At 65.3% G+C, this 55,391-nt stretch carries 58 protein-coding genes and 1 pseudogene (1 of these 59 running past the window's edge); 44 read left to right on the forward strand and 15 right to left on the reverse strand.

What is annotated here, in order from left to right:
- Window positions 1–110: 110 nt before the first annotated feature.
- From POM99_RS22470 to POM99_RS07820, 24 genes and pseudogenes are all read left to right on the forward strand, one after another.
- Window positions 111–272, forward strand: coding sequence for a DNA -binding domain-containing protein (locus POM99_RS22470; RefSeq protein ID WP_369011636.1), 162 nt, complete (start codon window positions 111–113; stop codon window positions 270–272).
- A 133-nt stretch (window positions 273–405) separates the two neighbouring features.
- On the forward strand, window positions 406–687 hold the full coding sequence (locus tag POM99_RS07710; protein ID WP_277276419.1) for a helix-turn-helix transcriptional regulator: 282 nt from the start codon (window positions 406–408) through the stop codon (window positions 685–687).
- Between the two features lie 12 nt (window positions 688–699).
- A pseudogene (locus POM99_RS07715) lies at window positions 700–1,521 on the forward strand (replication initiator protein A); the annotation flags it as partial.
- A gap of 311 nt (window positions 1,522–1,832) precedes the next feature.
- Entirely contained in the window at window positions 1,833–2,486 is a 654-nt protein-coding gene (parA, locus tag POM99_RS07720) for a ParA family partition ATPase (protein ID WP_277276423.1), read from the forward strand.
- Window positions 2,483–2,734 (forward strand): hypothetical protein, encoded by a 252-nt coding sequence (locus POM99_RS07725; protein ID WP_277276425.1) that lies wholly within the window; start codon window positions 2,483–2,485, stop codon window positions 2,732–2,734. The genes parA and POM99_RS07725 overlap by 4 nt, the downstream gene beginning before the upstream one ends.
- Complete coding sequence (locus POM99_RS07730) at window positions 2,731–3,252, forward strand: DUF2840 domain-containing protein (protein ID WP_277276427.1); 522 nt, start codon at window positions 2,731–2,733, stop codon at window positions 3,250–3,252. Before POM99_RS07725 ends, POM99_RS07730 begins: the two co-directional genes overlap by 4 nt.
- Window positions 3,249–3,794, forward strand: coding sequence for a S26 family signal peptidase (locus POM99_RS07735; protein WP_277276429.1), 546 nt, complete (start codon window positions 3,249–3,251; stop codon window positions 3,792–3,794). Before POM99_RS07730 ends, POM99_RS07735 begins: the two co-directional genes overlap by 4 nt.
- Window positions 3,795–3,862: 68 nt before the next feature.
- Window positions 3,863–4,210, forward strand: a complete 348-nt coding sequence (locus POM99_RS07740; protein ID WP_277276431.1) for a DUF736 domain-containing protein — start codon at window positions 3,863–3,865, stop codon at window positions 4,208–4,210.
- 4 nt (window positions 4,211–4,214) lie between these two features.
- Window positions 4,215–4,931 carry a lytic transglycosylase domain-containing protein gene (locus POM99_RS07745; RefSeq protein WP_277276433.1) on the forward strand — a complete coding sequence of 239 codons (717 nt, stop codon included), beginning with the start codon at window positions 4,215–4,217 and terminating at the stop codon, window positions 4,929–4,931.
- A gap of 244 nt (window positions 4,932–5,175) precedes the next feature.
- A complete protein-coding gene (locus POM99_RS07750) occupies window positions 5,176–6,915 on the forward strand; it encodes a relaxase/mobilization nuclease domain-containing protein (protein WP_277276435.1) in 1,740 nt (579 codons plus the stop codon).
- A gap of 42 nt (window positions 6,916–6,957) precedes the next feature.
- Window positions 6,958–8,943, forward strand: coding sequence for a conjugal transfer protein TraG (locus POM99_RS07755; protein WP_277276437.1), 1,986 nt, complete (start codon window positions 6,958–6,960; stop codon window positions 8,941–8,943).
- A 7-nt stretch (window positions 8,944–8,950) separates the two neighbouring features.
- Window positions 8,951–9,394, forward strand: coding sequence for a CopG family transcriptional regulator (locus POM99_RS07760; RefSeq protein ID WP_277276439.1), 444 nt, complete (start codon window positions 8,951–8,953; stop codon window positions 9,392–9,394).
- 316 nt (window positions 9,395–9,710) lie between these two features.
- Complete coding sequence (locus tag POM99_RS07765) at window positions 9,711–11,717, forward strand: ATP-binding protein (protein ID WP_277276441.1); 2,007 nt, start codon at window positions 9,711–9,713, stop codon at window positions 11,715–11,717.
- Window positions 11,718–11,921: 204 nt separating this feature from the next.
- Entirely contained in the window at window positions 11,922–12,917 is a 996-nt protein-coding gene (gene trbB, locus POM99_RS07770) for a P-type conjugative transfer ATPase TrbB (RefSeq protein WP_277276443.1), read from the forward strand.
- A gap of 17 nt (window positions 12,918–12,934) precedes the next feature.
- Window positions 12,935–13,246 carry a TrbC/VirB2 family type IV secretion system protein gene (locus tag POM99_RS07775; RefSeq protein WP_438822999.1) on the forward strand — a complete coding sequence of 104 codons (312 nt, stop codon included), beginning with the start codon at window positions 12,935–12,937 and terminating at the stop codon, window positions 13,244–13,246.
- A complete protein-coding gene (locus POM99_RS07780) occupies window positions 13,246–13,527 on the forward strand; it encodes a VirB3 family type IV secretion system protein (RefSeq protein WP_277276446.1) in 282 nt (93 codons plus the stop codon). The genes POM99_RS07775 and POM99_RS07780 overlap by 1 nt, the downstream gene beginning before the upstream one ends.
- A 15-nt stretch (window positions 13,528–13,542) precedes the next feature.
- Window positions 13,543–16,017 carry a conjugal transfer protein TrbE gene (gene trbE, locus POM99_RS07785; protein WP_277276449.1) on the forward strand — a complete coding sequence of 825 codons (2,475 nt, stop codon included), beginning with the start codon at window positions 13,543–13,545 and terminating at the stop codon, window positions 16,015–16,017.
- A complete protein-coding gene (gene trbJ, locus POM99_RS07790; protein WP_277276451.1) occupies window positions 16,014–16,781 on the forward strand; it encodes a P-type conjugative transfer protein TrbJ in 768 nt (255 codons plus the stop codon). The genes trbE and trbJ overlap by 4 nt, the downstream gene beginning before the upstream one ends.
- Before the next feature lie 11 nt (window positions 16,782–16,792).
- Complete coding sequence (gene trbK-alt / locus POM99_RS07795) at window positions 16,793–17,050, forward strand: putative entry exclusion protein TrbK-alt (protein WP_277276453.1); 258 nt, start codon at window positions 16,793–16,795, stop codon at window positions 17,048–17,050.
- A 3-nt stretch (window positions 17,051–17,053) separates the two neighbouring features.
- Window positions 17,054–18,409, forward strand: coding sequence for a P-type conjugative transfer protein TrbL (gene trbL / locus POM99_RS07800; RefSeq protein ID WP_277276455.1), 1,356 nt, complete (start codon window positions 17,054–17,056; stop codon window positions 18,407–18,409).
- Window positions 18,410–18,411: 2 nt separating this feature from the next.
- Entirely contained in the window at window positions 18,412–19,095 is a 684-nt protein-coding gene (gene trbF, locus POM99_RS07805; RefSeq protein ID WP_277276821.1) for a conjugal transfer protein TrbF, read from the forward strand.
- Entirely contained in the window at window positions 19,092–20,135 is a 1,044-nt protein-coding gene (gene trbG, locus POM99_RS07810; protein ID WP_277276457.1) for a P-type conjugative transfer protein TrbG, read from the forward strand. The genes trbF and trbG overlap by 4 nt, the downstream gene beginning before the upstream one ends.
- 53 nt (window positions 20,136–20,188) lie before the next feature.
- Complete coding sequence (locus tag POM99_RS07815; protein WP_438823000.1) at window positions 20,189–21,379, forward strand: TraB/TrbI/VirB10 family type IV secretion system protein; 1,191 nt, start codon at window positions 20,189–20,191, stop codon at window positions 21,377–21,379.
- A gap of 1 nt (window position 21,380) precedes the next feature.
- Window positions 21,381–21,620 carry a DUF2274 domain-containing protein gene (locus POM99_RS07820; protein ID WP_277276459.1) on the forward strand — a complete coding sequence of 80 codons (240 nt, stop codon included), beginning with the start codon at window positions 21,381–21,383 and terminating at the stop codon, window positions 21,618–21,620.
- On the opposite strand, the gene POM99_RS07825 is transcribed toward POM99_RS07820, so the two are convergent.
- On the reverse strand, window positions 21,553–22,518 hold the full coding sequence (locus POM99_RS07825; RefSeq protein ID WP_277276460.1) for a LysR family transcriptional regulator: 966 nt from the start codon (window positions 22,516–22,518) through the stop codon (window positions 21,553–21,555). The genes POM99_RS07820 and POM99_RS07825 overlap by 68 nt on opposite strands.
- 212 nt (window positions 22,519–22,730) lie before the next feature.
- On the opposite strand from POM99_RS07825, the gene POM99_RS07830 reads away from it, so the two are divergent.
- Window positions 22,731–23,015, forward strand: coding sequence for a helix-turn-helix transcriptional regulator (locus POM99_RS07830; protein ID WP_277276462.1), 285 nt, complete (start codon window positions 22,731–22,733; stop codon window positions 23,013–23,015).
- Here the strand turns inward: POM99_RS07830 and POM99_RS07835 are convergent.
- On the reverse strand, window positions 22,981–24,237 hold the full coding sequence (locus POM99_RS07835) for a tyrosine-type recombinase/integrase (RefSeq protein ID WP_277276464.1): 1,257 nt from the start codon (window positions 24,235–24,237) through the stop codon (window positions 22,981–22,983). The genes POM99_RS07830 and POM99_RS07835 overlap by 35 nt on opposite strands.
- A gap of 294 nt (window positions 24,238–24,531) precedes the next feature.
- A complete protein-coding gene (gene guaA, locus POM99_RS07840; RefSeq protein WP_277276466.1) occupies window positions 24,532–26,091 on the reverse strand; it encodes a glutamine-hydrolyzing GMP synthase in 1,560 nt (519 codons plus the stop codon).
- Between the two features lie 101 nt (window positions 26,092–26,192).
- Between guaA and POM99_RS07845 the strand changes: the two genes are divergently transcribed.
- The 6 genes from POM99_RS07845 to POM99_RS07870 all read left to right on the forward strand — a co-directional run bounded on the left by POM99_RS07845 (window position 26,193) and on the right by POM99_RS07870 (window position 29,646).
- Entirely contained in the window at window positions 26,193–26,414 is a 222-nt protein-coding gene (locus POM99_RS07845; protein ID WP_277276468.1) for a hypothetical protein, read from the forward strand.
- 107 nt (window positions 26,415–26,521) lie between these two features.
- Entirely contained in the window at window positions 26,522–27,379 is an 858-nt protein-coding gene (gene gluQRS, locus POM99_RS07850; RefSeq protein WP_277276470.1) for a tRNA glutamyl-Q(34) synthetase GluQRS, read from the forward strand.
- Complete coding sequence (locus POM99_RS07855) at window positions 27,376–27,606, forward strand: HIG1 domain-containing protein (protein ID WP_277276472.1); 231 nt, start codon at window positions 27,376–27,378, stop codon at window positions 27,604–27,606. The genes gluQRS and POM99_RS07855 overlap by 4 nt, the downstream gene beginning before the upstream one ends.
- A 36-nt stretch (window positions 27,607–27,642) precedes the next feature.
- Window positions 27,643–28,218 carry a cob(I)yrinic acid a,c-diamide adenosyltransferase gene (locus tag POM99_RS07860; RefSeq protein ID WP_277276473.1) on the forward strand — a complete coding sequence of 192 codons (576 nt, stop codon included), beginning with the start codon at window positions 27,643–27,645 and terminating at the stop codon, window positions 28,216–28,218.
- An 85-nt stretch (window positions 28,219–28,303) separates the two neighbouring features.
- Entirely contained in the window at window positions 28,304–29,173 is an 870-nt protein-coding gene (locus tag POM99_RS07865; protein WP_277276825.1) for a 3-hydroxyacyl-CoA dehydrogenase family protein, read from the forward strand.
- Window positions 29,174–29,271: 98 nt separating this feature from the next.
- Window positions 29,272–29,646 carry a hypothetical protein gene (locus POM99_RS07870; protein ID WP_277276475.1) on the forward strand — a complete coding sequence of 125 codons (375 nt, stop codon included), beginning with the start codon at window positions 29,272–29,274 and terminating at the stop codon, window positions 29,644–29,646.
- Between the two features lie 6 nt (window positions 29,647–29,652).
- On the opposite strand, the gene POM99_RS07875 is transcribed toward POM99_RS07870, so the two are convergent.
- Both POM99_RS07875 and POM99_RS07880 read right to left on the reverse strand, forming a co-directional pair.
- Window positions 29,653–29,817, reverse strand: coding sequence for a hypothetical protein (locus POM99_RS07875; RefSeq protein WP_277276477.1), 165 nt, complete (start codon window positions 29,815–29,817; stop codon window positions 29,653–29,655).
- A gap of 111 nt (window positions 29,818–29,928) precedes the next feature.
- Window positions 29,929–30,252, reverse strand: a complete 324-nt coding sequence (locus POM99_RS07880; protein ID WP_277276479.1) for a hypothetical protein — start codon at window positions 30,250–30,252, stop codon at window positions 29,929–29,931.
- A 256-nt stretch (window positions 30,253–30,508) separates the two neighbouring features.
- Here POM99_RS07880 and POM99_RS07885 point away from each other — a divergent pair, with 256 nt between their 5' ends.
- Window positions 30,509–30,853, forward strand: coding sequence for a DMT family protein (locus tag POM99_RS07885; protein ID WP_277276481.1), 345 nt, complete (start codon window positions 30,509–30,511; stop codon window positions 30,851–30,853).
- A 135-nt stretch (window positions 30,854–30,988) separates the two neighbouring features.
- Window positions 30,989–31,423, forward strand: a complete 435-nt coding sequence (locus tag POM99_RS07890) for a thermonuclease family protein (RefSeq protein WP_438822995.1) — start codon at window positions 30,989–30,991, stop codon at window positions 31,421–31,423.
- A gap of 4 nt (window positions 31,424–31,427) precedes the next feature.
- Here POM99_RS07890 and POM99_RS07895 read toward each other — a convergent pair whose 3' ends face one another.
- Entirely contained in the window at window positions 31,428–32,063 is a 636-nt protein-coding gene (locus POM99_RS07895; protein WP_277276483.1) for a TetR/AcrR family transcriptional regulator, read from the reverse strand.
- 40 nt (window positions 32,064–32,103) lie between these two features.
- Here POM99_RS07895 and POM99_RS07900 point away from each other — a divergent pair, with 40 nt between their 5' ends.
- From POM99_RS07900 to clpS, 4 genes are all read left to right on the forward strand, one after another.
- Window positions 32,104–33,819 carry a bifunctional metallophosphatase/5'-nucleotidase gene (locus POM99_RS07900; protein ID WP_277276485.1) on the forward strand — a complete coding sequence of 572 codons (1,716 nt, stop codon included), beginning with the start codon at window positions 32,104–32,106 and terminating at the stop codon, window positions 33,817–33,819.
- A 36-nt stretch (window positions 33,820–33,855) separates the two neighbouring features.
- Window positions 33,856–34,647, forward strand: coding sequence for a histidine phosphatase family protein (locus POM99_RS07905; RefSeq protein ID WP_277276487.1), 792 nt, complete (start codon window positions 33,856–33,858; stop codon window positions 34,645–34,647).
- Window positions 34,640–35,533, forward strand: coding sequence for an NAD(P)H-hydrate dehydratase (locus POM99_RS07910; RefSeq protein WP_277276489.1), 894 nt, complete (start codon window positions 34,640–34,642; stop codon window positions 35,531–35,533). Before POM99_RS07905 ends, POM99_RS07910 begins: the two co-directional genes overlap by 8 nt.
- Window positions 35,534–35,694: 161 nt before the next feature.
- Complete coding sequence (gene clpS / locus POM99_RS07915) at window positions 35,695–36,042, forward strand: ATP-dependent Clp protease adapter ClpS (protein ID WP_277276491.1); 348 nt, start codon at window positions 35,695–35,697, stop codon at window positions 36,040–36,042.
- 31 nt (window positions 36,043–36,073) lie between these two features.
- On the opposite strand, the gene POM99_RS07920 is transcribed toward clpS, so the two are convergent.
- Window positions 36,074–36,430, reverse strand: a complete 357-nt coding sequence (locus POM99_RS07920; protein ID WP_277276493.1) for a hypothetical protein — start codon at window positions 36,428–36,430, stop codon at window positions 36,074–36,076.
- 378 nt (window positions 36,431–36,808) lie between these two features.
- Here POM99_RS07920 and lptF point away from each other — a divergent pair, with 378 nt between their 5' ends.
- Genes lptF through POM99_RS07935 form a run of 3 tightly spaced genes read left to right on the forward strand, consistent with a single transcriptional unit; the run spans window position 36,809 to window position 40,056 of the window.
- Window positions 36,809–38,059 carry an LPS export ABC transporter permease LptF gene (gene lptF / locus POM99_RS07925; RefSeq protein WP_277276495.1) on the forward strand — a complete coding sequence of 417 codons (1,251 nt, stop codon included), beginning with the start codon at window positions 36,809–36,811 and terminating at the stop codon, window positions 38,057–38,059.
- Window positions 38,049–39,149, forward strand: coding sequence for an LPS export ABC transporter permease LptG (gene lptG / locus POM99_RS07930; protein ID WP_277276497.1), 1,101 nt, complete (start codon window positions 38,049–38,051; stop codon window positions 39,147–39,149). The genes lptF and lptG overlap by 11 nt, the downstream gene beginning before the upstream one ends.
- Window positions 39,150–39,156: 7 nt before the next feature.
- Window positions 39,157–40,056: a glycosyltransferase family 2 protein gene (locus POM99_RS07935; protein ID WP_277276499.1), complete on the forward strand. Its 900-nt coding sequence runs from the start codon at window positions 39,157–39,159 to the stop codon at window positions 40,054–40,056.
- Between the two features lie 4 nt (window positions 40,057–40,060).
- Here the strand turns inward: POM99_RS07935 and POM99_RS07940 are convergent, their stop codons facing one another.
- Together POM99_RS07940 and POM99_RS07945 are read right to left on the reverse strand one after the other, a co-directional pair.
- Window positions 40,061–41,764: a glycosyltransferase gene (locus POM99_RS07940; protein ID WP_277276501.1), complete on the reverse strand. Its 1,704-nt coding sequence runs from the start codon at window positions 41,762–41,764 to the stop codon at window positions 40,061–40,063.
- Between the two features lie 5 nt (window positions 41,765–41,769).
- Window positions 41,770–43,521 carry an ABC transporter ATP-binding protein gene (locus POM99_RS07945; RefSeq protein WP_277276503.1) on the reverse strand — a complete coding sequence of 584 codons (1,752 nt, stop codon included), beginning with the start codon at window positions 43,519–43,521 and terminating at the stop codon, window positions 41,770–41,772.
- 169 nt (window positions 43,522–43,690) lie between these two features.
- Between POM99_RS07945 and POM99_RS07950 the strand changes: the two genes are divergently transcribed.
- Both POM99_RS07950 and POM99_RS07955 read left to right on the forward strand, forming a co-directional pair.
- Window positions 43,691–44,452, forward strand: coding sequence for a class I SAM-dependent methyltransferase (locus tag POM99_RS07950; protein WP_277276504.1), 762 nt, complete (start codon window positions 43,691–43,693; stop codon window positions 44,450–44,452).
- Window positions 44,453–44,527: 75 nt separating this feature from the next.
- A complete protein-coding gene (locus POM99_RS07955) occupies window positions 44,528–46,168 on the forward strand; it encodes a glycosyltransferase (protein ID WP_277276506.1) in 1,641 nt (546 codons plus the stop codon).
- Between the two features lie 18 nt (window positions 46,169–46,186).
- Here POM99_RS07955 and POM99_RS07960 read toward each other — a convergent pair whose 3' ends face one another.
- The 4 genes from POM99_RS07960 to POM99_RS07975 are packed head-to-tail and all read right to left on the reverse strand — an operon-like array spanning window position 46,187 to window position 49,403.
- Window positions 46,187–46,756 carry an LptA/OstA family protein gene (locus POM99_RS07960; protein ID WP_277276508.1) on the reverse strand — a complete coding sequence of 190 codons (570 nt, stop codon included), beginning with the start codon at window positions 46,754–46,756 and terminating at the stop codon, window positions 46,187–46,189.
- Window positions 46,753–47,409 carry an LPS export ABC transporter periplasmic protein LptC gene (locus POM99_RS07965; RefSeq protein WP_277276510.1) on the reverse strand — a complete coding sequence of 219 codons (657 nt, stop codon included), beginning with the start codon at window positions 47,407–47,409 and terminating at the stop codon, window positions 46,753–46,755. Before POM99_RS07965 ends, POM99_RS07960 begins: the two co-directional genes overlap by 4 nt.
- Window positions 47,409–48,026, reverse strand: a complete 618-nt coding sequence (locus POM99_RS07970) for a ribonuclease D (protein WP_277276512.1) — start codon at window positions 48,024–48,026, stop codon at window positions 47,409–47,411. The genes POM99_RS07965 and POM99_RS07970 overlap by 1 nt, the downstream gene beginning before the upstream one ends.
- A 60-nt stretch (window positions 48,027–48,086) precedes the next feature.
- Window positions 48,087–49,403 carry a UDP-glucose dehydrogenase family protein gene (locus tag POM99_RS07975; protein ID WP_277276514.1) on the reverse strand — a complete coding sequence of 439 codons (1,317 nt, stop codon included), beginning with the start codon at window positions 49,401–49,403 and terminating at the stop codon, window positions 48,087–48,089.
- Window positions 49,404–49,543: 140 nt separating this feature from the next.
- On the opposite strand from POM99_RS07975, the gene ung reads away from it, so the two are divergent.
- On the forward strand, window positions 49,544–50,227 hold the full coding sequence (gene ung / locus POM99_RS07980) for a uracil-DNA glycosylase (RefSeq protein WP_277276516.1): 684 nt from the start codon (window positions 49,544–49,546) through the stop codon (window positions 50,225–50,227).
- Between the two features lie 130 nt (window positions 50,228–50,357).
- A complete protein-coding gene (locus POM99_RS07985; protein WP_277276518.1) occupies window positions 50,358–51,011 on the forward strand; it encodes an N-acetylmuramidase domain-containing protein in 654 nt (217 codons plus the stop codon).
- A gap of 179 nt (window positions 51,012–51,190) precedes the next feature.
- Here POM99_RS07985 and POM99_RS07990 read toward each other — a convergent pair whose 3' ends face one another.
- Window positions 51,191–52,624, reverse strand: coding sequence for a glutamate synthase subunit beta (locus POM99_RS07990; protein ID WP_277276520.1), 1,434 nt, complete (start codon window positions 52,622–52,624; stop codon window positions 51,191–51,193).
- Window positions 52,625–52,637: 13 nt separating this feature from the next.
- Window positions 52,638–55,391 carry the 3' portion of a glutamate synthase large subunit gene (gene gltB, locus POM99_RS07995; protein ID WP_277276522.1) on the reverse strand. Its footprint extends 1,887 nt past the window's final position, so the window shows 2,754 of its 4,641 coding nt (coding positions 1,888–4,641); the start codon falls outside the window, past its right edge; the stop codon is at window positions 52,638–52,640.

Genomic DNA, 55,391 nt, shown 5'->3' on the forward strand with positions numbered 1-55,391 from the left:
CCACCGGTTGTCTGGTCCGCTCTCCGGTCGGGGCTGCGCCCCTCCCTACGATCAGACCAGACAACCGATCCTACCGGCCATCATAGTCGCCGCTCAACCGGCCATCGTAGTTGTCGCCGCGCACGCAAATCCTGTTCCGGACCGACAGCATGGATCGCGCACGTTGGCAGGATGCTTCCGCCCGCCACGCCATCAAGTCGCTCTTGCGCGATGCCCGCGCGCTGATTTCGGGCGGCTATCTTCGCTTGCTCCGGCATCGCCGGCGATCCTGACCATCGCCGCGCCGGTGGGCGAAATTGATACCCCCCAAATTCGCCCTCCACCCTACCGGTCTCGCTTCGCCATCGTGGCCTTTGTCCGCCGCTCCTCGCCGGCGGTCTCAACGAACCCACGAAAGGCCGTCCTATGCGACCCGATCTCGCCGTCCTGCCGCCGCGCTTTCTACGCACCAAGGAAGCCGCTGAATTCCTGAGCCTTTCGGCGCGCACGCTCGAAAAGCACCGCACCTACGGCACCGGCCCCGCTTACAAAAAGCTCGGCGGCCGTGTCGTCTATGCCGTCGATGACCTCCAGGCCTGGGCCGAGCGCGGCGCCGTCACGTCGACGTCGGACCCGCGCGGCCTCGTCCTTCCCGCCAAGCGCCATCCGCTCGCCCCTGTCGCCCAAACCAGCCGCTACGCGCGCTGAGCGGCTTTTCGAATGGCGGCGCGGCACCGGACCAACTCCGAGCGCGGACAGCTCGATCTGTTCCGGGCGCTCCCCGGTGATTTCGCTGCCCGAGACGCGCAGGATCTCATGGCCTATCCGTTCTTTTCTCTCTCGAAGTCCCATCGCGTCACGCCGATCGATTTCACTTCTGGCGACGTCGCGATCCGCGTCGAAGCCGTGCCCGATCACGGCATGGCGACGATCTGGGACGCCGATATCCTGATCTGGGCCGCGAGCCAGATCGTGGAGGCGCGCGACGCGGGGCTTCGCACCTCGCGCCTGATGGCCGCCACTCCCTACGAAATCCTGCGATTCATCGGTCGCGGCACCAGCCTGCGCGACTATCAGCGTCTCAAGGCCGCGCTCGATCGGCTTCAGTCCACGACGGTCTGTACCTCGATCCGCCAGCCCGCCGAGGGTCGTCGTCACCGCTTCTCCTGGATCAATGAGTGGAAGGAGCGCACCGACCGCGATGGCCGCCCGGACGGGATCGAGATGATCCTGCCGGACTGGTTTTATCAAGCCGTCCTGCAGGACGCGCTCGTACTCACCATCGACCGCGCCTACTTCGATCTCGACGGCGGCCTCGAACGCTGGCTCTACCGCATCGTGCGAAAGCACGGCGGCCGTCAGCGCCATGGCTGGCGTTTCGACTTTCGGCATTTGCACCAAAAGTCCGGCGCGCTTTCGCCGTTCAAGCGCTTCGCCTTCGAGCTGCGCGACATCATCCGGCGTCAACCCTTGCCCGGCTATCGATTGTTTCTCGAAGTCGAGATCGGCGGCCGCTCGCTGCTCGCTTTCGAGCCTTCGCCACCCTGTGGAAACCCTGTGGATAGCGTCGTGCCATCGGGAACCCGAAGGCATGTGCCAACAGGAACCCGCCTATCGTGCCAGCAGGAACCCAAATCGGGTCTAAGCCCAAGTCCTGCAACGAAAAATCGCGCCCCTAACTTAGAATCTAACAAAGAATCTAACTTTTTGCTGCGCGCGCGCGACGTGGAAAACCTCATCCACGAGGCTGTCAGCGCTCTCGATGCGACTCCGAAATCCCGCCGTCATTCGGCTCGGCAGACCCGTCACGACGCTCCGCAACTGCCTCTCGATGACCATTCGGGAGGCGAGCCGTGATCGTTGCGCTCCTCAATCAGAAGGGCGGCGTCGGCAAAACGACGCTCGCACTCAACCTTGCCGGAGAATGGGCCGGAAAGGGGAAGAAGGTGACGCTGATCGACGCGGACCCGCAAGGGTCGGCGCTCGATTGGTCGCAGGCGCGCAGCCGCGAAGGCCTTACGCGCTTGTTCGGCGTCGTAGGCCTGGCGCGCGACACATTGCACCGCGAAGCGCCGGAGCTGGCGCGAGACGCTGACGTCGTCGTGATCGACGGGCCGCCGCGCGTCGCCGGGTTGATGCGATCCGCGTTGCTCGCCGCCGATCTCGTGCTGATCCCCGTTCAGCCATCGCCGCTCGACGGTTGGGCGTCTGCCGAGATGCTGGCGCTCGTCGCCGAGGCGCGCATCTATCGCCCCGATCTCGCCGCGCGCTTCGTGCTCAACCGCTGCCCGGCCCGCACCGTGCTTGCGCGCGAGACCGCCGAGACGCTCGCCGATCACGATCCGCCGGTGCTCGCAGAGACCATCGGCCAGCGCGTGGCTTTTGCGGTGGCGGCGCAGTCCGGCCGCCTCGTCCAGGAACTCGACGACGCCCAACCCGCCGGGCGCGAGATTGCGGCGCTGGCGAAAGAAATCGATCGGCTCGGCATGGGGAGGTCGGCGCGATGAGCGAACGCCCGAACCGTCGCGGTTTCGCCGCCCGGCCCGCCAACCCCGAGCAATGGATCAAGGCCGCCGATGTCGCGCTGAGCGATCCCCGAAACGCTGGCTTCACCGCACGCCTCACCATCGACGTGACGCCCGATCTACGCGCCCGGATCAAGATCGCCGCCTTCAAACGCGGCGTCACGGTCGCCGAAGCCTTGCGCGAGCTTCTCGCCCGCGAATTTCCGACAATCGAAGGAGACCCATCATGAATGGCGACGCGGCTTCCCGCGCACGTGGCGGCCCCATGCCGATGGCCGCGCGCGCCGATAACCTCACACAGGTCGAACTGACCTGGGTGGAAAAGCGGATCGAGAACTGGATCAGATTCGGCCGTGAGACGCGCGAGCAAGTGCTCGACCGCCGCCGCCGCGTCTTCTTCTACCGCCCCGGCGCCGTCTTTGCGTTCGTTCGATGGGCGGCCAACGACTTCGGCACAATCCTCTCGCGCATCGACATCGTGCGCGCGATCACGCCAGGCGAGCCCTATCAAACGCTGCCGTTCGTGCGCCCCGGCGGCGAGATCCTGCTGAAGATCGAGGGCTGGCCCAAGGTCGAACAGGTGCTCCGCCACATCGACGCCGTGGAAGCCGCCGGCGTCGATCCTTGTGAAGTCTGCCCCGATCACTGGCGTCACGTTCATCACCGCCTGACTGCTGGTCAGGAGCCGCGCGCCTACACATCCGAGCGCCATGAGGCATGGCTGAAGCGCCGGAGGGTAGAAGGATGACCCGCTTTGGCTACGTCATGGCGACATATGCCGCGCTGATCGCCGTCGGCGTCGCGTCCTGTGTTCCCGTGCCCATCAAGCTGATCTGGAACGCGTCCGCCAGCACGCCGATCGGCTTCTACGATCTTGCGGCCACGCACGATCTGAAGCGCGGCGATCTCGTCGCAGTGATGCCGGAAAAGCCGCTCGCCGATTTCATCGTCGCGCGCGGCTACATCGGCCGCGGCGTGCCGCTGTTGAAGCATGTCGCGGCGCTTCCGGGGCAAACCGTCTGCCGTACCGGTCCCGCTGTGGCCATCGACGCCGCCTTCGTCGGCGACGCTCTCGAACGCGACTCACGCGGCCGCGCGCTGCCCGTCTGGCAGGGCTGCCGACGCATCGCCGACGGCGAAGTTTTCCTCATGAATACGGCCGTCGCCGACAGCCTCGATGGTCGCTACTTCGGCGCGCTTCCCGCGCGCGAGATCATCGGCAAAGCGACGCCACTTTACACCGACGAAGCCGGCGACGGCCGCTTCGTCTGGCGAGCCGCCACGCATTGAACGCCTCCCCATCGTCGGGAGCGGCCCCCGCCGATGGCTTCTTCAACCTCGCCGCACAGGAAAAGCCCATGCCACAGATCGGCGCATTCACCCGCGAGAAGTCCTGCTTTTTTGGGCGGATCGAAACGCTCATCATCCGCCGCGATATTGTTCTCGTGCCCACGGACAACGCCGACGCCGAGAACACGCCGGATTACCGCGTCCATGTCGCCGCCGACGGCGATGCCGAGCCTGGGGCTGAATGTGGCGCCGCCTGGAAACGAACCGGCGAGCGCGCCGGCGAATTCCTCGCGCTCGTCATCGACGACCCCGCGTTGCCGCAGCCGATCCGCGCCAACCTGTTCCGCGACGACGCAAAGGGCGTCACCTGGTCTCTGCAATGGAGCCGTTCTTCCCGGCACGAGGGGAAAGATTGACGCCATGCGCCGCGCCGCACTCCTCCTCCTTTCCGGCCTGTCTTTCGCCTGTGGGATCGCGGATTTGGCCTTCGCTCAAGCGCCGAGCGCCATTCGGGTTTCGGCGCGCGATCCCTTCGGCGCTCACATCGCCGAAGCGGCGCAGCGTTTCCAACTCCCCGCCGCCTGGATACGCGCTGTCCTCGCCGCCGAAAGCAACGGAAACCCGCGCGCCGTATCGCCCAAAGGCGCGATGGGTTTGATGCAACTGATGCCCGCGACGTGGCAGACCTTGCGAATCCAGCACCGGCTCGGCGCGGACCCTTTCGATCCGCACGACAACATCATTGCGGGAGCGGCGTTCATCCGGCTGCTCTATGACCGCTACGGATCGCCCGGTTGGATCGCCGCCTACAACGCCGGTCCTGGTCGGTACGAAGCGTCCCTCAGGGGCCGCTCGCTGCCGCTGGAAACCCGTGCCTATGTCGCCGCCGTCGCGCCCAATCTCAGTGGCGACAGCAATCCGGGCGTCACTCTCGTTTCGGCGATGGACCCGCGAGCCTGGACGCGCTCGGCGTTGTTCGTCGTGCAGGAAACAGGCAGTTCGGCTGCCGATCCCGCGCCCGCCGAGCATCCATCCAGCGACCTCCCGACAAGGCCGACCGTGCGCGATGTTTCTGCCATCGTGCCGCAGTCGAACGGCCTGTTCGTCGCGCGATCCGGCCGAGGAATGGCGCAATGATCGCGCCGGTTCCTGATCGCACGATAGCGTGCCCCAGCGTGTCATGGAGTGCGCGAAAGGGGGGCACGGGCAACACGACCGGAGGATGGCAGGATAAAGGGCCGCGAGGTGCGGCGGTCGGCGGTCGTGTTGTTTCAATGGTTTATGCAGCGATTTCGCGATGTGCGGGTTTTTCTCGCACCTCGCGACCTCATCGTTTTCCGCGCATTTCCAATGGCTTGATAAGATGTGCGGGGTTTCGGCCATGACCGGCGACAGCGAGTTCCGCGTCCGACCGGGCCGCATCCGCTCATCTGGAAAACAAGCCGCGCGGCCCTTCATCGCACAGGCGCTCGCCGCCGCGCGCAAGGCTGGTGCCGGGGTTTCACGCTCGGGCCGGATCGTCCCCGGCAACCGCTCGCGCTTCGGCAAGGGACAGCGCGCCAGCATTCAGGCAAACCGCCTTATCACTTCGCGCTCGCGAGGCGCTGTCGTCAAGGCGCGCGTCGTGCGCCAGAACGGCCGCTCGGCGCCGCTCGCCACCCATCTCAATTATCTTCGCCGCGAGGGCGTGACCCGGGACGGGGAGAAGGCTCGCCTGTTCGGTGCTGGCGGCGACGACGCGGACGGCCGCGCCTTCGCGGAGCGGTGCGAAGGCGACCGGCATCATTTTCGCTTCATCGTTTCGCCGGATGACGCGGCGGAGATGACGGACCTCAAATCCTTCACCCGAGATCTCGTCGGCCAGATGGAGAAGGACCTCGGCACGCGGCTCGAATGGGTGGGAGTCGACCACTGGAACACCGAGCATCCGCATATCCACTTGATCGTGCGCGGCGTCCGGGACGACGGCGAGAACCTCGTGATCTCCCGCGACTACATCAAAGATGGCATGCGCGACCGGGCGCGCGATCTTATCACCCAGGATCTCGGCCCGCGCAGCGATCTCGACATCCGCCGCGGCCTTGACCGGCAGGTGGACGCCGAGCGTTGGACACAGCTGGATCGCCAGCTCGTCCGCGACGGCCGCGATACCGGCGTCATCGATCTGGCGCCGGACCCGACGACCAAGCCCGACGAATATCACACCCAGAAGATCGGCCGCCTGCGCAAGCTGGAAACCCTCGGTCTCGCGGAGCAGGTCGGCCCCGGCCAATGGACGATCGCCGAGGACGCTGAGACGACGCTGCGGGCGATGGGCGAGCGTGGCGACATCATAAAGCGCATGCACCGCGCGCTTACCGAGCGTGGCATCGAGCGCGGCTCGGCCAGCTACGTCCTTGCGGCCGAGAGCCTTGAGGCGCCGATCATCGGGCGGCTCGTCGATCGCGGCCTCGATGATGAGCTGAAGGGCACGGCCTATGCCGTGGTCGATGGCGTCGATGGCCGCACCCATCACATCAAGCTGCGCGATCTCGACGCCGCCGGCGACAGCGCAACAGGCTCGATCGTCGAACTGCGCAGGTTCGAGGATGCGAACGGCGAACGCCGCGTCGCGCTCGCCGTCCGTTCCGATCTCGACATCGACCGGCAGATCACCGCGACGGGCGCGACCTGGCTCGACCGTCAGAACATCGCGCGTGAGCCGGTCGCGCTGTCCGACGGCGGCTTCGGCGCCGAGGTGCGGGAAGCCATGCGCGCCCGCGCCGATCTTCTCGTCGAACAAGGCTTTGGCGAACGCCACGGCCAGCGCGTCACCTTCAACCGCAATTTGATCGAGACACTGCGCAAGCGCGAATTGGACGCGCTCGGCGAAAGGCTCGCCTCCGAAACCGGCCAGACCTTCAACCATGCCACCAGCGGCGAATATGTCGCTGGTTCATATCGCCAGCGCTTCACGCTCGCCTCGGGCCGGTTCGCCATGATCGATGATGGCCTCGGCTTCCAGCTCGTGCCCTGGACGCCCTCTCTCGAAAAGCAACTCGGCCGCCATGTCTCGGGCGTCGCCCGCGACGACGGCGGCGTCGACTGGAGCTTCGGCCGCAAGCGCGGCGTCGGCCTTTGACCCCTTCATCCAAGAACCTTTGCCACAAAAAGGAATTCAAGAATGTCCGCGACCAAAATTCTCTGGGGCCAGATCCTGGCCGTCTTCGCCATCGTGCTCGTCTGCGTTTGGGGCGCGACCGAGTGGGTCGCCTGGCGTCTCGCCTTCCAGCCAGAACTCGGGACACCCTGGTTCAAGCTCCTCGGCTTCCCGGTCTATTACCCACCCGCCTTTTTCTGGTGGTGGTACGGCTATGACGCCTACGCGCCGTCGATCTTCGTCGAGGGCGCGTACATCGCGGCATCGGGCGGATTGATCGCCGCCGCCGTGGCGATCGGCATGTCGGTCTGGCGCGCACGCGAAGCCAAGAAAGTCGAGACCTACGGTTCCGCGCGCTGGGCCGACAAGGCCGAGGTGCAAGCCGCTGGCCTGCTTGGTCCCGATGGCGTTGTGCTTGGCCGCTATGCCCACGAATACCTTCGCCACGATGGGCCGGAGCATGTCCTGTGCTTCGCGCCGACCCGCTCGGGTAAGGGCGTAGGCCTCGTGATCCCCTCACTGTTGACCTGGCCGGGCTCCGCGATCGTTCACGACATCAAGGGCGAGAACTGGCAGCTCTCGGCTGGTTTCCGAGCGCGGCACGGCCGGGTGCTGTTGTTCGATCCGACCAACGCCAAATCGTCGGCCTACAATCCGCTGCTCGAAGTCCGCCGCGGCGAATGGGAGGTGCGCGACGTTCAGAACATCGCCGACATTCTGGTCGATCCCGAGGGCAGCCTCGAAAAGCGCAGCCATTGGGAAAAGACCAGCCACGCGCTGTTGGTCGGTGCCATCCTTCACGTCCTCTATGCCGAGCAGGACAAGACCCTGGCCGGCGTCGCCGCCTTCCTCTCCGATCCCAAGCGCCCCATCGAGTCGACGCTTGCCGCCATGATGAAAACCGCGCACCTCGGTGACGCCGGGCCGCACCCCGTCATCGCGAGCGCCGCCCGCGAGCTGCTCAACAAGTCCGAGAACGAACGCTCGGGCGTGCTCTCCACCGCCATGTCGTTCCTCGGCCTCTACCGCGATCCCGTCGTCGCCGAGGTGACGCGCCGTTGCGACTGGCGCATCACCGACATGGTCGACGGAAAGCGGCCGACGACGCTCTACCTCGTCGTGCCGCCCTCCGACATCAACCGCACAAAGCCGCTTATCCGTCTGATCCTAAACCAGGTCGGCCGCCGCCTGACTGAGGATTTGCAGGCCAAGGCCGGGCGTCACCGTTTGCTCCTGATGCTGGACGAGTTCCCGGCGCTGGGGCGGCTCGACTTCTTCGAGTCGGCGCTCGCCTTCATGGCGGGCTACGGCCTGAAGTCCTTCCTGATCGCGCAGTCGCTGAACCAGATCGAGAAGGCCTATGGCGCGAACAACTCGATCCTCGACAACTGCCATGTCCGCGTCAGCTTCGCCACGAACGACGAGCGCACCGCCAAGCGCGTGTCGGACGCGCTCGGCACCGCCACAGAGATGAAGGCGATGAAGAACTACGCGGGCAGCCGCTTGTCGCCCTGGCTCGGACATCTGATGGTGTCGCGGTCGGAGACTGCACGGCCGCTGCTCACCCCTGGCGAGGTGATGCAGCTTCCCGCGACCGACGAGATCGTTATGATCGCCGGCACGCCGCCGATCCGCGCGAAAAAGGCGCGCTATTTTGAAGACCGCCGCCTCCAGGAACGGATCCTGCCGCCGCCCATGCTGTCGTCCTCGCAACATGGACGGCCCGACGACTGGACGGCATTGCCTGTACCGGACGGGCCGCAGATCGCGGAGGTGAAGTCTGCTTTGGCGGGAGTTGACGAAGATCCGACAGAATCCGAGCGTCGCCGTCAGCCCGAAATCAACCGCGTGCAGCCGGTCGAGAAAAAGGAGTCGATTGAGAACGAGTTCGAGATTGGCCTCGCCGATGACGACGAGGATGATGCTGGGCGCAACAGCCGAATGAACCGGCTCATGCAAGGCGTGGCGCGCCAGGTTTCGCTCGATCCCACCGACGGCATGGATCTGTGAGGCGAAGATGAGCAAACCGGCCCGAAAACAGCGTTTATCCGTCTATGTCGATCCCGCGGTAATGAACCGCTTGGCCGATCATGCCGCGCGACGGGATCAATCCCGCTCGCTGATCGCGGAGGCCGCGATCGAGTCCTTCCTGTCGCCCGACGCCGCTGAGCGTCAGGAAGCCGCGATCACCAAGCGACTAGACCAGTTCGACCGCCGCATGGTCCGGCTCGAACGCGATGTGGGCATCTCCGTCGAGATGCTCGCCGTGTTCGTCCGCTTTTGGCTGGCCACCACGCCCACGCTGTCCGAACCCGTTGTCAAGGCTGCCCATGCCAAGGCTGCCGAACGCTACGCCGCGTTCCTCACCGCGCTGGGGCGACGGCTCGCCAAGGGGCCGAAATTGCGCCATGAGATTAGCGAGGATCTCAAGGACATCGCGAATACTGAACATCTCGGATGAGGTTCTGACTGCCGCCAAGTGAACCGCTGGGCAAATGTGTATCCATCGGCTACACTCCTGCCCATGAGAAAAGACGTCGGCATGCGCATCAGACTGGATCGCGAATTACGGGACCACTTCCTCGCAATTTGCCAGCGGCAGGACAGGCCTGCGGCACAGGTCATACGGGACTTTATGCGCGACCATGTCCGCAAAAACGCCAAGGCATCTTCGGGAGAATCAAAATCACATAACGGAGGGGCTAGCAGATGAAAGGGCTCGCCCGCGTAAAGTTTAAATGGTCCTCGGTAGCTCTGACGATGCTGGGGGGCCGCACATGAGTAATGTCAACGTCAAGCGGCTTATCGAGAACATTCGATCCGGGACCAATATCTACACGCCGCTGGTGGAACTTGTCGTGAACGCCATTCAGGCCATCGATCAAAAGGGCATCAAGAATGGCCTGATCCAGATCGAAATCATTCGAAGCGGGCAAGAAGATCTCGTCGACCGCCTTGCAGATATCGACGGGTTCATTGTCAAGGACAACGGGGTTGGGTTCACCAAAAGCAATCGCGATTCGTTCGACACCCTCTATACTGAGCAGAAAATCACCGATGGCGGCAAGGGGTTCGGCCGGTTCACCTGCCTCAAATATTTCAACCGTGTGCAGGTAGCGAGTACCTTCGCCGATGGCGATACCTTCCACGATCGGTCCTTCAGGATGGGCCTCGACAAGGACATCATCGTTGATGAAAAGACAACAGCTTCCGAGAAACGGGAGACGGGCACGGCCGTCGAGATTTCCGGAATCAAGTCAGTCAAATTCCCGGATAAGCGCCTCGAAACCGTCAGCCGCGTCATCGTCGAACGACTGCTGCCGTATTTCGTGGACAAGGATCGGGACTGCCCTCACATCGTAATCCGGGAAGCGAAGGAGCCATCCAACGGCGTCTCCCTCAACGATTATCTGGGCAAGGAGAACAGCCAGATCGTCGAGATGCGGGTCGAGCAGGGTACATTCACGCTCACGGCCAACGAAGAGGCCAAGGACTTTCAGGTCCGCGTCTTCAAATTATATGCGCCGAGGTCGGCCAAGAGTAAGGTCAGTCTCGTCGCGCACCGGCGCGAAGTGACCGACAACCCACTTCAAGCCTATATCCCGGAATTCGCGGAGGAGTTCTATGAGGCTGGTCCCGATCAGGACCTGTCCAAAGGGCGCAATTTTGTCGTCAAATCCTATGTATTTGGCGACTACCTGAATGACAATGTGTCACTGGAACGGGGAGAATTCCGCTTCCAGACCGACAACGACCTGCTGAATGGCATTTCCCAAAGCGAGATCGAGCAGAAGGCCGCCGAAATCGCGCAGTCGGCGATTGGCTCGGAGATCACCGAGAGGAAGAGGCGTAAGCAGGAGCGCATCGCCGACTATGTCTCAGCCGAAGCCCCATGGCACCGTACGCTCGCGAATGAGGTCGATTTTGACGTCTTGCCCATGCGCCCGTCGAACCAGGATATCGAGCTTCATCTCCAGAAGAAAAAATACGAAAAGGAGATACAAACCCGCTCACAGGTAGCCGCGCTACTGAAATCGGAAAATCCCGACGAGATGGGTGAGAAGATCATTCAGCTCATGGACAGCATTTCGGAAACCAGCAAGAACGATTTGATTCATTACGTTTCTATGAGAAAATGCGTCCTAGACCTTTTTTCAAAGTCATTAGAAATAGGCGCGGACGGAAAACATAAATCAGAAGGTGATGTGCATGATATCATTATGCGGCGCAAGAAGGATTCTGAGGACCTCGACTACGAAGCGCACAATCTCTGGATGTTGGATGAACGATTGAATTTTTCTTCGTACGTGTCGTCAGACAAGCCGCTAAACAAACCTAACGGTGACCGCACAGATATCACGATCTACAATAGGCGTGTTGCGTTTCGCGGCGAAAACGAGGCGAGCAACCCTATCACGATCTTCGAATTCAAGAAGCCACAGCGAGACAATTTCGCCGATCCTTCGTCGAAGGAAGACCCCGTTCAGCAGATCGTTCGTTACGTCAACCAGATCAGAGAAGGGAAGTTCAAGACACCCACAGGTCGCGATATTATCGTCAATGGCACGACGCCTTTTTACGGGTATGTGGTTTGCGACCTGACAGCCAAGGTCAAGAAATGGCTCGAATTCGAGAAGGAATTCACGCCCATGCCTGACGGCCTTGGTTGGTTCCGTTGGTTCGGCAACAACAGCCTCTACATGGAGGTTTTGAGCTGGACCAAACTGCTTCGCGACGCAGAAATGCGGAACAAGATATTTTTCAAGAAGCTCGGCATAGACTGATTACTTTGGTAACGTCGCCAGATGAGGCAGTCAGAGAGTCGCTGCTGATATCCACTGCCTCATCGCGACCACCGCCGTTCTCCTGTATTTGCACGCCACGCTACTACGCCGCTAAATCCTTGTTGAATCTGCCCTAAATCGGGCTCTTTTAATCGACCCCGCAAGGGGAAGGAATGTCGATCCCCGCTGAACTTGGGGCGCGACATGAAGGCTTCGCATCACAATTCTGAAGGCCTCGCGCGGGGCGCGCGGATGCTGCGCACCGCGCTCGGCTCGGCGATCGCGCGGTTCCTCGAAGACGCCGGCGTCGTCGAGGTGATGCTGAACCCCGACGGGCGCATCTGGATTGACCGGCTGTCCGAGGGATTGTCCGACACGGGTGAGCGGCTGTCGCCCGCCGATGGCGAGCGCATCGTTCGCCTGGTCGCCCACCATGTCGGCGCCGAGGTTCACGCTGGGGCGCCGCGCGTCTCGGCCGAGCTGCCCGAGACGGGGGAAAGGTTCGAGGGTTTGCTGCCGCCCGTCGTCACGGCGCCCGCCTTCGCTATTCGCAAGCCCGCCGTCGCCGTGTTCACGCTCGACGATTATGTCGCAGCCGAGATCATGTCGGCGGCACAGGCCGAAGCGCTGCGCCGGGGTGTCGCCACCCGCGCCAACATCCTCGTCGCCGGCGGCACTTCGACTGGCAAGACCACGCTCACCAATGCCCTGCTGGCGGAGGTCGCGAAGACCTCCGACCGCGTCGTCATCATCGAGGACACGCGCGAGCTGCAATGCGCCGCGCCCAACCTGGTCGCCATGCGCACCAAGGATGGCGTCGCCTCGCTGTCCGATCTCGTTCGCTCGTCGCTGCGCCTGCGCCCCGACCGCATTCCGGTTGGCGAGGTGCGCGGCAGCGAGGCGCTCGACCTCCTGAAGGCCTGGGGCACCGGCCATCCCGGCGGCGTCGGGACGATCCATGCCGGCAGCGCCATCGGCGCGCTGCGCCGGATGGAGCAGCTGATCCAGGAAGCCGTCGTCACCGTGCCGCGCGCGTTGATCGCCGAGACCATCGATCTCGTCGTCGTACTGGCCGGGCGAGGGTCCAAGCGCCGGCTTGCCGAACTCGCGCGCGTCGAGGGCCTCGGCCCCGACGGCGACTATCGCGTCACCCTGCTCGATTCCGAGTCTCCCCACCCCGAAGAAGGAAGCCCCTCATGATGCCTGCCGTTTCCCGTATGCGCCGCCGCCTCGCCGCGTCGGTCTCCGTCGCCGTTCTCAGCGTCATGGCCGCCGCGCCGGCGCACGCCTCCGGCTCGTCGATGCCGTGGGAGCAGCCGCTGCAACAGATACTGCAATCGATCGAAGGCCCCGTCGCCAAGATCGTCGCGGTGATCATCATCATCGCCACCGGCCTGGCGCTGGCGTTCGGAGATACCTCGGGCGGCTTCCGCCGCCTGATCCAGATCGTGTTCGGGCTCTCGATCGCGTTTGCGGCCAGCTCGTTCTTCCTTTCGTTCTTCTCGTTCAGCGGCGGGGCGCTCGTCTGATGACCGGCGTCGTCGATCAGGTCGCCGAGGTTCCCGGCTTCACGGTTCCGCTGCATCGGGCGCTGTCCGAGCCGATCCTGCTCGGCGGCGCGCCGCGCGCTCTCGCGATCATGAACGGCACGCTGGCGGGCGCGATCGGCCTCGGGCTTCGGCTCTGGCTGGTCGGCCTCGGCATCTGGGCGGTCGGCCATGTCGCCGCCGTGTGGGCGGCCAAGCGCGATCCGCTGTTCGTCGAAGTGGTGCGCCGTCACCTGCGCATCCCCGCCCATCTCACGGTTTGAGCGAGGACCTCGCCGATGATGAACCTCGCCGAATACCGCGACAAGAATAGCCGGCTCGCCGATTTCCTGCCCTGGGTCGGGCTGATCGGCGAAGGCGTCGTCCTCAACAAAGACGGCAGTTTTCAGCGCACGGCACGCTTTCGCGGGCCGGATCTCGATTCCGCGGTGCCTGCTGAACTGGTCGCGGTCGCAGGCCGGCTAAACAACGCTTTTCGCCGCCTTGGCTCAGGCTGGGCGATCTTCGTCGAAGCGCAGCGCCATGTCTCGAACCGCTATCCCGTGAGCACATTTCCCGACGCGGCCTCCGCGCTGGTCGATGCCGAGCGCAAGGCAGATTTCGAGGAAGCCGGCGCGCACTTCGAATCGAGCTACTTCCTCACCTTCACCTATCTGCCGCCGGCCGAGGACGCGGCGCGCGCCGAGAGCTGGCTCTACGAAGGTCGCGACCAGAAGGACCTCGATGCACGCGAAGTGCTGACCGGCTTTGCCGATCGCACCGACCGCATCCTGCGCCTCGTCGAAGCGTTCATGCCGGAATGCGTCTGGCTCGATGACGGCGAGACGCTGACCTATCTCCACGCCTGCGTCTCGACCAAGCGGCACCGGGTCCGCGTTCCCGAGACGCCGATGTATCTCGACGCTCTGCTTGCCGATCAGCCGCTGACCGGCGGTCTGGAGCCGCGCCTCGGCGCGCAGCATCTGCGCGTGCTGACGATCACCGGCTTTCCCACGGCGACGACGCCGGGCCTGCTCGACGAGCTGAACCGACTCGCCTTCCCCTATCGCTGGTCTACTCGCGCGATCCTGCTCGACAAGACCGACGCGACCAAGCTGCTGACCAAGATCCGCCGTCAGTGGTTCGCCAAGCGCAAGTCGATCGCCGCGATCCTCAAGGAAGTGATGACCAACGAAGCCTCGGCGCTGGTCGATACCGACGCCTCGAACAAGGCGGCCGACGCAGACCTCGCGCTTCAGGAACTCGGCGCGGATTACGCCGGCATCGCCTATGTCACCGCTACGGTGACGGTGTGGGACGCCGATCCACGCACCGCCGACGAGAAGCTCCGCCTCGTCGAAAAAGTGATCCAGGGCCGTGATTTCACGGCGATGGCGGAGACCATCAACGCGGTGGACGCCTGGCTCGGTTCCTTGCCGGGGCATGTCTACGCCAATGTCCGGCAGCCGCCGATTTCCACGCTCAATCTCGCCCACATGATCCCCCTGTCAGCGGTGTGGGCGGGGCCGGAACGGGACGAGCACTTTGCAGCACCCCCACTGCTGTTCGGCAAGACCGAAGGCTCGACCCCGTTCCGGTTTTCCCTCCATGTCGGCGATGTCGGCCATACGCTGATCGTCGGCCCGACCGGCGCCGGCAAGTCCGTGCTGCTGGCGCTGATGGCCTTGCAGTTCCGCCGTTACGCGGGTGCCCAGGTCTTCGCCTTCGATTTCGGCGGCTCGATCCGCGCGGCCGCACTCGCCATGCGCGGCGACTGGCACGATCTCGGTGGCGGCCTGACCGAAGGCAGCGCCGCGAGCGTCGCGTTGCAACCGCTCGCCCGCGTCGATGACACCGCCGAGCGCGCGTGGGCGGCCGACTGGCTGCTCGCCATCCTCGCGCGTGAGAGCGTGGCCGTAAGCCCCGATGTGAAGGAGCACATCTGGACGGCGCTGACGTCGCTCGCCTCTGCGCCGGTCGAGGAGCGCACGATCACCGGCCTTTGCGTGCTGTTGCAGTCGAACGACCTCAAGCAGGCGCTCCGGCCCTATTGCATCGGCGGCGCGTGGGGGCGGCTGCTCGACGCCGAGAGCGAACATCTCGGCACGGCGACCGTCCAGGCTTTCGAGACCGAGGGGCTTATCGGCACGGAAGCCGCGCCCGCCGTTCTCGCCTACCTCTTCCACCGCATCGAGGATCGGCTCGACGGATCGCCGACGATGATCATCGTCGATGAAGGCTGGCTCGCGCTCGACGACGAGGGCTTCGCCGGCCAGTTGCGCGAATGGCTGAAAACGCTGCGCAAGAAGAACGCCAGCGTCATCTTCGCCACGCAGTCGCTTTCCGACATAGACGGCTCCGCGATCGCGCCCGCCATCATTGAGAGCTGCCAGACCCGGCTCTTGCTGCCCAACGAGCGCGCCATCGAGCCGCAGATCACCGCCATCTATCGCCGTTTCGGCCTTAACGACCGCCAGATCGAGATCATCGCTCGGGCCATGCCCAAGCGCGATTATTACTGCCAGTCGCGGCGCGGCAACCGGCTGTTCGAGTTGGGTCTCTCCGAAGTCGCCCTGTCGCTTTGCGCCGCGTCCTCGCGCCAGCATCAGGCCCGCATTGCACAGGTCTATGCGCGCTCCGGCCCCGACGGCTTTCTCGCCTCATGGCTTCGCGAAAGCGACCTCGGTTGGGCCGCCGACATGATCCCCGGTCTCACCAACGTCACTCCGCAGCCTCGCATTCCGCACGCCCCCAAAATGGAGACCCCGTCATGATCCAGAAGCTTCTTCATTCCCGCGCCCGGCGCTTCGCCTTCGCGCTGCTCGCCGCTCCTGTTGCCGTCGCGCCGATGCTGGCGACGCCCGCGCAGGCCCAATGGGTCGTGTTCGATCCCTCGAACTACGCCCAGAACGTGCTGACCGCCGCGCGGAGCCTCCAGCAGATCACCAACCAGATCACATCGCTGCAAAACGAGACGCAGATGCTGATCAATCAGGCCCGCAATCTCGCGAGCCTTCCGATCTCGTCGCTCAACCAGATCGAGCAGTCGCTCCAGCGGACCCAGACCCTCCTCGCCCAGGCCCAGAACATCACCTACAACACCCAGGCGATCAACACGGCCTTCCAGAACCAGTATTCGGCCGCGTCGATGTCGGGCACGAACGCCCAACTCGTCGCCAATGCGCAGGCCCGCTGGCAGAACACGCTCGCCGGGCTTCAGGACGCGATGAAGACGCAGGCGACCGTCGTCTCCAATCTCGGCACGAACTCCGCGCAGATGTCGGTGCTGGTCAACGCCAGCCAGAACGCGACGGGCGCGCTTCAGGCGACGCAGGCCGGCAATCAACTGGTGGCGCTCGCCGCGCAGCAGATCGCCGATCTGACCGCCGTCGTCGCCGCCAACGGCCGCGCCGATGCGCTGCGCGACGCCGAACGCTCGGCCGCAGCCGCGCAAGGGGCCGCTCAGCGCCAGACGTTCCTGACCCCCGGCGCGGGCTATCAGCCCGGCAGCGCTCAGATGTTCCACTCCGGCAACTGAAGGGGCGATCCGTGGACGCCAAGACCCTCGCGCGCATCGGCGCCGTGATCTTTGCCGCCTTCGCGATCACGGCGGCGGTGATCGACGCGTCGCGCAAGCCCGAGCCTTCCGCGCCTTTGGCGGTCACGCCGACGCTCGCCGCCAGCGCCGATCCGCTCGCGGCCGAACTGGACCGGTGCAACACGCTCGGCGAGGCCGGCGAGCGCGATGCCGGTTGCCTTGCTGCCTGGGCCAAGAACCGCCGCCGTTTTCTGGGTGAGGAGCGCTGAGCCATGGGCAATACCGGCGTCATCGACCAATTCCTCGGCGTCTTCACCAGCTACATCGACAGCGGCTTCGGCCTGCTCGGCGGCGAGGTCGGCTTCATCGCCACCACGCTCATCGTGATCGACGTGACACTCGCCGCGCTGTTCTGGAGCTGGGGCGCCGACGAGGACATCATGGCGCGGCTCGTCAAGAAGACGCTGTTCGTCGGCGTCTTCGCCTACCTGATCTCCAACTGGAACAACCTCGCCAGGATCGTCTTCGAGAGCTTTGCCGGGCTCGGCCTGAAAGCATCGGGCACCGGCTTCACGACCGCGCAACTGTTGCAGCCGGGCCAGGTCGCGCAGACCGGGCTCGACGCGAGCCGTCCGCTGCTCACCGCGATCTCGAACCTGATGGGCTATGTCTCGTTCTTCGAGAACTTCATCCAGATCGCCTGCATGCTGTTCGCCTGGGCGCTGGTGCTGCTCGCCTTCTTCATCCTCGCGATCCAGCTGTTCGTCACGTTGATCGAGTTCAAGCTGACGACGCTCGCCGGCTTCGTGCTGATCCCCTTCGGCCTGTTCGGCAAGTCTGCCTTCATGGCCGAGCGTGTCCTCGGCAACGTCATTTCGTCGGGCATCAAGGTGCTGGTGCTCGCCGTCATCATCGGCATCGGCTCGACCCTGTTCTCGCAATTCACCGCCGGCTTCGGCGGCGCGACGCCGACCATCGATCAGGCGATGGCGATCGTGCTCGCTGCGCTGTCATTGCTCGGCCTCGGCATTTTCGGCCCCGGCATCGCCAACGGCCTCGTCTCCGGCGGCCCGCAGCTTGGCGCGGGCGCGGCCATCGGGACCGGCCTCGCTGCAGGCGGCATGGTCGCGGCCGGCGCGGCGGGCGTGGGCGCCGTCGCCTCCGGCGGCGCAGCGCTCGCAGGTGGCGCAGCCGCCGCTGCCCGTGGCGGGGCTGCCTTGGCGGGAGGAGCCTCCACCGCCTACAGCCTCGGCGCGGCCGGACAGACCGGCGCGGCGGGCGTTGCCTCTGGTCTTCGCGGTGTCGCCAGCGCCGGCGCGCAAGCTGCCGTCTCGCCCCTGAAGCGCGCCGCATCGGGGGCCGTCGACAGCCTCAAATCCAGCTATGAGGCCGGAAGCCGCGCTGCCTTCGAAAGCACCGGCGGCGCCGTCGCGGGCGAAGCCGCCGCCACTGAAGCCGCCGCGTCCGCCGAATCCACCCCGCCCACAACCGACGGCCCGCCCGCCTGGGCGGAGCGCATGAAGCGCTCGCAGCAAATCACCCACGGCGTTCAGGCCGCCGCCCATGCCGTGCGCAGCGGCGACAGCCATGGCGGGGGCTCTTCCGTCGATCTCTCCGAAAGCGAATGATCATGTTCAAGCGACCATCGACGCATTACGGCAATTCTCCGCAACCCGAGACGCCCTACCAGCGCGCAGCCCAAGTCTGGGACGAACGCATCGGCTCCGCCCGCGTGCAGGCGCGGAACTGGCGCTTCATGGCCTTCGGCTCGCTTGCCCTGTCGGCAGGCCTTTCGGCCGCGCTAGTCTGGCAATCCGCGAACGGCTCGATCGTCCCCTGGGTGGTGCAGGTCGACAAGCTCGGCGCCGCGCAGGCCGTGGCGCCTGCGACCGCCGATTATCAGCCCAACGATCCGCAGATCGCCTTTTACCTCGCGCGCTTCATCGAGGAAGTGCGGGGCATTCCCGCCGATCCGATCATCGTGCGACAGAACTGGCTGCGCGCCTACGACTTCACCACGCAGGGCGGCGCGCTGGCGCTCAATGACTACGCCCGCGCTAACGACCCCTTCGCCAATGTCGGCAAGGTCCAGGTCGCCGTCGAGATTTCCAGCGTGATCCGCGCATCGCCTTCGAGCTTCCGCGTCGCCTGGATCGAGCGCCGATATCAGGACGGCTCGCTCGCCACGACCGAGCGCTGGTCCGCGATCCTCACCGTCGCCGTGCAGCCGCCCCGCGATGCCGACCGGCTGCGGAAGAATCCGCTCGGAATCTACATCAACGCCATCAACTGGTCGAAGGAACTTGGATCATGACGCCGCCTCTCCATCGCCCCGCCCCGACAAAAGGCGGATGTCCGGCTTTCCGTAAATCCGCGCTCCCACTTCTCCTGATTTGCGCGTCTGCGCTCGCGGGCTGCGCCGGGCAGATCCCGCCGCCCGACATCGACTACGACAACGCCGCGCCCGCCGTGCAGGCGTCCGATCCCCCCGCGCCGGTCAAGATCGTCGAACTGCCAAAGCCCCTGCCACTTCCCGGCCAACTGAAATCGGTCGGCAAGGATGCGAAGCCAGAGCCGGAAGCCGCCGATCCGACGGTGCGCGTCAATCAGGCCAATGCCGCCGCGCGCGTGCAGCCCGTGCGCAACGGCTTCATCAATTCGATGCAGGTCTATCCCTTCGTCGATGGCGCGCTCTATCAGGTCTATTCCGCCCCGGGCGAGATCACCGACATCGCCTTGCAACCGGGTGAGATCCTCGTCGGCTCCGGCCCTGTCGCTGCCGGCGACACCGTGCGCTGGATCATCGGCGACACCGAAAGCGGCACAGCCGCTGGCAAGCAGGTTCACATCCTCGTCAAGCCGACGCGGCCCGAACTGATGACCAATCTCGTCATCAACACTGACCGGCGCACCTACCACATGGAACTGCGCTCTACCGAGAAGACCTACATGGCCTCGGTCTCGTGGCAATATCCGCAGGACCAACTCATCGCGCTACGTCGCCAGAATACCGAAGCTCAGGCGGCGCAGCCCGTCTCGTCGGGCATCGATCTCGCCAAGGTCAACTTCCGCTATGAGGTAACGGGCGACCGTGCGCCGTGGCGGCCGCTGCGCGCATTCGACGACGGCCGCCAAGTGTTCATCGAGTTCCCGCGCGGCATCGGCCAGGGCGAAATGCCGCCGCTCTTCGTCGTCGGTCCCGAGGGCGACACTTCCGAACTCGTGAACTACCGCGTGCGCGGCAATTACATGGTCGTTGATCGGCTGTTCGCAGCCGCCGAATTGCGCTTCGGCGCGACCAAAAACCAGAAGCGCGTGCGCATCTCCCGCACAGACGGGAGGCCAGCGTCGTGAACAGCGATCTCGATCCCGAGAAGGAAGAAGGCAAACGCACCGGGCCGGCGGACATGCCGGAAGCCGAAGATGACGCCCGGCCGCTGAACGGCGAGCGCGCCACGGCCATGCGGCTGCGGCCGGAGCCGCCGCGCGTCACCCGGCTGTCGCGCAAGGCGCTCGCCGGGCTCGCGCTCGTCACGAGCCTCGGTCTCGGCGGTGCGCTGATCTACGCGCTTCAGACCCGACACGGCGGCAACCAGGGCCAGGAACTCTACTCCACCGACAACCGCACGACGCCGGATGGCCTCGCCAATCTGCCGAAAGACTATTCCGGCGTGCCCAAGCTCGGCCCGCCGCTGCCGGGCGATCTCGGCCGCCCGATCCTCAGCGCGCAGAACGCCGGCCAGTCGGTGCCGACACCGCCGATGGCCATGCCCAATCCCGGAATCAGCCAGGAGGAGCAGCGTCGCCTTCAGGAGATCGAATCCGCCCGCACTGCGCGGTTGTTCTCATCGACCGAGACCCGGCCGTCGAGCCCGCAGGCGGCGACCGCCGGGCCGGTTCCACAACCCGACCTCGCCAGCCTCGGGCTCGCGCCGCAGCCGTCGACGCCATCGGCGCAGGATCGCCAGCTCGCCTTCCTCAACCAGACGCCGGATAAACGCACGGTCTCGCCTGACCGCGTTGCGGCGCCGGCTTCCATCAACGTGCTCCAGGCAGGCGCCGTCATTCCGGCGGCGCTCATCACCGGCATTCGGTCGGACCTTCCCGGCCAGATCACCGCGCAAGTCACCGAGAACATCTACGACAGCCCCACCGGCCGCATCCTTCTCGTGCCGCAAGGCACACGCGTCGTCGGCCAATACGACAACGGCGTCGGCTTCGGTCAGCGGCGGGTGCTGCTCGTCTGGAGCCGGCTGATTTTCCCCAATGGGCGCTCGATCGTGCTCGAACGCCAACCCGGCGCCGACGCCGAAGGCTACGCCGGCCTGGAAGATGGCGTCGACTACCATTGGGGCGAGCTGTTCAAGGCGGCCGCGCTCTCGACGATCCTGAGCGTTGGCGCGGAGGCCGGGACCAGCCAGAACGAGAACAACCTCGTCCAGGCGCTCCGTCAGGGCGCGTCGAACAGCGTCAGCCAGACCGGCCAGCAGATCGTCAGCCGCCAGCTCAATATCGCGCCGACGCTGACGATCCGACCGGGCTTCCCAGTCCGCGTTATCGTCACCCGCGACCTCGTGCTCGAACCCTACGGAGGCTGACATGGCGAAACTGAAGCTGGCGCCCATCGCCGACGACAAGCCGGTCAAAGTCGCAATCGAACTGCCGGCCGCCCTTCATCGCGATCTCGTCGCTTATGCCGAAATCCTTGGCCGCGAGACCGGGCATAAACCCGCTGATCCCGTTCGACTCATCGTCCCGATGCTGGAACGATTCATGGCGACGGATCGGGGGTTTGCGAAAGCAAGAAAGGCGCGGACGGGTTCGGAACCAGGTCACTGACGACGGCCCGCAGGTCAACGTCCGCCATCGACTTCGCCAGGTCGAGAAGGCGGTGCAAGGCGGGGTTTTCGTTGTTCGGCGACCAGACCCCGCAGAACGGCAGGACCTCGCCGGCAATCGGTCGAAACACTACGCCCGGAAATTGCGCAGCCGTCGTCGCCTCGCTCGTCACGGTCAAACCGCGCCGGAGCGCGACCAGTCGCATCAGGTTATCCCGGCTGACAGCTTGATGATGGATTTCCGGATGACGCCCGAGGTCGGCGAGCCGCTTGACGAGATAGTCATGGATCTCCTCGCCGGGCGCGCTTTCGCTGACGATGAAGGGCTCGCCGGCAAGTTCTTCGAACTGGACCTCTCCATCGCCGCACAGGCGGTGGCCCGCCGGCAGCACGACGAAGATGCGCTCGGTCCAGAGCTGCCGCCCCTCGCAGCCCGGCCAATCGGCGCAGCCGGTGATGAACGCGACATCGAGGTGATGCTTTCGGATCGCGGCGATGTGGTCTGCGGGATTGCCGTCGATGAAGGTGAGTTTGACGGCCGGGTGCTGCGCGCCGAAGGTATCGATCAACTCGGAGAGGAAGCCCGACGCCAGCGACGAGAAAATCCCGATTCTGATGTGGCCGTCCTCGCCACGTCCGATAGCCGCCGCCTCGGACCGCGCGAGGCCGATTTCCGTCAACGCCTTACGGCCGCGCTGAACGAACTGTTTCCCGGCATTCGTGAGCGTCACGCCATTGGGCGTGCGGATGAAGAACGCCGTTCCCAATCGTTCCTCAAGTTCGCGGATACGGCGACTGATCGCTGACTCCTGAACACCAAGTGCCGCAGCTGCTCGCCTGAAACTTCCTTGGTCAGCTGCCGCAATAACATACTGGATGTGGCGCACCTGTACCGGCAAACACGCAACTCCCGAATATATCCGATCCGAACCTGATTCCTAATAACAGCATTTTTGCGCGGTTGCGTACGGATTTGCACCAGTTTGGTATATGGATGTTCACGCCGATATCCACGCTACAACGCGACGTCTTACTACTCTGCTTGAAAGGGTCTTCCACTATCGCGACCTATCGTTCTCTATCGCCAGCGGAACTGCGAGGGAGATCAAAAATGGGCAGGAGCGAACCGCTGGAAATCACCAAGACCATCAGGCGACATCAATTGCGCGAGATGGTGCCGCTTGCGGACAGCACGATCTACGAGATGGAACAGCGCGGCGAATTTCCCCGGCGCTTTGCGCTTTCCCCACGGTGCATCGTCTGGGACCTCGCGGAGGTGCAAGCTTGGCTAATAGCCCGGCGCGCAAAGCCAGTCTTTCGCGCCAAACATCCGGACGTCGCCCAACGCAAGTCCCGGCCCGTCAAAGCGCGGGATCGAGCGCAGCAAGGGGCATAGCGGGAGGCAGTACTGTAGGCGTGTACTTCCGGCCCTCTGCCCATGCATCTACTACTTCAGCCCATTCCTGCATCATGTGGCGACGCTGGACCTCGTATTCGGCCTTGTTATAGACCCCGCGCGATGAGCGCCCGTCTTCGTGCGCCAAGCACTTTTCGATCCAGTCGCGGTTAAAGCCCATCTCATTGAGCAGCGTCGATCCCGTCCGGCGCAGGTCGTGAACGGTGAACGGCTCCAGCGGCAGACCTTCCTTCCTGGCCTGTTCGACGACCGCGTAGGTGACGCGGTTGAAGGTCGCCCGCGACATCGGCGCGTCCGCGTCGTAGCGTGACGGAAGCAGATACTTTGAGTTTCCGGCGCAGGTTTTGAGCGCGATCATGATGTCTAGGGTCTGTCGGCACAAGTAGACGTTGTGCGGCTTTGATCGCTTCATTCGCTCCTTCGGAATCGTCCAGACCGCATTCTCGAAATCGATCTCGTCCCAGACGGCGTCCTGCAATTCGCTCTTTCGGACCATGGTCAACAGGTAGAGCTTCATGCCGAGGCGGATCGTTGGCAGGGTCGCCACCTTTTCGAGCTGCTTGAGCATAACACGGATTTCGGTCGGCGTGAGCGCGCGATCCTTGGGCGTGAAGGTCGCGATCGAAGCGGGGCCAACGTCAGCGGCCGGATTTGCGATCTTCTCGCCGTGGAGAATGGCGTAGCCGTAAATTTGCTTCAGGATGTCCCTGACGTGGATTGCCGTTGCCGGAGCGCCTCGCTCCACGATCTTGGCGCAAAGAGCGCGCAAGTCATCAGGTGTGATCTCGGTCAGCAAGCGGTTGCGCCAGACGGGCCTCAACTCACGCTCGAAGATCGCGCGACGCATGGCCCGTGTGCTGTCAGCCATCGGAGAGGCTGACAGCCATTTTTCGCCAAATTCGCCGAAGCTCTTGGCCTCCTTAATACGGCGCTTTTCACGCTGCTTTTCGATCGCGGGGGAACGCCCTTCGGCGATCGCCCGGCGCGCATCGATGCAGAGTTCACGTGCCCGGGCGAGCGAAATCCCATCTCGGGCGTACTTGCCAAGATGGACGGTCTCCCGCCTGCCGTTCAGCCGGTAGTCGAGCCGGAACGAGATGCCGCCTGACGGCGCGACGCGCACATACATGCCGTCACGATCTGTCACCTTGTACATTTTGGCTTTTGGTTTCAGGCACTTGAGTGCCGCATCGGTCAACATTTGGGGCCTCCTCGCGGAAAAGTACCGTCAGGCGTTCTTGGGAGGCTTTTGACGAAAATAATTGTTTTCTTACAACGCGTAATGTCAAAAAAAGTACCGTCATTAGCCTCAGTCGCTGTGACGGTACTTTCGTTTTTCCGGATGATCAATGGGGGCCAGGCCCGTCGATGAGGACGGCAAACGCGATCCTTGCCCACCGATAGATACCGATAGGTAATGGACGTATTATTTATTTTTTTCAGTGCGTTAGATCGTATTCCAGCGTATTTTCGGATACGCCCGGAGGGGCGAAAATCATTCCCACTCGATGGTGCCCGGCGGCTTCGACGTGTAGTCATAGACCACGCGGTTGATGCCCTTCACCTCGTTGACGATGCGCGTCGCCACGCGGGAGAGGAAGCCGGCGTCGAAGGGATAGATGTCGGCGGTCATGCCGTCGGTGCTGGTCACCGCGCGCAGGGCGCAGACGCTGTCATAGGTGCGGAAATCGCCCATCACGCCCACGGTGCGCACCGGCAGAAGAACGGCAAAGGCCTGCCAGATCGCGTCATAGAGCCCGGCGTTGCGGATTTCCTCAAGATAGATGGCGTCGGCCTTGCGCAGGATGTCGCACTTTTCGCGCGTCACTTCGCCGGGGATGCGGATGGCGAGGCCCGGCCCCGGGAAGGGGTGACGGCCTACGAAGATCTCGGGCAGGCCCAGTTCGCGGCCCAGCGCGCGCACTTCGTCCTTGAACAGTTCGCGAAGCGGTTCGACCAGCTTCATGTTCATGCGTTCGGGCAGGCCGCCCACGTTGTGGTGGCTCTTGATCGTGACCGAGGGCCCGCCGGTGAAGGAGACCGATTCGATCACGTCGGGATAGAGCGTGCCCTGCGCGAGGAAGTCTGCCCCGCCCACCTGGCGCGCCTCTTCCTCGAACACGTCGATGAAGGTCTTGCCGATGAACTTGCGCTTCGCCTCCGGGTCGGTAACGCCTTCCAGCCCCTTGAGGAACAGGGTCGAAACGTCCTTGTGGACCAGGGGAATCTTGTAGTGGTTGCGGAACAGGCTGACGACCTGCTCCGCCTCGCCCAGCCGCATCAGGCCATGGTCCACGAACACGCAGGTCAGCTGGTCGCCGATCGCCTCGTGGATCAGCACCGCCGCGACCGCCGAATCGACGCCGCCGGACAGGCCGCAGATCACGCGGGCGTCGCCCACCTGCTCACGGATCTCGGCGATCTTGGTCTTGCGGAATTCCGCCATGGTCCATTCGCCGGTGCAGCCGCACACGTGGCGCACGAAGTTGGCGATCAGCTTGCCACCGTCGGGCGTGTGGACAACTTCCGGGTGGAACTGGGTGCCGTAATACTTCTTCTGGTCGTTCGCGATCACCGCGAACGGCGCGCCATCGGATACAGCCACGATGCGGAAGCCCGGGGCGAACTGCGTCACCTTGTCACCATGACTCATCCACACCTGATGGCGATCACCCACGGTCCACAGCCCGTCAAACAGCACGCAGGGCTCGGTCACGGTGAGGAAGGCGCGGCCGAATTCGCCCGAATCGCCCGGTTCCACCTTGCCGCCCAGCTGCTCGCTCATCACCTGCTGGCCATAACAGATGCCCAGGATCGGCAGGCCGCTGTCAAACAGCACCTGTGGCGCGCGCGGGCTGCCATCGGCAGGCACGCTGGCGGGCGATCCCGACAGGATGATGCCGGTGGGCTTCATCCGGTGGAATGCCGCCTCGGCCTGGGTAAAGGGGGCGATTTCGGAATAGACGCCGGCCTCGCGCACGCGGCGGGCGATCAGCTGGGTGACCTGGCTGCCGAAATCGACGATCAGGATGGATTCTGAAGGCTGGATGCTCATGGCTGGCCGATAATGAGCCACGCGCGCGCTGTCCAGCCACGACATCCTGTCGCAACAGCTGTTGCAGGAAGTGAATTGCAATTTCCGCAACTGCCTTTGTTTTGTTCGCATTTGCACAATACGTCAAAAGGCGTATCTGCGGCCTCGTTCAGCAAGCTCCTGCAATCCACCACCCTGCCGGCGCCGATGAACTGGGAGACTGCCTGGAAGAGCCTCACAACAAACAGGAGGTAATTCCCATGCGCAGCATCGTGACCTACGCGCTGCCGATCATTCTTGCTGCTGGCATCAGCGGCATGATGTTCACCGCCACGCTCGCCTGAGCCGCGGTACAGACAAATCGGTAGTCCGCCAAAGCGGCTGTCCCGAAGTACGGGACGGCCGTTTTGCTTTTTTGGCGCCCTTTGCTTTTTCAACATGCTGACGGCACATGGTCGCCGTGACGACCGTGACCCGTTTCGCCCCCAGCCCCAACGGCCCGCTGCACCTTGGCCATGCCTTTGCAGCGATCGTCGCGCATGATCGTGCGATGCGCGATGGCGGCGCGTTCATGCTGCGGATCGAGGATATAGACGGCGCGCGCAGCCGGCCCGAGCTGGCCGGGGAGTTCCGCGAGGACCTGCGCTGGCTGGGCCTGGCATGGCGAGAGACACCGCCGCAATCGACCCGCCTTACGGCATACAGGGCCGCGCTGGAATCGTTGCGCGAACGGGGCCTGGTCTATCGCTGCACCTGTACCCGGGCCGAGATCGCCGCCGCGGCGGGCGCCCCCGGACCGGACGGTCCGGTCTATCCCGGCACCTGCCGCCACAACGCGCCATCGCCGGATGCGCCGGCCGTATGGCGGCTGGATATCGCCAGGGCGACGGCCATCGCCGGACCGCTCACCTGGCATGACGAGCGGCGCGGACTGCAACCTGGGCGGCCGGAGCTGTTCGGTGACGTGGTGCTGTGGCGCAAGGACGCACCGGCAAGCTACCACCTGGCCGCCACGCTCGACGATGCGGCGGACGGCGTCACCGTGGTGACCCGCGGGGCAGACCTGTTTGCCGCCACGCATGTCCATCGCCTGCTGCAGGCGCTTCTGGGCCTGCCGGTGCCGGTGTGGCATCACCACCCCGTGCTGGTGGAAGCGGACGGGCGCAAACTGGCCAAGCGGCGTGGCGCCCCCTCGCTGGCCGACCGCCGCCATTCGGGCGAGAGCGGGACCGCCGTGGCGCAGGCGCTGCGCGCCGCCCGTTTTGACACTGGCATTTCCCTGTCCGAGTACGTAGACCGTGAACCATGAACTACCTGCTCATCCCGCTCCTGCTCATCTTCATGGGCCTTGCCGTCTATTCGCTGGTGCGCGGGATCGTCGCCTTCCTGAAAACCACGCGCGAAGGGCTGGAACGCGGGGATGAAGGCATCAAGGAAATGCAGCTTCTGCAGAACAGGATGATGTGGAACCGCGTGAAGTTCCAGGGCCTCGCCGTGCTTGTGGTGGCCGTGCTGCTGGCGTTTTCGCACAAATAGGCGCGTTCTCGTACAAAGGCACAGGCGCCACCCACCATGGTCAAGCTCAACAAGATCTATACCCGCACCGGTGACGACGGGACCACCGGCCTTGTCGATGGTTCGCGCCGCGCCAAGGCCGATCCGCGGATGCACGCCATCGGTGAAGTGGACGAACTGAACAGCGCCATCGGCCTGGCCACGCTGGCGGTGCCGGCGGAAACCGCGGCCGACCTGCAGCGCATCCAGAACGACCTGTTCGATCTGGGCGCGGACCTCGCCACGCCGGAGGGTGCATTCGGTGTGGACGGATTCGAACCCGGCGAGATGGTGCTGCGCGTGATTCCGGCACAGGTCACCTGGCTGGAAACCGCCATCGATGCATTGAACGAAAACCTGCCGCCCCTCACCAGCTTCATCCTGCCGGGTGGCAGCGAAGGTGCCGCCCGCGTCCATCTGGCCCGCGCCATCGCCCGCCGGGCAGAACGGGCAGCCGTGGCGGCAGCGGCGGCCGAACGCCTGAATCCTGCGGCCTTGGGCTATCTCAATCGCCTGTCGGATTACCTGTTCGTGCTGGCGCGATCGCTCAATGCAGGCGCCGATCCGCTCTGGGTGCCCGGCGGCAACCGCTAGGCCTTTCTCATGCTGCATTGCGATAGGTGGCGCACCTGCGAAGCCTGCGCTACGCAGCACCCAACCTGAACGGAAGGGAATGCTTATGCGGACAATGGCGGTTATCGGCGCAGGCCAGATGGGATCGGGCATCGCGCAGGTTTCGGCGCAGGCGGGCTTGAAGGTCCTGCTGTCGGACATCTCGCTGGAACTGGCGGAAAAGGCCAAGGACAAGATCGCCAAGGGCTATGCCAAGCTGGTCGAGCGGGGCAAGGTCGATGCCGTCCTGGCTGCCTCCACGCTCGACAACCTGATCCCCGTGGGTGACTACGCGCGCCTGCCCGAAGCCGAACTGGTGATCGAGGCGGCGACCGAGCGCGAGGACATCAAGCACAAGATCTTCAAGGCGGCGGGCGAATTCCTGGCCCCCACCGCCATCATGGCCACCAACACCAGCTCGATCCCGATCACGCGCATGGCGGTCAGCTCGCCCGACGCCGCGCGCTTCATCGGCATCCACTTCTTCAATCCCGTGCCGCTGATGAAGCTGGTGGAAGTGATCCCCGGTCTGGCCACGTCGGAATCCACCATCATGACCGTGCGCGATTATGCTGCGGCCATCGGCAAGGAAGTCGTGCTGTCTCAGGATGAGCCGGGCTTCATCGTCAACCGCATCTTCGTGCCCTTCATCAACGAGGCGGCCTTCGTGCTGGGCAGTGGCACCGGGTCGGTTGTGGACATCGACAAGGGCGTGAAGCTGGGCCTGAACCACCCGATGGGCCCGCTGGAGCTGGCTGACTTCATCGGGCTCGACACCCTGTTAGAGATCATGAAGATCTACCTCGCCTCCACCGGCGACCCGAAGTATCGCCCCGCGCCGCTGCTGCAGAAGTATGTCGAAGCAGGCTGGTATGGCCGCAAGACCGGTCGCGGCTTCTACGACTATTCGGGCGAGACCCCGGTTCCCACGCGCTGATTGTTGGGGGGCAGGCTGCCGGCCGGCCTGCCCCTGCCGCACCGGGGTCAAGGAACGCCACTGGCTGTCGAGCGTAGTCCCGCGCAAGGAGATTGCGCATGACCGACCGCCCACGCCCCCACGCCGGCCCCGACGAGGAAACCACCTCGGAAAACTTCATCCAGCGCGATCTCGCGCCGGAAACGCACAACGACGAACAGGACGACGAAACCGCGCAGGCGCAGTTCCTGGCCGACGAGGCGCTGGGCCGGGCCACCACCGTTTTCGGCAGTGACGAGGAAACCGAGCGGGTGGGCGACGATGCCGACGAGATCGGCGGCACCACGCCGGACATCGTCGATCACATGAAGCAGATGGTCAGCAGCGGCCGCATCGACATGGGTGCCTTCCGCGGCGAACGCAGCGACGACGACGAGGAAGGCTATTACGGCGAGGGCGGCATCGACGATGACACGCCTCGTGGCGCCCCCTGACCGATCCTACTGGTCGCTATAGCTCGACGGCGCTTCACCGTATTCCGAGGTTTCGGATGACCGCTGGTCGGACGCTGCCCAGGCTTCGAACTTTGCCTGCTCCCGCTTTTCCTTGCGCAGCTTGGCCTGTTCGGCCGTTTCCGCCGCAGGGGGTGTGGCAAAGCCCATCATGCTGGTTCCCGATGACGCGAATACGGCCCAAACACACATCAGCCCGACCCAGACAAGGGCGGCCCAGCGGCTGCGGAAAAGAAGCGGATACATTCAAACCTCCAATGTGGATCAGGGATTCTGGTCCGGGCTTTCGGGCTGGTCGGGGCCTTGGTCCGGGGCGTCCGGATCATTGGCCGTATCGGCAGGGCGATCGTGATAGATGCGCACTTCCACCTTGCGCCCCTGCGCCTCTTCGGCCTCATCCGCCGGCGGCGCGGGTGGTTCCTGCGCCGCCCACTGCGAGAAGCGATCCTGCCCGGTCACGGCCTGCTCGGGCTCGTCCGGAGACAGGCCGCCGGACAGGCTGCGGGTTGCGATCAGCAAGGCCCCGCCAAGCATCAGCAGCACCCATGCCAGCGCGAACAAGCGATTGCGAAACAGCTGGGCGTACATGCGAATTCCGGGTCCAGGGTTTTCGACGGATGCACGCCATGAGTACCGCACGAAGGTTAAGAACCCGCCAAGGGGACATGACTAAGCACAGCCCCGGAATTGTTCACCATCGCGCGGCCTGTCAGCCTCGATATGCTCCGCACGCACCTTCGCGCACCCCAATTGCCCGTCGTGAACGGGCGCGTGCGGGGCGTCTGCCCGGCTGTGTGGCTGCGCGCGGTTGCCACTCCCATCCTTCCGGCGCATGAGGGCGGGCGTGCAAACGGTTCTCCTGCTCGTCCTGTCCAACATCTTCATGACCACGGCGTGGTACTGGCACCTGCGCGGCGGCCCGCAGGTGGCCGAAGCGCGGCCGATCCTGATGGTCATCGCCGTCAGCTGGGCGCTGGCGCTGGTGGAATACTGCCTTGCCGTGCCCGCCAACCGCATCGGCTATGCCCAGGGGTGGAGCGCGGGGCAGCTGAAGGTTGTGCAGGAAGCGATCGCGCTGGTCGTCTTCGGCGTGTTCATGGTGCTGGTCTTGGGCGAACAGCTGCACTGGCGGCATTTCGCCGCCTTCGTCTGCCTGATGGGGGCGGTCGGCTTCCTGTTCCTGAAATAGGCGGCGCTGTTCGATTTTCCCGCTCAATGGCGCACATGGTGCGGAGCAGGTCGACGATTGGTAAAGCGCCTGAGTTCCTTGCCTAAGTCATTGTGCTTTCAGCACGAATCCTGAGGAGAACAGATCGGGAAAGTGGTGCACCGCACCGCAATGCGCCGCCTGCTCCTCCTTTCCGCCCTGCTCCTCGTTTCCGCCCAGCAGCCCGTCATTGATCCGGAAAGGGCGACTTTCGGACCCTGCGGCGAAGGCAAGCGGATAACCTGCGTGGTAGATGGTGACACCTTCTGGTATCGCGGTACCAAGATCCGCATTGCCGACATCAATGCGCCCGAAGTTTCGCACCCGAGCTGCGATTCCGAAGCACAGCGCGGTGCGGCGGCCACCCGGCGCCTGACCGAACTGCTCAACGCCGGCGCCTTTTCGCTGGAGATCGACGGGCGCGAGACCGACCGCTATGGCCGCGCGCTGCGCGTGGTCACCCGCAACGGTCGCAGCCTTGGCACCATGCTTGCGCGCGAAGGGCTGGCGGAACATTGGAAAGGCCGGCGCGGCGACTGGTGCGCGGCCTGACCGCTCAGGCCGCGCGCAGCCCGCTCACGCTCCTGGCCCCGCGGTCAACGCCGGACAGCCCGTCGAACACCGCGTCGATGATCCGCGCCAGCTTGTCCTCGCTCAGCCGCTCCATCGCCATGGTCATGGTGGAAAGCGCGCAATAGGGCGCGACCATCTGGTTCACGAGGCTCAGCGCCTCGTCCACTTCCAGCCCGGCGAAAAAGCCTTCGGCCATGGCCTCGCCGATGATCTCGCACAGGTAATGGTCGGCCAGGTCAACATAGCTGCGCACCTGCTCGAAGTATTCCTCGCCCAGTTCCATGTAGGTCTGGTGCGCAACCGGATCAGCCCGCCACGCATCGCGGATCAGCACAAAGCGGCGCGCGAAGAATTCGTACATCTTGCGGCGCGGCGGCAGGTCGCTGGCCAGCACCGCTTCCATCACCGCCACCTTGGGCCGGAACCAGTATTCCGCCATCGCCTCCAGCAGCGCATCCTTGCCCTCGAAATAGCGGTAGAGGTTGGCGGACGACATGCCGGCGCGGCTGGCCAGATCCTGCATGGTCAGCGCGTGCGCGCCGCGCTCCTCGATCATGGCGCAGGCGATCTCCACCAGCCGTTCCTGACCTGCCTCGATATCGTTACGCGGACGTGCCATGATCGCTCTCGTGCTGGGGTTCGCTGAAATTAGGCGGGATATGTTCAGGATTCAATCTGCCACGGTGCTTGCGGTGGGCCTTGCCCTTTCCGCCTGCGCCACGCTGCCGCAACAGTCCGCACCGGTCGAGGTGGGCATCGCCGCCTTCAACGATTTCCACGGCAGTCTTGAACCGCCCAGACAGGCGGTCCTTGCGCCTGATGGCGCGGGTGGATCGGTGGCGGTCCCCGCAGGCGGCGCGGCATGGCTCGCCACGGCGCTGGATTCGATCCGCGCCCGCCATCCCCATCACCTGACGGTTTCAGCGGGAGACCTGACCGGAGCCTCGCAGCTTGCCTCGTCGCTGTTCCTTGACGAGCCGACCGTGGGCGTGATGAACCGCCTCGGGCTCGATTTCAACGCCGTGGGCAACCACGAGTTCGACCGTGGCGCGGCAGAGCTCACCCGCCTGCACAAGGGCGGTTGCCAGCAACTGACCCGCCGGAAGCCGTGCCTGTTGGAAAGTTTCCCCGGGGAAACATTTGCCCTGCTCGCCGCCAGCACCGTGGATGCGCGGGGCCGCACGCTGTTTCCGGCCAGCGGCATCCGCCGCTTCGGCAAAGGCCGCGCGCAGGTGAGCGTCGGGGTAATCGGCCTGACCCTGAAAGGCACGCCCGACCTTGTCGACCGCGCAGGCATCGCCGGGCTGACCTTCCGGGACGAGGCCGAGACGATCAACGCCGAAGTGCCCCGCCTGAAGGCGCAAGGCGCTGACGCCATCGTCGTGCTGATCCACCAGGGCGGGCGGCAGGCCGGCAACACGCCCGATCCCGATGGCTGCGCGGGCTTTGCCGGAGAGATCCGCCCGATCCTTGACCGGCTCGATCCGCGCGTGGACCTTGTCGTTTCGGGCCATACCCACGCCGCCTATGTCTGCGATGGGCCCGGGCCGCTGCTGACCAGCGCGGGTCTCTATGGCACGATGGTGACCGACATCGTCCTTGCAATAGACCCGCGCACGCGCAAGGTCGTGCGCCGCAGCGCGCGCAACGTGATCGTGCAGTCGGTGCCGTTCACTTCGGCCAAGGGCGCCGTGCCGCTGACGCAGGACGTGCCGCAGTTCGCGCCCGATCCCGCGATTGCCGCCTATGTCGGCCGCTATGTGGATGCCGCAAGGGCTGAAGCCAGCCGCCCGGTGGGCCGCCTGTCCGGCCCGGCCACGCGCGGAGATGGGTCCGACGGCGGCACGCTGGGCAACCTCGTCGCCGATTCGCAGCTTGCCGCCACGCACGATGCGGGGGCGCAGATCGCCTTCATGAACCCCTTCGGCCTGCGCGCGGCACTGGTGCCGGCGGCGGACGGGCGGGTCTCGTTCGGCGATCTCTATGCCGTGCAGCCCTTTGGCAACAACGTGGTGACCGAAACGCTGACCGGCGCGGAGATAAAGGCGGCGCTGGAACAGGGCCTTGACGACAAGGGCCCGGAGCAGGTCCTCAGCGCCTCCACTGGCTTTTCCTGGACCTTCGACCGCAGCCGCCCCGCAGGCGACCGCATCGTCGCCATGGCACTGAACGGGCGCCCCATCGATCCCGCCGCAACCTATCGCATCACGATCAACGGCTTCCTTGCGCTGGGTGGTGATGGCTTCACCGTGTTCGCCGGGAAGCCCGGCGCGACGACCGGCCCCACCGACATCGACGCCTTCGAACGCTGGATCGCCGCCACCCCCATCCGCGACGTTCCGCAGGAAAGGCGCGCCGCCTCACTCATCCCCTAGGGGAACCGCCACCCCCTTCATGCCGTTGCCCAAGGCATGGAAAACGCTGCCGAAATTGTCCGCCCCGCGCGTCGCTGGCCCGCCGTAGTGTGGATCGTCCGCCACGGCCAGAGCGCGGGCAACGTGGCGCGTGACCACGCCACTGAACTGGGCCTGCCGCGCATCGCGCTGACCCATCGCGATGTCGACGTGCCGCTGTCCGATCTCGGGCGCGATCAGGCGCGGGCGCTGGGCCACTGGTTCTCACAGAACGCCGAGGAAGCGCGGCCCAACGTGATCCTCGCCTCCCCCTATGTCCGCGCCGTGGAAACCGCGCGACTGTTTCGCGAGGCAGGCGGTTGCGACCGGCACGAACCGATCTGCATCGACGAGCGCCTGCGCGAAAAGGAGTTCGGCATCCTCGACGGGCTGACCACTGCGGGCATTCACGAACTGCAGCCGGAACAGGCCGCATTCCGCCGGTTGCTCGGCAAGTTCTACCACCGCCCGCCCGGCGGCGAATCGTGGTGCGACGTGATCTTCCGGCTGCGCGCGCTGATGGACACGGTCTCGCTCCACCATGCCGGGCACCGCGTGATGATCGTGGCGCATCAGGTCGTGGTGCTGTGCCTGCGCTACATCATCGAAGGGCTGGACGAAGCACAGGTGCTGGCCATCGATGCCGAGGGCGATGTCGCCAACTGCGGCCTCACCGAATACCGTTTTGAACCTGATGCGGGCAACGACGGCGGGCTGGTGCTGGCGCGCTACAACGTGACCGCGCCCCTGGTGGCGGAGGACACCGCCGTCACTTCCGAGCCGGATGCCATGGTCGCGGCCCGTGGTTAGCAGGCACAAGGATGAGGCGCAGCCGCTCGACAGCGATTGGCTGCGCGCCCATCCCCTGCCTCAGCCGGACAACGGCGCAGACAAGAACGCGCGCGGTCGCGTGCTCGCGATAGGGGGCTGTCGCACGGTGCCCGGCGGATTGCTGCTGACCGCCGAAGGCGCGCTGCGCGCCGGCGCGGGCAAGGTCCAGCTCGCCACGATTGCCGACGCCACGCTGGCCCTGGGCGTGGCGATGCCCGAAGCGGCCATCCATGCCCTGCCCACCGGGCGGGATGGCGAACTGGGCGAATGCCGGGAGGCGCTGAAACCGTTGCTGGAAAGGGCCGATGCCATCATCGCCGGGCCGGCCATGGGCTGCCGGGAAGCGGCGGGGCGTCTGCTGCCCGCGCTGGGCGATGCGACGGATGGCGCAACGCTGGTGATCGACGCCGCCGCGCTGATGGCGCTGCCCCATGTGCGCAGCACGATGCCGCCACGCCGCCAGCCCCCGATCCTGACGCCCCACATCGGCGAGATGGCCGCGCTGCTGAAATGTGACGCGGCAGCGATCGAGGCTGACCGGCCCGCTGCGGTGCGCCTTGCCGCCCGGCGCTTTCGCGCCATTTGCGTGCTCAAGGGCCCGACCAGCCTCGTCGCCGCGCCCGATGGCAGCATGTTTGCCTATGCAGGTGGCGGCGTGGGCCTTGCCACCGGCGGATCGGGGGATGTGCTGGCGGGCATAGTCGCAGGGCTTGCCGCTCGAGGCACGCCACCGCTGGAAGCTGCACTGTGGGCTGTGTGGCTGCATGGTGAGGCCGGGCGTCGCTGTTCGGAGCAGATGGGGCCGCTGGGCTTCCTCGCCCGTGAACTGCTGGCCCATGTTCCGGGCCTGATGCGCGCGCTCTGACCGTGACGGTCAGGTGAACTGCCTCATCGGGCCATTTGCCGTTCGGTAACGGCTTTTGGGCCAAATCGCATGGTGCCCCCCTTGTCTGAGGGGCCTAGCAGTGCGATATTCGGTTGATCATGCAACTTGAGTCCGTCCCACCTGCCTTCGCGGCATTTCCCATGCCCGGCGTCCGCGCCGGAGAGGACGACGATGGGCGCGGCCCTGGCGGCGGTGATCTGATTGGCATTGCAACCCGCACCCGCGCCCGGCCCAAGAAGCCGAGCATGTTCAAGGTACTGATGCTGAACGACGATTACACCCCGATGGAATTCGTGGTGATGGTGCTCAAGCGCTTCTTCCACATGGACCTGGAACAGGCCACGCGGGTGATGCTGCATGTCCACCAGAAGGGCGTCGGCGTCTGCGGGATTTTCCCCTACGAAATTGCCGAAACCAAGGTGAACCAGGTGATGGACTTCGCCCGGCAGAACCAGCACCCCTTGCAGTGTACGCTGGAAAAGGCCTGATTGCCGCCGGGCTAGGTCTATCCTCTGCGGGTCAGCGGATCTTCTGCTCCACCATTTCCCGCGCCACCGCGCGCAACAGCGCAGCCAGCCACGCCATCGCCAATGACCGGGCATTGCGCGAATGCGCGCCCGCCGCGCTTGGCAGAACCACCTGCGCCACATAGCCGCCATCGGCCAGGCGGCCACCGGTGAAGGTCGCCTTTTCCGGAAGCAGGGCCAAAGCCGCGCTTTCATAGGCGCCCGAATCCGCCAGCAAGCCGACATGCAGCAGATCGTCGTCCGCACTCTCGGCGGCAGACTCTTCATCGGCTGATGCCGGCGCCAGACCCCGCCCGAGCAGGACGGGCAGAACCTTTTCGAATCCCTCATATTGCTGGTCATGCGTCATTGCTTCGCAGGCGTCGGCCAACGCCTGCAATTCTTGAGGTCCGGCCCGGCAATGCAAGGCAAGCGCCTCGCGCCGGTCCGCCCTCGTGCGAACCCGATCCATTCCTCGATTTCTCCGAAGTTATTCCTGGATTTTTTGTCTTGGGGGGATTTCCAGCCGGAACCGGACACCGTTTTCGGCGTTCCTTCGACTTCTCCGGCCTGTCCGCCTGATAAGGGACTAATATCTCTCGTTTATTGTGGCAATAACTTTAGAGAGCACTTCGTCCTGTAGGTGCCGCCTGATTCCTTCCTTTTTCGCCTTTCGCGTACCGACGAACCCGGCTAGTCCGGCAGTCCCTGAGCAGCCCGTCAACCAGAGCGCCCGCGAAGCCACTCCGTGAAATTCCTCACCGCAACCGACAAATACATCGCCCGGCTCGTGATCGTGCCGATGCTGTCGGTGTTCGTGATCGCGGCATCGCTGCTCGTGCTCGACAAGATGCTGAAGCTGTTCGATTTCGTCGCCACGCAGGGCGGCCCGGTCAGCGTCGTCTTTAAGATGCTGGCCAATCTGCTGCCCGAATATGCCAGCCTCGCCATCCCGCTCGGCCTGATGCTCGGCATCCTCTTTGCTTTCCGCAAGCTCGCCACCTCGTCGGAACTCGACGTGATGCGCGCCGTGGGGTTGAGCTACACGCGGCTGCTGCGCGTGCCCTATCTCTTTGCCATCGCGCTGGCGCTGCTCAACCTCGCGATCGTCAGCTATATCCAGCCGCTTTCGCGCTATTACTATGAACAGCTGCAGTTCCAGCTGCGTTCGGGTGCGCTTGGTGCCTCGATCAAGGTGGGAGAATTCAACTCGCTGCAGGATCGCACCGCGCTGCGCGTGGATTCCAGCCGCGACGAAGGGCGTGACCTGCAGGGAATCTTCGCCCGCATCGCCACCGCGAAAGGCCAGGTCATGGTCATTTCCGCGCGCGAGGGGCAGTTCTTCGCCAACAAGGAAAACCCCGATACGGTGATCCTGCGGCTGACCGACGGACAGATCGTTCAGGATGGCCCCGGCATCGTCAGCCCGCGCGTGCTGTCCTTCGCCAGCCATGACCTGCCGATCGACCTGCCGAAGATCGAACAGTTCCGCCAGCGGGGGGACAAGGACCGGGAATACTTCCTGCCCGAACTGCTGCAGATCGGCTGGAGCGACAAGTCGACCGAGGCAGCCCGCGCGCAGTCACGCGCCAACCTCAACTATCGTCTGGTCGAAGTGGCCATGATGTTCCTGCTGCCGCTGCTGGCGGTCGCGCTGGCGGTGCCGCCCAAGCGGTCATCCTCCGCGCTCGGCGTGTTCCTGTCGATCGTGATGGTCGTCGCCTATCACAAGGTGAATGAATACGGGCAGGACGTGGCCAGCCTTGGCCGCATCGATCCCACGCTGGCGCTATGGGGGCCCTTCGTCGCCTTCGCCGTGCTGATCGTGTGGATGTACTGGCGGCTTGCCTATGTGCCCGGCGGCCAGCCGATCGGCGCGCTGGAAACCGGCTTTGCCAAGCTGACGAGCCGCCTGCGCAAGCTCTTCGCCTCGCGCGCTGACAGGCAGAAGGCGCAGGAAACCCTTGCCGCGCAGGAGGAAGCCGCCCGTGCAGCTTGAATTCTTCCCATCGCGCACGATCACGCTCTACATCGCCAAGACCTTTGCCGTGCGCATCGTGGCCGTGCTGCTCATGCTGGTGCTGGTCCTGCAGATGCTCGACCTGCTCAGCGAATCGGGCCGGATCCTTGCTGCGCCCGGCAACGGACAGGGCGAGCTGATGACCTACATCTCGCTGCGCATGCCGCAGCTGGTCAGCCGGTTCCTGCCCTATTCGGTGCTGCTCGCCACGATCATCACGCTGATAACGCTGAACCAGAACAGCGAGGTCATCGCGATGAAGGCCGCCGGCCTTTCCGCGCACCAGATCCTTGCCCCGCTGTTCCTTGTCGCGGCCTTCGCCTCGGTCTTCGCCTTCGGCTTCAACGAGCGCGTCGTCACCCGCTCCACCGCAACGTTGAAGGCCTGGCAGGATGCCGACTATGGCGCGATTCCCAAGGACAGCGACGTAAAATCCAACGTCTGGCTGCAGGACGGGCCGAACATCCTCTTCGCCCGCTCGATCGAAGGGCGCGGGTCGCAGACGCGGATGCAGGACGTCAGCTGGTATCGCCGCGATCCCACCGGCATGGTCACCGAGATTGTCCGCGCGCCTTCGGCCGCCTTCGCCAATCCCGGCTGGCGGTTTGACCAGCCGCTGTCTTTCGACGTGCAGAGCGCGCGCCGTACCGCGCTGCCCGGCCCCAAGGTCTATGCCCTGAACGTTGAGCCGGCGCAGATCATCATCCGCAAGGCCAATCCCGATGGCGAATCGCTGATGATGCTCACTGGCTCCATCACGGCGATCCGCGATGCCGGCTATCGCACCAGCGAACTTGACGGAAAGTGGTGGCACAAGATCTCAGGGCCGCTTTCGGCCGTGCTGATGCCGCTGCTTGGCGCAGTGGCGGCCTTCGGCCTTGCGCGGTCGGGCAAGCTGTTCGTGCGCGCGGTGATCGGCATGGCGCTGGGTTTCGCCTATTTCGTGGTGGACAATGCCGCGCTCGCCATGGGCAACTTCGGCGGCTACCCGCCGATGCTCGCCGCCTGGGCGCCGTTCCTGCTGTTCCTGCTGATCGGCGAGATGGTGCTGATCCGCACCGAGGAATAGCGCCCGGGTGCGCAGTCCACGCGTCTCGGTCGTCTGCATCTTCTACCAGGCCGAACGCTTCCTGGCCGAGGCCGTCGACAGCGTTCTGGCGCAGGACTTTGCCGATTGGGAACTGCTGCTGGTGGACGATGGCTCCACCGACGGCGGCACGGCCCTCGCCCAGGGCTACGTCACGCGCCACCCCGGCCGCATCCGCTATCTCGATCACCCCGGCCACGCCAACCGCGGCATGAGCGCCACGCGCAACCGCGGCATTGCCGAGGCGCAGGGCGAATATCTCGCCTTCATTGATGCAGACGATGTCTGGCGCGCCGCCAAGCTGGCCGAACAGGTTGCGCTGCTGGATGCCGATCCCGCCGCTGCCATGGTCTGCGGCAACCTGGAATACTGGCGCAGCTGGGACGGTGGGCGCGATGCGGTGGTGCGCATCGGCCCGCCCCGCCACGGCCCGCTCGGCTCGGCACCCTTGCGCTCCTCGCCGCCCGATACCCTGCTCGATTGCTATCCGCTGGGCATGATGCCCGCCGTCTCGGTCGATGCGCTGGTGCGCCGTTCGGTGGCCGAAGCGGTCGGCCGGTTCGAGGAGCAGTTCACCGCGCTCTATGAGGACCAGGCCTTCTTCGCCAAGGTCATGGCCAGCCACCCGGTGATCTTCGCCGATCGCAGCTGGCTGCGCTATCGCCAGCACGGCGGCAACACCGTTTCCACCGCCCATGCCGATGGCAGCTACCGCGCCAGCCGTGCCGCCTTCCTCGTCTGGCTGGAAAGCTGGATTGCCCCCCGCAACCTGCCCGGCAAGGCGCGCCTGCAGCGCGCCATCGCGCGCGAACAATGGAAGCTCTCCCACCCCCTTGCCGCCAAGGTGCTCAACCGCATCCAACGCCGCTTCCCGCGCCTGATGCGTTGAGCGGTCAGGGCTGGAAGAAGCGCGAACGCAGGTAGGTGGCCGGGCGCGGGATCGCGGTCTTCAGCCAGAATCGCCACGGCGAGTCACAGGTCAGCATCTCGATCCGCGCCACGTCCATCATGTTCTTGCCGCGCCGCGCATGCTTGTCGGCCAGGCCGAAGCCCAGCGCGTAGCCGGCCTTCTCCACCGCCTCGAAGCAGCGCTGGTCGCGCCCGCCGAAGGGATAGCAGAAGTATTTCGGCCGCGGCAGGCCCATCGCCTCGATATCGTCGGCACAGCCCAGCGTCTCGCTGGCAAGGTCACGGTCCGAAAGGTCGGGCATCATCCGGTGGGTGCGCGAATGCGCGCCGATGTCCACGCCCAGTGCGTGCAGCGCGCGCAGGCCCTCGGGGTCGAGCAGCTGCAGCCGCACCGCACCCACCTTCTGGTCCCATTCGTTGGTCCATGACGGCAGGCCGGTGACGGCGAAGGCCACCGGGCGGATGCGCTGCGGTGCCAGCACGGTCCGCACCACCTCGGTCAGGTCGGTATAGCAATCGTCGAAGGTCAGCAGCACCGCCTTCTTCGGCAGGCGGATCAGCCCTTTCAGGCACAGCAGCAGGTCATCCGCCGTGATGAAGGTGAACCCGCGCCGCTTCAGCGAGGCGATCTGCGCGGCAAACACATCGGGCGGGATCGAATAGTTACCCAGCAGCCCGTCGAACGAATGGTCCGCCATCGCGTGATAGCACAACACCAGCGCCTTGCGCGCATTGGGCATGCCGCCGTGCCTGCGCACGGCTGACCAATAGGCCACCTGCTGCGCCGCATAGAACACGCGCGCCACCCACTTGTTCGATCGCCACCGCGTTTTCAGCGCCCGGTCCGCAAACCATCCGGCAAAGGCGGCGAAGACTTTGGGAAAAAGCGGCACCGCACCCAGCGGCTTGTAGACATAGCGGGTCACGCGCCGGTGGATGTTGTTCAGCCCGAACAGCGTCGGCGCCAGCGAAGGGTGCCGCCGCGCGAACATCACGTCCGCCCGGCCAGACTTGAACGCGCGGCGCAGGTTCTCGCGCGGGGTCACGATATAGCGGTGCAGGCTCACCGCATCGGGCGCGTGCACCACCTTGAACCGCTCCAGCAGCTTCACGCCAAAGTCGGCATCCTCCTGCCCATAGTTGCCGTTTTCGGTGAACCGCGCATCGAACCCGCCGATCGCCTCATAGGCGCTGCGCCGCACCGAAAGCTGGCCGCCGAACACGTGGAATGGCGTCAGCTGGTCCATCTCGCGCGATTGCCGGGCAGAATCCGCCGCCCAGATGGCGATGCCCTCGCTCAGGAACCCCGGCGGGCTGTTGTCCTCCAGCGGGATCTCGCCCAGCACCGCATCAGCCCCTTCGCGATATTTCTTCGCGTGCTGCTCCACGATGTCGGGGCGACAGATCATGTCGTCGTCCAGGAAGAACAGGATCTCGTGCCGAGCCTCCTGCGCGCCGCGGTTGCGCGCATGGCCCAGCCCGCCGTTGGGCTGCCACACCACGCGATAGGGGAACGGCAGCTCGATCTGCTTCAGCGCGTCCTCGGTGCCGTCGTTCGACCCGTCGATGATCACCACCAGCTCGAACGGCCCGTCGTATTCGATGCGGCCGATCGCCTGCACCGTCTCGCACACCATGTCCCGCCGTTGATAGGTCGAGACGATCATCGTGAAGGAGGGGTTGGACACCGCGTTCAAACCGTTTCTCCCGTCATGGAGCGCAGATAGGCAAGCGACTGCAAGGGGCCCGCTTCCACCACGCGACCCTGTTCCACCACCACGCCGTTGGTGCAGGCAGACAGGGTGCTGTGGCGATGGCTGATCACCAGCGCGGTGCGAAAATGGCGGTGCTCGCCCAGCAGGCGCATGATCTCGGCTTCAGACAGCGCGTCCACCGCATTGGTCGCCTCGTCCAGGATCAGCAGGTCGGGCCGGCGCAGCAGCGCGCGGGCCAGGCCGATGCGCTGGCGCTGCCCGCCCGAAAGGTTCGATCCCTCGTATCCCACCGGTGCATCATATCCGCCGGGCAGCGCGGCGATGAACCCCGCCGCACCCGCCACTGCCGCCGCCTCTTCTATCTCCGTCCGGCTCGCCCCCGGCCGGCCATAGGCGATGTTCTCCGCCACGCTGCCGTCGATCAGCATCACGTCCTGCCCGGCCACGGCAATGCGCGCGCGCCAGTCACGCTGGTCCAGTGCCGTCACCGGCCGCTCACCCAGCAGGATCGCCCCTGCAGAAGGCTCCACCAGCCGGCACAGCAGGTTGACGATGGTGGACTTGCCCGCGCCCGAATGCCCGATCAGCGCCGTCGCCACGCCGGGCTCGATGCTGAAGTCCACGCCGTGCAGCGCCGCGGCCCCGTTGGGATAGGCATAGCGCACCCCAGCAAAGCGGATCGGCGCATCCAGCGCGGTACAGGGTTCGCCCTGGACCAATGGCTCCGGCTCCTGCCCCAGCAGCCATTCCACTTCGCGCACCCGCCCGGTCACCCCGGAAATGCCGCTGCGCGCCTGGCCCACGGCGGCGGCATAGGGCTCCACCCGCGCCAGCAGAATAACATAGGCGATCAGTGCGGGCGCCGGCACCTGCAGCTGCCAGCCGATCACCAGCACCAGCACGAACACCGCCGCCATCGCCGCGCTCACCACCGGCATGATCGCGGCGCCCACCGCATACCAGGCGAACCCGGCGCGGAACACGCGCTGGCACACATCGGCAAAGCGGGTGCGCTCGCGCTCTTCCTGTCCGAACACGCGGGTGGTGCGCATGGCGGTGACCATGGCGATCATCCGCGCGCCCTGTTCCTTCACGTGGCCGGTGGACACCGTATCGAAATGGTCCTGCCGCCGCTGCAGCAGCACCAGCACGCCACGGATCAAGACCGCGCAGGCCAGCACCACCAGGAACAGCCGCCAGTCCAGCCACGCCAGCAGCGCACCCACCACCGCCATGCCGGTCAGCGCCGGGATCATCGCCAGCACACTGCGCAGCGCATCCCCCACCGACCAGCTGAACGCGGTGAACACCTGGATCAGCCGCGCGGTGTCTTCCCGCAGGAAGAACGCGAACTCCACGCCGGTCAGCCGCTCCGCCATGGCATTGTGCAGATCGCGCACGAAGCGGGACTGGATGAAGGCGATCAGCACGTTGTTGCCCGCCTGCACCGCGCCCCGCAACACCAGCAGGCCCAGCGCCACGCCCCCCAGCAAGGTCACGCGGCTATCGGCCGGGATCGACCCGGCCAGGCGGAACACCAGCCCGATCGGTCCCGGCTGCAACGCCTGCAACTGCGCATCGCCCGCCAGCATCGTCGCGGCCAGCGGCACCAGCGTGCCCACCCCCAGCCCGTCAAGCAGGCTGACCAGCACGCCCAACCCCGCCACCAATGGCAGCAGGGGCAAGTACGGCTTGGCAACCTTGCGCAGGGGGCTCACGCTCTTCGCCATCGTCAGGTCTGCAAACGTCCCTTCCCGGATCGGCACATGATGGCAAATCCTTTCGCAATTGCGAATGAACTGGTCAGGCTCTAGGACACTATGACAAGGTGAGTCCAGCCGCCGGCTGGGCCTTCAGGCCGGCACAGGGTGCCAAAACGGGGCTGGGACGGATCAACAGATGCAGGGGCCGCCGCAGACCGGACCACGCGCCTTGCTGAGCGGCATGCTCCGCCAGGCCTTGCCCGCCAGCCTGCGCCTTCGCCTGCGAAAGTGGCGGCTGGGGCTCGGCGTCCCGCCCGTGGGCGGCGTGGATTTCGGCGATCTGGCCCGCACCACGCCGATTGCGCCGCACTATGGCTATCTGCGCGGTGGCGCGGTCGATCGATACTATATCGAAGGATTCCTTGCCCGGCGCGGGGCCGACATTCGCGGTCGCGTGCTTGAAGTGGCGACTGCGATCTATGCCCGCGCCTATGGCCAGGGCGTCTCCCAGGTTGATGAGCTGGACAGCATCCCCGGTCCGAACGTGGCCTTCGCGGGTGATATCGGCACGGAAGGCCTGCTGCCTTCGGATGCCTTCGACAGCATCGTCTTCACGCAGACGCTGCAATACGTGTTCGAACCGGCCGTCGCGGTGGCACAGCTCTATCGCGCGCTGAAGCCCGGCGGCGTCCTGCTGGCGACCATTCCGGTGATCACGCCATTGGAACCGGGCGACAACGGCTGGCTCTGGACCTTCACGCCCAAGGTTGCGCGTCGGCTGTTCCACGCCACGTTTGGCGCGGAAAACTGCAGCATCGAAATCCACGGCAATGTCTTTGCGGCCACCTGCTATCTCCACGGCATCGTGGTGGAAGATATCGATACGAAGATGCTTGAACCGGTGGATGAATGCTATCCGGTCACCATCGCCATCCGCGCGGTAAAACGTGCCGCATGACTTATCCCGATACGGCACGTCTTTTCGCAATTGCGAGAACCTTGGTCCATCTCTAGGCTGTTCGTCGGATAGGCGATGATGCAGGCTTTGGTGACGGACCGTCTGGAAGACGCGATTGAGGATCGGGGCGTCGCGGTGATCGTCACCACGCACAACTACGCCCGCTTCCTCGGCGATGCGATCGACAGCGTGCTGGCGCAATCCGTGCCGCCTGTCGAAGTGCTGGTGGTGGATGATGGATCCACCGATGATCCCGCCGCCGTCCTCGCCCGCTATCCCGGCGTGCGCCTTCTCGCCATTCCGCAGCAGGGCATTGCCGCCGCGCGCAACGCCGCGCTGGCGCAGGTCTCCGCGCGCTTCGTCGTCTTCCTCGATGCGGATGACGTGCTGGCCCACACGGCACTGGAATCGGGCCTTGCCTGCATGGCGGCCAATCCCGGCGCGGGCTTCGTCTATGGCGCGCACCGGCTGGTGGATGCCGACCTGAAGCCGCTGGGCGGCCCCTCGATCTGCCGGGTCCAGCCCAATGGCTGGCACTCCCTCCTGCGCGGCAACGTGGTGCAGATGCACGCGGCGGTGATATTCGATCGGGCAAAGCTGCTCGCCGTCGGCGGATACGAAGCCACGATCCCACGCTGCGAGGACTATGACCTGTTCCTGCGCATGGCGCGCCGTTTCCTGGTCGCCTGCCACCCCGCCGTCGTCGCCGATTATCGCCTGCATGGGCAGAACATGTCGTCCGATGCGGCTGAAATGCTGGCCTGGCATCTCAAGGTGCTGGACCGCAACCGGCCCGACCCTGCCGATGTCGCCGGCCTGCGCGCGTGGCGCGATGGCCAGCGCCACTGGAAAAAGGCCTTCACCAACTTCGTCTGGACGGAACGCGGCGCGCCCAGCGCCACCCGCTGGGCGCAAAGGAGAAAGATGATGCGCGTTGCGCCCCGCCTGACCCCTGCCGCCGCGCTGCGGCAGATCGTGCTGCGCGTCCTGCCCGATCCGGTGGTCGATCTGGTGCGCCGCGTGCGCAAGCCCAAGGTCACGCCCCGGCTCGGCGATTTCGATTTCGGAGATCTTGCGCGCCTTAAACCGGTCGATCCCAACTTCGGCTATGGCCGCGGCAACCCGGTGGACCGCTACTACATCGAACGCTTCCTCGACACCCACCGCAAGGATGTGAAGGGCCGGGTGCTCGAAGTGGGCACGCCGGGCTACAGCCAGATCTACGATTCGGGGATAACCCGGCAGGACGTGCTCAACGTCAACGACGATCCCGGCACCACCATCCGCGGCGATTTCGAGGACGAGGCGACGCTCCCCGCCGATACCTTCGATTGCGTGATCTTCACCCAGGCACTGCAATATGCCTATCGCCCGGAAGTGGCGCTGCGGAACCTCTATCGCACATTGAAGCCCGGCGGGGTGCTGCTGGCCACGCTGCCGGCGATCACCCCGGTCGATAACATCGAATGGCAATGGTATTGGGCCTTCGCCCCCAAGGTGGCCAACCGCCTGTTCGAAGAGACTTTCGGCCCCGGCAACTTCACGCTGGAGGTGCACGGCAACGTCTTTGCCGCCACCTGTTTTCTGCAGGGACTGGCCGTGGAAGACGTCGGCCCACGCTGGCTGGACCCGGCAGATCCGGCCTATCCGGTCAACATCACGGTGCGTGCATTGAAACGGACTGAGACGGGGTTGAAACCGACTGAGAACGACTGAGAGGGGGCTGAGCCGCCCTCAGCTCTTCTTGGGAACGGCAAAAGTGCCGCTCACCCGGCCACCCTGGCTGCCCGCGCCAACACCACCGGCACCGCCGCCCGAACGACCATCGACGCTGGAGATTCCGGTGTTCAGATCGATCACCAGCCGCCCTCCGTTCAGCGTGTCAGACCCGCGGCGCAGGGCCACGTTGCCGACCATGGTGATGATGCGGCTGTTGAAGTCATAGACCGCCACATCGCCGCTGGCGCGTTCGTTGTTGCGCGTCACCACCACGCCGCCGGTCGCGTCGATTCGCTGGATTTTCAGTTCGTTGGTGTCGGTATAGGCCACCGTGGTGCGCGCCGCGCGCAGGTTCAGCTCGGCCTGGGTGATGTCCACGTTGCCGGACAGGACCACACGGTTCGCCTTGTCCTGCAGCTCGATCCGGTCAGCGGCATAGTTCACCGGCGCATTGCTGTTGTGCGCGCCGATCCCCTGCGCCGCCAGGTGCTGCGCCCCCGCAATCAGCGCCGCCGACGCGGCGAAACCGATCGCCAGCGAGCGCATCGGGCGGGCTTTGCGGATGGTGTCGAAAGTCTGGTTCATCGTTGCTTTCCAGGCATCTGCAGCTTGCCGGGTTCCATCCGCAGCCGCGCGTGGCCATCCAGGGTGACCGTGCGCTGTTCAAGGTCGGCGATTATGCTGTCGGCCGAGAAAGTGCCAGCGGGAATACGACCTTCCACCCGGCCGTTGGAAACCATGCGGCGGGTGTTGAGATCGATGTTCGCGCCCTGCGTGACCATGCGATACCCGTCTGCGCTCTGGAAGTTCACCGCGCCCGGAACGCCGATCACCTGCTTGCCGAAATCATAATCGCCGGCGTCGGTGGTCAGGATCGCCGGCCCGTCATTCAGCATCACCCGCGCCGTCACGTCCTTCATCTCCACCACGCTTTCACGCGCGGTGTGCTGCACCGCGTTGCCTGCGGTGACAGAGAAGTTGCGCCCGCGATCGTCCTCGCCACGGTACATCGCCGAAACCACGCGCAGCCGGTCCTGCAGCATCGCCACCTTGTTGCGATCAAGCAGGAAGCTGATCTCGCCACGCGGGCTGAGCGGGGCGAGGATCATCACCGCCAGCAGGGCGCCGATGGCGGCAGGCAGGGCCGAAGCAAGGAACCGGACGATCCGATCGTGCGAACCGCCGGGCGCGGCAAAGTGCCGCCGGCTGCTGCGGATCTGGTCGGCCTGTTCAGTCATTACTCGTGGCTGAAGATGTCGCGGTCGGCCCAGCCGGCCACATCGAGCAGCGCGCGCGTCGGCAGGAAATCGAAGCAGGCCTGCGCCATCTCGGTCCGCCCTTCGCGTGCCAGCCGTTCCACGAAGATCGCGTGCATGGCGTGCAGATAGCGCACGTCGGATGCGGCATATTCCTGCTGCGCCTCGCTCAGCACCGGGCCGCCCCAGTCGCTCGACTGCTGCTGCTTGGAAATCTCCTTGCCCAGCAGTTCGCGCACCAGTTCCTTCAGTCCGTGGCGGTCGGTATAGGTGCGCACCAGCTTGCTGGCGATCTTGGTGCAGAACACCGGCGTGGCCATCACGCCCAGGTAATGCTGGATCGCCGCCAGATCGAACCGGGCGAAGTGGAACAGCTTCAGCCGTGCCGGATCGGCCAGCACCGCCTTCAGGTTCGGCGCATCATAGGCGCTGCCGGGGCCGAAGCGGACCAGGTGTTCATCACCCAGCCCGTCCGAAATCTGCACCACGCAAAGCCGGTCACGCGTGGTGACCAGACCCATCGTCTCGGTGTCGACAGCGACAATGCCCGGGGCGAGCGCGCCGGCGGGCAGATCTTCTTCGTGGAAGTAAACAGCCATTCGGACTCGCTTAGGCTTTCAACGGGGACACGGCAAGCACGGTGGCGAGAACAGCCCGCCTCAAATCCGGCCCACGCTGCTGTAGTGGAAGCCCTTTTCGCGCACTTCCACCGGATCATAGATGTTGCGCAGGTCCACCAGGATCGGTTGCGCCGCCAGCTGCTTCACCCGGTCAAGGTCCAGCGCGCGGAAGGCATCCCATTCGGTTACCAGCACCACCGCATCGGCACCCTTCACCGCTTCATAGGTGTTGGTGGCCATGGTCACGCCGGGCATCAGCGGCGCGGCCAGTTCCATGCCTTCGGGATCATAGGCGACCACTTCTGCCCCGGCATCCATCAGCGTCTGCACGATGGCGATCGACGGCGCATCGCGCATGTCATCGGTGTTGGGCTTGAAGGTCAGGCCCAGCAGGGCGATGCGCCTGCCCCGCGCCTCGCCCGCGCCGGCCTCGGCCAGCGCCTCGATCACCTTGCGGCCCATCGCGCGCTTGCGGCTGTCGTTGACCTTGGCCACCGCCTCCACGATGCGCAGGGGCGAGTTGTAGTCCTCTGCCGTCTTGAGCAGGGCCAGCGTATCCTTGGGAAAGCACGATCCGCCATAGCCCGGCCCGGCATGGAGGAACTTGGAACCGATGCGCCCGTCGAGCCCGATGCCGCGCGCCACGTCCTGCACATCGCCGCCCACCTTTTCGCACAGGTCGGCCATTTCGTTGATGAAGGTGATCTTGGTGGCGAGGAAGGCGTTGGCGGCATACTTGATCAGCTCGCTCGACCGGCGGCTGGTGAACAGGATCGGCGCCTTGTTGAGGAAGAGCGGGCGATAGACCTCGTTCATCACCGCGCGCGCCCAATCTTCCTCCGCGCCGATGACGATGCGGTCCGGCCGCTTGAAATCGCTGATCGCCGCACCTTCGCGCAGGAATTCGGGGTTGGAGACGACCGCGAACTTCACCCCCGTGCCGCTTTCGCGGATGATCCGCTCCACCTCGTCACCCGTGCCCACCGGCACGGTGGACTTGGTGACCACGACAGCCGGTGTCTTCAGCTCCGCCGCCACTTCCTGCGCCACGGCATAGACATAGCTGAGATCGGCATGGCCATCGCCACGGCGCGAAGGCGTGCCCACGGCGATGAAGATCGCCTGCGCGCCTTCGATCGAAGCGGCCAGATCGGTGCTGAACGAAAGGCGGCCCGCCTTCACGTTGCCGGCCACCAGTTCGGCAAGGCCGGGTTCGTAGATCGGCATCACGCCCGCACGCAGGCTGTCGATCTTGCCCTGGTCCTTGTCGATGCAGACCACGTCATGCCCGAAATCGGCGAAGCACGCGCCGGACACGAGGCCCACATAGCCCGAACCCACCATCGCGATCTTCATGTGCCGTCTTCCTGAAAATGCTGCCGTGCAACCGGCCGCGCGGTTAGCAAGCATGGCCGCGCGACGCAAACGCGCCCTTGCACCTGCCAATGCCGCACGCGCGCTTGCCCGGCCATGAACCGGTGGGTTACAGCCCGATCATGACAGAAAATGCAGTGCCCGAAAGCTGGGCCCCCGCGCTTGCCCCCGTGCTGGAAAGCCGCAAGGCGCGCGCGCTGGGCGGGTTCCTGAAGGCCGAGGAAGCCGCTGGCAAGACGATCTACCCGCCACGCGGCAGCCGCCTTGCCGCGCTGGAGCTGACGCCGCTTGATCAGGTGAAGGTCGTCATCCTGGGGCAGGACCCCTATCACGGACCAGGGCAGGCACATGGTCTGGCGTTTTCGGTGCAGAAGGGCGTGAAGATCCCGCCGAGCCTGGTCAACATCTACAAGGAGCTGGAAAGCGACCTGGGCATTCCCCGCGCCGACCACGGCAACCTGGAGAACTGGGCGCGACAGGGCGTGCTGCTGCTGAACAACGCGCTGACGGTGGAGGCCGGACAGGCCGGATCGCACCAGATGAAGGGGTGGGAGGAACTGACCGACGCCGCCGTCGCCGCCGTGGCGGCGCGCAGCGAGCCCACCGTGTTCGTACTGTGGGGCAGCCATGCGCAGAAGAAGGCGGCACGCGTGCCGGGCCTTGCCGATGGGCCGCACCTGGTGCTGAAGGCGCCGCATCCCAGCCCGCTGTCCGCCTATGCCGGGTTCTTCGGCAGCAGGCCGTTCAGCCAGACCAACGCCTTCCTCGATTCGCACGGGCGCGGTGCGATCGACTGGCGCGTCTGACCGGCCGAAAAAGACTGGCGGCCGATCAGCAGCTTGGGCGGTTACCGCCCGATTTGGCATGAATAGCGCTTTGCCACGCCGTTACTAACACGCATCCTCCCCGATGGACCGGACCATAGGGGAGTGACCCATGAACATCATCGACCTGCAAAAGGCCATCGGCGCCAAGCCAGACGGGATCTGGGGCGAGAAGTCACGCGCCGCGCTGATGACCGCGTTCAGCAATCCCAAGGCGGCGAAGCTTTCCGCCACCGAGGCCAAAGCCTTTGCCGACCGGCTGGGCGTTTCGACCAAGCAGCTGGCGGCAGTCGCCACCGTGGAGGCCGGCGGTGCGGGCTTCGACAAGGCCGGCCGGCCCAAGATCCTGTTCGAGCGGCACAAGTTCCACGCCTTCACCGGCGGCAGGTACTCGGTCAGCACCTTCAGCAACCCGCAGGGCGGCGGCTATAACGAAAGCAGCTGGGACAAGCTGGTGGGCGCGATCGTGACCGGATCGGTCGATGCCGCGTTCATGTCATGCTCGTGGGGCAAGTTTCAGGTGCTGGGGCAGTACTGGGCAGACTTCCACTATGATTCGCCCTTTGCGCTGGCCTTCTCCACCGTGGCGTCGGAAGCGGCGCATTACGAGTTGCTTGCCCGCTATATCGAGCACAACCACCTGCAGGACGAGATGAAGGCGCTTTCCACCAATCCGGAAACGTGCAGGGCCTTCGCCAAGGCCTATAACGGGCCGAGCTACGTGAAGTTTTCCTATCACACCAAGCTGGCCGACGCGATGAAGTGAAGGGTGGCAGGCGGGCGTCGTAGCCCCACTCCGCTGCGACCATGCCGCGCCTGCGGCTCGACTCATCTCACTCCTCGCCCCGCTGGGGAGGGGCCGGGGCTGGGGGTTCGAGGTCAGTGCTGCAGCGAAAAGGGCGCCTCCTTGCGGAAGCGCCCCTTCTTTTCGGCCGATCGCTGTGATCAGCGCGGCAGTTCGCTCACGCCCATCAGCGCCTCGTCCACCGCGCAGGCGCACTGGCGGCCTTCGCGGATGGCCCAGACGACAAGGCTCTGGCCACGACGCATGTCGCCACAGGCGAAGACGTTGTCGACGCTGGTCTTGTAGTCGACGACGTTGCCCTTCACGTTGCCGCGCGGGTCGAGCTCCACGCCCGCCTGTTCAAGCAGGCCCTGCTTGCGCGGGCCGACGAAGCCCATGGCGAGCAGGATCAGGTCGGCCTTGAGCACGAATTCGCTGCCCGGCACTTCCTGCATCTGGCCATTGACCCATTCCACGCGCACGCATTCCAGGCCGGTCACGTCGTTTTCACCCACGACGCGCTTGGTCAGCACGGCGAATTCACGCTCGCAGCCTTCCTCGTGGCTCGACGAGGTGCGCAGCTTCAGCGGCCAGTTGGGCCAGCTCAGCGCCTTGTCTTCCTTTTCCGGCGGCTTGGGCATGATCTCTAGCTGGGTAACGCTCAGCGCCCCCTGGCGGTTGGAGGTGCCGACACAGTCGGAGCCGGTGTCGCCACCGCCGATCACCACCACGTGCTTGCCCGTGGCGAGCAGCGAGCCGCGCGGGGCGGCGCGCAGTTCGTCGTCACCGGCGTTGCGCTTGTTCTGCTGGGTCAGGAATTCCATCGCCATGCGCACGCTGGGCAGTTCCGCGCCGGGGATGTTCAGCCCGCGCGGGTCTTCCGCGCCGCCCGACAGGACAACCGCGTCGAAGTTTTCCTGCAGCGACGCGAACGACACCGTCACGCCCACCTCCACGCTGGTGCGGAACTGGACGCCTTCGGCCTCCATCTGCATCGCGCGGCGATTGATCAGCTGCTTTTCCATCTTGAAGTCGGGGATGCCATAGCGCAGCAGCCCGCCGACGCGGTCATTCTTCTCGAACACCGTCACCGAATGGCCGGCGCGCGCCAGCTGCTGCGCGGCAGCAAGGCCCGCCGGGCCCGAACCGACCACGGCCACCGACTTGCCGGTCTTCTTCGACGGCACCTGCGGTGCGATCCAGCCTTCCTTCCAGCCCTTGTCCACGATCGCACACTCGATCGACTTGATGGTGACCGGCTGGTCCACGATGTTCAGCGTGCAGGCCGCCTCGCACGGGGCGGGGCAGATGCGGCCGGTGAACTCGGGGAAGTTGTTGGTCGAATGCAGGTTCTCGACCGCTTCGCGCCAGTCGTTCTCGTAGACCAGGTGGTTCCAGTCGGGGATCTGGTTGTTCACCGGGCAGCCGTTGTGACAATACGGGATGCCGCAGTTCATGCAGCGCGAAGCCTGCCCCTTCAGGCCGGCCTCGTCGTGCGGGATGATGAACTCGCGATAGTGCTTCAGGCGCTCTTCGGGAGCGTCATAGGTGCGATCCTTGCGGTCGATCTCAAGGAAACCGGTTGCCTTACCCATTGCAATCTAACCCTTACTCAGCCGCGACCGAGGCGGCGGCGAGGCGCTCGGCCTCCATCTGGCGCAGCGCCCGCGCATAATCGCGCGGCATGACCTTCACGAAGCGCGGCAGTTCCTCGGCCCAGTTGTCGAGGATCGCACGCGCGCGCTTGCTGCCGGTGTGCAGCAGGTGGCGTTCGATCAGCACGCGCAGGCGTTCCGCGTCATGGCGCAGCATGTCGCCCATGCCATAGTCGTGAACGTCGACGCCGCGCTGCTGCGGGCGACCCGTGCCCTCGTCCTCGTCGCGCTCGGCGGAAATGGGCAGCAGGTCGACCATCGCCGGATTGGCGAGCTGGGCGAAATTGCCATCCACGTCATAGACATAGGCCACACCGCCAGACATGCCTGCGGCAAAGTTGCGGCCGGTCTTGCCCAGCACGGCAACGACACCGCCGGTCATGTATTCGCAGCCATGGTCACCGGTGCCTTCGACAACCGCGATCGCGCCCGAATTGCGCACGGCAAAGCGTTCACCGGCCACACCGTTGAAGTAGGCCTCGCCCGCGATCGCGCCATAGAGCACGGTGTTGCCCACGATGATGTTCTCGGTCGCCTCGCGATCGACATGCGCCGGCTGGCGCACCACCACGCGGCCGCCCGAAAGGCCCTTGCCGACATAGTCGTTGGCATCGCCGGTCAGGTCGAGCGTGACGCCATGCGCCAGGAACGCGCCGAACGACTGGCCGGCCACGCCCTTGAACGAGACGTGGATGGTGTTGTCCGGCAGGCCCTTGTGGCCATACTTGCGGGCCACTTCGCCCGAAAGCATCGCGCCCACGGTGCGGTTGACGTTGATCACGCTGCGCTCGATGCGCACCGCCTCGCCCTTGTCCAGCGCGGGCGCGGCGGCGGCGATCAGGTCGTTGTCCAGCGCGGCTTCCAGCCCGTGGTCCTGCGTGCCGCTCCAGTTCAGCGTGGTGCCGGGGGCCGGCTCCACCTTGTGCAGCAGCTTCGACAGGTCCACGCCCTGCGCCTTCCAGTGGCTGACTGCCTTCTTCACGTCGAGCCGGTCCACGCGCCCGACCATTTCGGCCACGTTGCGGAAGCCCATCTCGGCCATGATCGCGCGCAGTTCCTCGGCCACGAAGAAGAAGTAGTTGATCACGTGCTCCGGCTGGCCGGTGAAGCGCGCGCGCAGCACCGGGTCCTGCGTGGCCACGCCGACCGGGCAGGTGTTGAGGTGGCACTTGCGCATCATGATGCAGCCCGCGGCGATCAGCGGCGCGGTGGCAAAGCCGAACTCGTCCGCGCCGAGCAGCGCGGCCACGGCCACGTCGCGCCCGGTGCGGATGCCGCCATCGGCCTGCACGCAGATGCGCGAACGCAGGTTGTTCAGCAGCAGCGTCTGCTGGGTCTCGGCCAGGCCGATCTCCCACGGCGAACCCGCGTGCGTCAGCGAGGTCAGCGGCGAAGCGCCGGTCCCGCCTTCATAGCCCGAGATCGTGACGTGGTCCGCGCGCGCCTTGGAAACGCCCGCAGCCACGGTGCCCACGCCCACTTCCGACACCAGCTTGACCGAGATGCGCGCGCCGGTGTTCACGTTCTTGAGATCGTGGATCAGCTGCGCGAGGTCTTCGATCGAATAGATGTCGTGGTGCGGCGGCGGCGAGATGAGGCCGACGCCGGGGGTGGAATGGCGGGTCTTGCCGATGGTCTTGTCGACCTTGTCGCCCGGCAGCTGGCCGCCCTCGCCAGGCTTTGCGCCCTGCGCCATCTTGATCTGCACGTCATCGGCGTTGACCAGGTATTCCGCGGTCACGCCAAAGCGGCCCGAGGCGACCTGCTTGATCGCCGAGCGCATCGAATCACCGTTGGGCAGCGGCTTGAACCGCATCGGGTCCTCGCCGCCCTCACCGGTGTTCGACTTGCCGCCGATGCGGTTCATCGCAACGGCCAGCGTGGTGTGCGCTTCCCAGCTGATCGAGCCATAGCTCATCGCGCCGGTGGCGAAGCGCTTCACGATCTCGCTCGCCGGTTCGACCTCGGAGATGTCGATCGGCTGGTCAGCCTTCTTCAGCTCCATCAGCCCGCGGATGGTCAGCATCCGTTCCGACTGGTCGTTGATCGACTGGGCGAACTCGCGATACTTCTCGGGCGTGTTGCCGCGCACCGCGTGCTGCAGGTTGGCGATGTTGCTCGCCGTCCAGGCATGCTCCTCGCCCCGCAGGCGCAGCTGGTACATGCCGCCCACGTCCAGCATCTTCTTGTAGATCGGGTTGTCGCCATAGGCCGTGGCGTGGCGGCGCACGGTCTCTTCCGCGATCTCCCTGAGCCCTACGCCTTCGATGGTCGTGGCGGTGCCGGTGAAGTACTTTTCGATAAAGGCGCTGGACAGGCCCACCGCGTCGAAGATCTGCGCGCCGCAGTACGACTGGTAGGTGGAGATGCCCATCTTGGACATCACCTTCAGGATGCCCTTGCCGATCGCCTTGATGTAGTTCTTCTGCACGTCCTTGGTCGAAAGCGGCAGATCCTTGTCGACCCGGATCGCCTCCAGCGTCTCGAACGCCAGGTACGGGTTGATCGCTTCCGCGCCATAGCCCGCCAGCACGCAGAAGTGGTGCACTTCGCGCGCTTCGCCGGTTTCCACGACAAGCCCGGTCTGCATGCGCAGGCCCTGGCGGACGAGGTGGTGGTGCACCGCCGCCGTCGCCAGCAGCGCCGGCATCGGGATACGGCTTTCGCACTGCGCGCGGTCGGACAGGATCAGGATGTTCTTGTCCGC

Origin of the sequence: Novosphingobium cyanobacteriorum (genome assembly GCF_029436685.1) — a bacterium.
Classification (GTDB): domain Bacteria; phylum Pseudomonadota; class Alphaproteobacteria; order Sphingomonadales; family Sphingomonadaceae; genus Novosphingobium; species Novosphingobium cyanobacteriorum.

What these genes read in the sequence shown, in the direction of transcription:
- POM99_RS07725 (WP_277276425.1), top strand. Translation starts at nt 2,483, where the DNA reads ATGAGCGAACGCCCGAACCGTCGCGGTTTCGCCGCCCGGCCCGCCAAC.
- POM99_RS07745 (WP_277276433.1), top strand. Translation starts at nt 4,215, where the DNA reads ATGCGCCGCGCCGCACTCCTCCTCCTTTCCGGCCTGTCTTTCGCCTGT.
- trbG (WP_277276457.1), top strand. Translation starts at nt 19,092, where the DNA reads ATGACGCCGCCTCTCCATCGCCCCGCCCCGACAAAAGGCGGATGTCCG.
- guaA (WP_277276466.1), bottom strand. Translation starts at nt 26,091, where the DNA reads ATGAGCATCCAGCCTTCAGAATCCATCCTGATCGTCGATTTCGGCAGC.
- POM99_RS07960 (WP_277276508.1), bottom strand. Translation starts at nt 46,756, where the DNA reads ATGAACCAGACTTTCGACACCATCCGCAAAGCCCGCCCGATGCGCTCG.
- trbF (WP_277276821.1), top strand. Translation starts at nt 18,412, where the DNA reads ATGTTCAAGCGACCATCGACGCATTACGGCAATTCTCCGCAACCCGAG.
- gluQRS (WP_277276470.1), top strand. Translation starts at nt 26,522, where the DNA reads ATGGTCGCCGTGACGACCGTGACCCGTTTCGCCCCCAGCCCCAACGGC.
- POM99_RS07835 (WP_277276464.1), bottom strand. Translation starts at nt 24,237, where the DNA reads ATGTTGACCGATGCGGCACTCAAGTGCCTGAAACCAAAAGCCAAAATG.
- POM99_RS07860 (WP_277276473.1), top strand. Translation starts at nt 27,643, where the DNA reads ATGGTCAAGCTCAACAAGATCTATACCCGCACCGGTGACGACGGGACC.
- trbB (WP_277276443.1), top strand. Translation starts at nt 11,922, where the DNA reads ATGAAGGCTTCGCATCACAATTCTGAAGGCCTCGCGCGGGGCGCGCGG.
- POM99_RS07985 (WP_277276518.1), top strand. Translation starts at nt 50,358, where the DNA reads ATGAACATCATCGACCTGCAAAAGGCCATCGGCGCCAAGCCAGACGGG.
- POM99_RS07865 (WP_277276825.1), top strand. Translation starts at nt 28,304, where the DNA reads ATGCGGACAATGGCGGTTATCGGCGCAGGCCAGATGGGATCGGGCATC.
- POM99_RS07945 (WP_277276503.1), bottom strand. Translation starts at nt 43,521, where the DNA reads ATGGCGAAGAGCGTGAGCCCCCTGCGCAAGGTTGCCAAGCCGTACTTG.
- POM99_RS07830 (WP_277276462.1), top strand. Translation starts at nt 22,731, where the DNA reads ATGGGCAGGAGCGAACCGCTGGAAATCACCAAGACCATCAGGCGACAT.
- POM99_RS07760 (WP_277276439.1), top strand. Translation starts at nt 8,951, where the DNA reads ATGAGCAAACCGGCCCGAAAACAGCGTTTATCCGTCTATGTCGATCCC.
- POM99_RS07875 (WP_277276477.1), bottom strand. Translation starts at nt 29,817, where the DNA reads ATGATGGGCTTTGCCACACCCCCTGCGGCGGAAACGGCCGAACAGGCC.
- ung (WP_277276516.1), top strand. Translation starts at nt 49,544, where the DNA reads ATGACAGAAAATGCAGTGCCCGAAAGCTGGGCCCCCGCGCTTGCCCCC.
- POM99_RS07755 (WP_277276437.1), top strand. Translation starts at nt 6,958, where the DNA reads ATGTCCGCGACCAAAATTCTCTGGGGCCAGATCCTGGCCGTCTTCGCC.
- trbJ (WP_277276451.1), top strand. Translation starts at nt 16,014, where the DNA reads ATGATCCAGAAGCTTCTTCATTCCCGCGCCCGGCGCTTCGCCTTCGCG.
- POM99_RS07765 (WP_277276441.1), top strand. Translation starts at nt 9,711, where the DNA reads ATGAGTAATGTCAACGTCAAGCGGCTTATCGAGAACATTCGATCCGGG.
- POM99_RS07950 (WP_277276504.1), top strand. Translation starts at nt 43,691, where the DNA reads ATGCAGGGGCCGCCGCAGACCGGACCACGCGCCTTGCTGAGCGGCATG.
- POM99_RS07740 (WP_277276431.1), top strand. Translation starts at nt 3,863, where the DNA reads ATGCCACAGATCGGCGCATTCACCCGCGAGAAGTCCTGCTTTTTTGGG.
- POM99_RS07965 (WP_277276510.1), bottom strand. Translation starts at nt 47,409, where the DNA reads ATGACTGAACAGGCCGACCAGATCCGCAGCAGCCGGCGGCACTTTGCC.
- POM99_RS07730 (WP_277276427.1), top strand. Translation starts at nt 2,731, where the DNA reads ATGAATGGCGACGCGGCTTCCCGCGCACGTGGCGGCCCCATGCCGATG.
- POM99_RS07775 (WP_438822999.1), top strand. Translation starts at nt 12,935, where the DNA reads ATGCGCCGCCGCCTCGCCGCGTCGGTCTCCGTCGCCGTTCTCAGCGTC.
- POM99_RS07990 (WP_277276520.1), bottom strand. Translation starts at nt 52,624, where the DNA reads ATGGGTAAGGCAACCGGTTTCCTTGAGATCGACCGCAAGGATCGCACC.
- POM99_RS07880 (WP_277276479.1), bottom strand. Translation starts at nt 30,252, where the DNA reads ATGTACGCCCAGCTGTTTCGCAATCGCTTGTTCGCGCTGGCATGGGTG.
- POM99_RS07710 (WP_277276419.1), top strand. Translation starts at nt 406, where the DNA reads ATGCGACCCGATCTCGCCGTCCTGCCGCCGCGCTTTCTACGCACCAAG.
- POM99_RS07975 (WP_277276514.1), bottom strand. Translation starts at nt 49,403, where the DNA reads ATGAAGATCGCGATGGTGGGTTCGGGCTATGTGGGCCTCGTGTCCGGC.
- trbE (WP_277276449.1), top strand. Translation starts at nt 13,543, where the DNA reads ATGATGAACCTCGCCGAATACCGCGACAAGAATAGCCGGCTCGCCGAT.
- POM99_RS07970 (WP_277276512.1), bottom strand. Translation starts at nt 48,026, where the DNA reads ATGGCTGTTTACTTCCACGAAGAAGATCTGCCCGCCGGCGCGCTCGCC.
- POM99_RS07870 (WP_277276475.1), top strand. Translation starts at nt 29,272, where the DNA reads ATGACCGACCGCCCACGCCCCCACGCCGGCCCCGACGAGGAAACCACC.
- POM99_RS07820 (WP_277276459.1), top strand. Translation starts at nt 21,381, where the DNA reads ATGGCGAAACTGAAGCTGGCGCCCATCGCCGACGACAAGCCGGTCAAA.
- POM99_RS07855 (WP_277276472.1), top strand. Translation starts at nt 27,376, where the DNA reads ATGAACTACCTGCTCATCCCGCTCCTGCTCATCTTCATGGGCCTTGCC.
- POM99_RS07905 (WP_277276487.1), top strand. Translation starts at nt 33,856, where the DNA reads ATGGAAAACGCTGCCGAAATTGTCCGCCCCGCGCGTCGCTGGCCCGCC.
- POM99_RS07750 (WP_277276435.1), top strand. Translation starts at nt 5,176, where the DNA reads ATGACCGGCGACAGCGAGTTCCGCGTCCGACCGGGCCGCATCCGCTCA.
- POM99_RS07895 (WP_277276483.1), bottom strand. Translation starts at nt 32,063, where the DNA reads ATGGCACGTCCGCGTAACGATATCGAGGCAGGTCAGGAACGGCTGGTG.
- POM99_RS07955 (WP_277276506.1), top strand. Translation starts at nt 44,528, where the DNA reads ATGATGCAGGCTTTGGTGACGGACCGTCTGGAAGACGCGATTGAGGAT.
- POM99_RS07780 (WP_277276446.1), top strand. Translation starts at nt 13,246, where the DNA reads ATGACCGGCGTCGTCGATCAGGTCGCCGAGGTTCCCGGCTTCACGGTT.
- POM99_RS07900 (WP_277276485.1), top strand. Translation starts at nt 32,104, where the DNA reads ATGTTCAGGATTCAATCTGCCACGGTGCTTGCGGTGGGCCTTGCCCTT.
- POM99_RS07815 (WP_438823000.1), top strand. Translation starts at nt 20,189, where the DNA reads ATGCCGGAAGCCGAAGATGACGCCCGGCCGCTGAACGGCGAGCGCGCC.
- clpS (WP_277276491.1), top strand. Translation starts at nt 35,695, where the DNA reads ATGCCCGGCGTCCGCGCCGGAGAGGACGACGATGGGCGCGGCCCTGGC.
- POM99_RS07920 (WP_277276493.1), bottom strand. Translation starts at nt 36,430, where the DNA reads ATGACGCATGACCAGCAATATGAGGGATTCGAAAAGGTTCTGCCCGTC.
- POM99_RS07735 (WP_277276429.1), top strand. Translation starts at nt 3,249, where the DNA reads ATGACCCGCTTTGGCTACGTCATGGCGACATATGCCGCGCTGATCGCC.
- trbL (WP_277276455.1), top strand. Translation starts at nt 17,054, where the DNA reads ATGGGCAATACCGGCGTCATCGACCAATTCCTCGGCGTCTTCACCAGC.